This is a genomic window from Massilia rubra, from assembly GCF_011682065.1.
Classification (GTDB): domain Bacteria; phylum Pseudomonadota; class Gammaproteobacteria; order Burkholderiales; family Burkholderiaceae_D; genus Telluria_A; species Telluria_A rubra.
On the sequence record NZ_VUYU01000017.1, the window covers coordinates 1 to 56,030 of the forward strand.

Annotated in this window: 53 protein-coding genes and 1 other RNA gene (1 of these 54 running past the window's edge); 33 read left to right on the forward strand and 21 right to left on the reverse strand. The window is 63.3% G+C overall.

Features of this window, described 5'->3' with window-relative positions; all coding sequences use genetic code 11:
- Positions 1-390: 390 nt before the first annotated feature.
- Complete coding sequence (locus tag F0185_RS22300; protein WP_166896229.1) at positions 391-570, forward strand: CsbD family protein; 180 nt, start codon at positions 391-393, stop codon at positions 568-570.
- 76 nt (positions 571-646) lie between these two features.
- Here F0185_RS22300 and F0185_RS22305 read toward each other — a convergent pair whose 3' ends face one another.
- Together F0185_RS22305 and F0185_RS22310 are read right to left on the reverse strand one after the other, a co-directional pair.
- The gene (locus F0185_RS22305) at positions 647-2,863 is read right to left on the reverse strand and encodes a S9 family peptidase (RefSeq protein ID WP_167228214.1); all 2,217 of its coding nucleotides are present in this window, start codon (positions 2,861-2,863) and stop codon (positions 647-649) included.
- A gap of 94 nt (positions 2,864-2,957) precedes the next feature.
- The gene (locus F0185_RS22310; protein ID WP_167228216.1) at positions 2,958-4,343 is read right to left on the reverse strand and encodes an MATE family efflux transporter; all 1,386 of its coding nucleotides are present in this window, start codon (positions 4,341-4,343) and stop codon (positions 2,958-2,960) included.
- A 174-nt stretch (positions 4,344-4,517) separates the two neighbouring features.
- Here F0185_RS22310 and F0185_RS22315 point away from each other — a divergent pair, with 174 nt between their 5' ends.
- The 6 genes from F0185_RS22315 (at position 4,518) to F0185_RS22340 (ending at position 8,816) form a co-directional block, all read left to right on the forward strand.
- Complete coding sequence (locus tag F0185_RS22315) at positions 4,518-5,381, forward strand: beta/gamma crystallin family protein (protein ID WP_167228218.1); 864 nt, start codon at positions 4,518-4,520, stop codon at positions 5,379-5,381.
- 99 nt (positions 5,382-5,480) lie between these two features.
- Positions 5,481-6,404 carry a DnaJ C-terminal domain-containing protein gene (locus F0185_RS22320; RefSeq protein ID WP_167228220.1) on the forward strand — a complete coding sequence of 308 codons (924 nt, stop codon included), beginning with the start codon at positions 5,481-5,483 and terminating at the stop codon, positions 6,402-6,404.
- Between the two features lie 3 nt (positions 6,405-6,407).
- Positions 6,408-6,737, forward strand: coding sequence for a chaperone modulator CbpM (locus F0185_RS22325; protein ID WP_167228222.1), 330 nt, complete (start codon positions 6,408-6,410; stop codon positions 6,735-6,737).
- Positions 6,738-6,948: 211 nt separating this feature from the next.
- On the forward strand, positions 6,949-7,539 hold the full coding sequence (locus F0185_RS22330) for a type 1 glutamine amidotransferase domain-containing protein (RefSeq protein WP_167228224.1): 591 nt from the start codon (positions 6,949-6,951) through the stop codon (positions 7,537-7,539).
- 157 nt (positions 7,540-7,696) lie between these two features.
- Positions 7,697-8,233: an NADPH-dependent FMN reductase gene (locus F0185_RS22335; RefSeq protein WP_167228226.1), complete on the forward strand. Its 537-nt coding sequence runs from the start codon at positions 7,697-7,699 to the stop codon at positions 8,231-8,233.
- A gap of 31 nt (positions 8,234-8,264) precedes the next feature.
- Complete coding sequence (locus F0185_RS22340) at positions 8,265-8,816, forward strand: DUF5063 domain-containing protein (protein ID WP_167228228.1); 552 nt, start codon at positions 8,265-8,267, stop codon at positions 8,814-8,816.
- A gap of 59 nt (positions 8,817-8,875) precedes the next feature.
- Here F0185_RS22340 and F0185_RS22345 read toward each other — a convergent pair whose 3' ends face one another.
- The 5 genes from F0185_RS22345 to F0185_RS22365 all read right to left on the reverse strand — a co-directional run bounded on the left by F0185_RS22345 (position 8,876) and on the right by F0185_RS22365 (position 13,653).
- Positions 8,876-9,346, reverse strand: coding sequence for a hypothetical protein (locus F0185_RS22345; RefSeq protein WP_167228230.1), 471 nt, complete (start codon positions 9,344-9,346; stop codon positions 8,876-8,878).
- Positions 9,336-10,466, reverse strand: a complete 1,131-nt coding sequence (gene ampC / locus F0185_RS22350; RefSeq protein ID WP_370664055.1) for a class C beta-lactamase — start codon at positions 10,464-10,466, stop codon at positions 9,336-9,338. Before ampC ends, F0185_RS22345 begins: the two co-directional genes overlap by 11 nt.
- Positions 10,467-10,544: 78 nt before the next feature.
- The gene (gene bla / locus F0185_RS22355; RefSeq protein WP_167228234.1) at positions 10,545-11,405 is read right to left on the reverse strand and encodes a subclass B3 metallo-beta-lactamase; all 861 of its coding nucleotides are present in this window, start codon (positions 11,403-11,405) and stop codon (positions 10,545-10,547) included.
- Positions 11,406-11,428: 23 nt separating this feature from the next.
- Positions 11,429-13,273, reverse strand: a complete 1,845-nt coding sequence (gene blaOXA / locus F0185_RS22360) for a class D beta-lactamase (RefSeq protein WP_167228236.1) — start codon at positions 13,271-13,273, stop codon at positions 11,429-11,431.
- Positions 13,270-13,653 (reverse strand): BlaI/MecI/CopY family transcriptional regulator, encoded by a 384-nt coding sequence (locus F0185_RS22365; protein WP_187362614.1) that lies wholly within the window; start codon positions 13,651-13,653, stop codon positions 13,270-13,272. The genes blaOXA and F0185_RS22365 overlap by 4 nt, the downstream gene beginning before the upstream one ends.
- Positions 13,654-13,789: 136 nt before the next feature.
- Between F0185_RS22365 and F0185_RS22370 the strand changes: the two genes are divergently transcribed.
- Both F0185_RS22370 and F0185_RS22375 read left to right on the forward strand, forming a co-directional pair.
- Entirely contained in the window at positions 13,790-14,320 is a 531-nt protein-coding gene (locus tag F0185_RS22370; RefSeq protein ID WP_167228238.1) for a hypothetical protein, read from the forward strand.
- Between the two features lie 277 nt (positions 14,321-14,597).
- Positions 14,598-16,127, forward strand: a complete 1,530-nt coding sequence (locus tag F0185_RS22375; RefSeq protein WP_167228240.1) for a PPC domain-containing protein — start codon at positions 14,598-14,600, stop codon at positions 16,125-16,127.
- Positions 16,128-16,531: 404 nt separating this feature from the next.
- Here the strand turns inward: F0185_RS22375 and ssrA are convergent.
- Positions 16,532-16,891, reverse strand: a transfer-messenger RNA (tmRNA) gene (gene ssrA, locus F0185_RS22380).
- A gap of 224 nt (positions 16,892-17,115) precedes the next feature.
- On the opposite strand from ssrA, the gene F0185_RS22385 reads away from it, so the two are divergent.
- Positions 17,116-17,460: an energy transducer TonB gene (locus F0185_RS22385; protein WP_167077029.1), complete on the forward strand. Its 345-nt coding sequence runs from the start codon at positions 17,116-17,118 to the stop codon at positions 17,458-17,460.
- A 163-nt stretch (positions 17,461-17,623) separates the two neighbouring features.
- On the opposite strand, the gene F0185_RS22390 is transcribed toward F0185_RS22385, so the two are convergent.
- The 3 genes from F0185_RS22390 to F0185_RS22400 all read right to left on the reverse strand — a co-directional run bounded on the left by F0185_RS22390 (position 17,624) and on the right by F0185_RS22400 (position 19,507).
- Positions 17,624-18,331, reverse strand: a complete 708-nt coding sequence (locus F0185_RS22390) for an HAD family hydrolase (RefSeq protein ID WP_167228242.1) — start codon at positions 18,329-18,331, stop codon at positions 17,624-17,626.
- A 28-nt stretch (positions 18,332-18,359) separates the two neighbouring features.
- Complete coding sequence (gene ubiG, locus F0185_RS22395) at positions 18,360-19,055, reverse strand: bifunctional 2-polyprenyl-6-hydroxyphenol methylase/3-demethylubiquinol 3-O-methyltransferase UbiG (protein ID WP_167228244.1); 696 nt, start codon at positions 19,053-19,055, stop codon at positions 18,360-18,362.
- 68 nt (positions 19,056-19,123) lie between these two features.
- Positions 19,124-19,507: a winged helix-turn-helix transcriptional regulator gene (locus tag F0185_RS22400; protein ID WP_229477141.1), complete on the reverse strand. Its 384-nt coding sequence runs from the start codon at positions 19,505-19,507 to the stop codon at positions 19,124-19,126.
- Between the two features lie 165 nt (positions 19,508-19,672).
- On the opposite strand from F0185_RS22400, the gene F0185_RS22405 reads away from it, so the two are divergent.
- Positions 19,673-20,293 carry a glutathione S-transferase C-terminal domain-containing protein gene (locus F0185_RS22405; RefSeq protein WP_167228248.1) on the forward strand — a complete coding sequence of 207 codons (621 nt, stop codon included), beginning with the start codon at positions 19,673-19,675 and terminating at the stop codon, positions 20,291-20,293.
- 125 nt (positions 20,294-20,418) lie between these two features.
- Here F0185_RS22405 and ompA read toward each other — a convergent pair whose 3' ends face one another.
- Positions 20,419-21,126, reverse strand: a complete 708-nt coding sequence (gene ompA / locus F0185_RS22410) for an outer membrane protein OmpA (protein ID WP_167228250.1) — start codon at positions 21,124-21,126, stop codon at positions 20,419-20,421.
- 523 nt (positions 21,127-21,649) lie between these two features.
- Between ompA and gyrA the strand changes: the two genes are divergently transcribed.
- The 16 genes from gyrA (at position 21,650) to F0185_RS22490 (ending at position 40,128) form a co-directional block, all read left to right on the forward strand.
- Positions 21,650-24,268, forward strand: coding sequence for a DNA gyrase subunit A (gyrA, locus tag F0185_RS22415; protein WP_166890404.1), 2,619 nt, complete (start codon positions 21,650-21,652; stop codon positions 24,266-24,268).
- A gap of 108 nt (positions 24,269-24,376) precedes the next feature.
- Positions 24,377-24,922: a DUF2059 domain-containing protein gene (locus F0185_RS22420; RefSeq protein ID WP_167228251.1), complete on the forward strand. Its 546-nt coding sequence runs from the start codon at positions 24,377-24,379 to the stop codon at positions 24,920-24,922.
- A 27-nt stretch (positions 24,923-24,949) separates the two neighbouring features.
- On the forward strand, positions 24,950-26,041 hold the full coding sequence (gene serC / locus F0185_RS22425; RefSeq protein WP_167228253.1) for a 3-phosphoserine/phosphohydroxythreonine transaminase: 1,092 nt from the start codon (positions 24,950-24,952) through the stop codon (positions 26,039-26,041).
- Between the two features lie 57 nt (positions 26,042-26,098).
- Positions 26,099-27,169 carry a prephenate dehydratase gene (pheA, locus tag F0185_RS22430; RefSeq protein WP_167228255.1) on the forward strand — a complete coding sequence of 357 codons (1,071 nt, stop codon included), beginning with the start codon at positions 26,099-26,101 and terminating at the stop codon, positions 27,167-27,169.
- Positions 27,170-27,204: 35 nt separating this feature from the next.
- Positions 27,205-28,311: a histidinol-phosphate transaminase gene (gene hisC / locus F0185_RS22435; RefSeq protein WP_167228257.1), complete on the forward strand. Its 1,107-nt coding sequence runs from the start codon at positions 27,205-27,207 to the stop codon at positions 28,309-28,311.
- A 1-nt stretch (position 28,312) separates the two neighbouring features.
- Complete coding sequence (locus tag F0185_RS22440; protein ID WP_167228258.1) at positions 28,313-29,218, forward strand: prephenate dehydrogenase; 906 nt, start codon at positions 28,313-28,315, stop codon at positions 29,216-29,218.
- Between the two features lie 25 nt (positions 29,219-29,243).
- Positions 29,244-30,578 carry a 3-phosphoshikimate 1-carboxyvinyltransferase gene (gene aroA, locus F0185_RS22445; RefSeq protein WP_167228260.1) on the forward strand — a complete coding sequence of 445 codons (1,335 nt, stop codon included), beginning with the start codon at positions 29,244-29,246 and terminating at the stop codon, positions 30,576-30,578.
- Positions 30,579-30,924: 346 nt separating this feature from the next.
- The gene (cmk, locus tag F0185_RS22450) at positions 30,925-31,596 is read left to right on the forward strand and encodes a (d)CMP kinase (protein ID WP_166890425.1); all 672 of its coding nucleotides are present in this window, start codon (positions 30,925-30,927) and stop codon (positions 31,594-31,596) included.
- 117 nt (positions 31,597-31,713) lie between these two features.
- A complete protein-coding gene (rpsA, locus tag F0185_RS22455) occupies positions 31,714-33,426 on the forward strand; it encodes a 30S ribosomal protein S1 (RefSeq protein ID WP_267875858.1) in 1,713 nt (570 codons plus the stop codon).
- 18 nt (positions 33,427-33,444) lie between these two features.
- Positions 33,445-33,750: an integration host factor subunit beta gene (locus F0185_RS22460; RefSeq protein WP_008446215.1), complete on the forward strand. Its 306-nt coding sequence runs from the start codon at positions 33,445-33,447 to the stop codon at positions 33,748-33,750.
- Between the two features lie 232 nt (positions 33,751-33,982).
- Positions 33,983-34,288, forward strand: coding sequence for a LapA family protein (locus F0185_RS22465; protein ID WP_167228262.1), 306 nt, complete (start codon positions 33,983-33,985; stop codon positions 34,286-34,288).
- Positions 34,289-34,329: 41 nt separating this feature from the next.
- Entirely contained in the window at positions 34,330-35,505 is a 1,176-nt protein-coding gene (gene lapB / locus F0185_RS22470) for a lipopolysaccharide assembly protein LapB (protein WP_166890435.1), read from the forward strand.
- Between the two features lie 27 nt (positions 35,506-35,532).
- A complete protein-coding gene (gene rfaE1, locus F0185_RS22475; protein ID WP_167228264.1) occupies positions 35,533-36,516 on the forward strand; it encodes a D-glycero-beta-D-manno-heptose-7-phosphate kinase in 984 nt (327 codons plus the stop codon).
- Positions 36,517-36,652: 136 nt separating this feature from the next.
- A complete protein-coding gene (locus F0185_RS22480; protein ID WP_167228266.1) occupies positions 36,653-37,021 on the forward strand; it encodes a ComEA family DNA-binding protein in 369 nt (122 codons plus the stop codon).
- 170 nt (positions 37,022-37,191) lie between these two features.
- Complete coding sequence (locus F0185_RS22485; RefSeq protein ID WP_167228268.1) at positions 37,192-38,571, forward strand: M20/M25/M40 family metallo-hydrolase; 1,380 nt, start codon at positions 37,192-37,194, stop codon at positions 38,569-38,571.
- A 147-nt stretch (positions 38,572-38,718) separates the two neighbouring features.
- Entirely contained in the window at positions 38,719-40,128 is a 1,410-nt protein-coding gene (locus tag F0185_RS22490; RefSeq protein ID WP_167228270.1) for an IS4 family transposase, read from the forward strand.
- A 133-nt stretch (positions 40,129-40,261) separates the two neighbouring features.
- Here the strand turns inward: F0185_RS22490 and F0185_RS22495 are convergent, their stop codons facing one another.
- Positions 40,262-42,001: an FAD-dependent oxidoreductase gene (locus F0185_RS22495; protein WP_166890446.1), complete on the reverse strand. Its 1,740-nt coding sequence runs from the start codon at positions 41,999-42,001 to the stop codon at positions 40,262-40,264.
- 138 nt (positions 42,002-42,139) lie between these two features.
- Here F0185_RS22495 and cysM point away from each other — a divergent pair, with 138 nt between their 5' ends.
- Positions 42,140-43,042, forward strand: a complete 903-nt coding sequence (gene cysM, locus F0185_RS22500) for a cysteine synthase CysM (RefSeq protein WP_167228272.1) — start codon at positions 42,140-42,142, stop codon at positions 43,040-43,042.
- Between the two features lie 166 nt (positions 43,043-43,208).
- Here the strand turns inward: cysM and F0185_RS22505 are convergent, their stop codons facing one another.
- The 5 genes from F0185_RS22505 to F0185_RS22525 all read right to left on the reverse strand — a co-directional run bounded on the left by F0185_RS22505 (position 43,209) and on the right by F0185_RS22525 (position 49,160).
- On the reverse strand, positions 43,209-43,535 hold the full coding sequence (locus F0185_RS22505; protein ID WP_054266941.1) for a hypothetical protein: 327 nt from the start codon (positions 43,533-43,535) through the stop codon (positions 43,209-43,211).
- 499 nt (positions 43,536-44,034) lie between these two features.
- On the reverse strand, positions 44,035-45,201 hold the full coding sequence (gene mltB, locus F0185_RS22510) for a lytic murein transglycosylase B (protein ID WP_167228274.1): 1,167 nt from the start codon (positions 45,199-45,201) through the stop codon (positions 44,035-44,037).
- The gene (locus F0185_RS22515) at positions 45,201-47,231 is read right to left on the reverse strand and encodes a transglutaminase TgpA family protein (RefSeq protein ID WP_229477142.1); all 2,031 of its coding nucleotides are present in this window, start codon (positions 47,229-47,231) and stop codon (positions 45,201-45,203) included. Before F0185_RS22515 ends, mltB begins: the two co-directional genes overlap by 1 nt.
- Positions 47,228-48,235 carry a DUF58 domain-containing protein gene (locus F0185_RS22520; RefSeq protein ID WP_167228276.1) on the reverse strand — a complete coding sequence of 336 codons (1,008 nt, stop codon included), beginning with the start codon at positions 48,233-48,235 and terminating at the stop codon, positions 47,228-47,230. Before F0185_RS22520 ends, F0185_RS22515 begins: the two co-directional genes overlap by 4 nt.
- 4 nt (positions 48,236-48,239) lie before the next feature.
- Positions 48,240-49,160, reverse strand: coding sequence for an AAA family ATPase (locus F0185_RS22525; protein ID WP_166873963.1), 921 nt, complete (start codon positions 49,158-49,160; stop codon positions 48,240-48,242).
- A gap of 176 nt (positions 49,161-49,336) precedes the next feature.
- Here F0185_RS22525 and F0185_RS22530 point away from each other — a divergent pair, with 176 nt between their 5' ends.
- The 3 genes from F0185_RS22530 (at position 49,337) to F0185_RS22540 (ending at position 51,897) form a co-directional block, all read left to right on the forward strand.
- Positions 49,337-50,269, forward strand: a complete 933-nt coding sequence (locus F0185_RS22530) for a histone deacetylase family protein (RefSeq protein ID WP_166890460.1) — start codon at positions 49,337-49,339, stop codon at positions 50,267-50,269.
- A 106-nt stretch (positions 50,270-50,375) separates the two neighbouring features.
- A complete protein-coding gene (gene ylqF / locus F0185_RS22535) occupies positions 50,376-51,296 on the forward strand; it encodes a ribosome biogenesis GTPase YlqF (RefSeq protein WP_229477154.1) in 921 nt (306 codons plus the stop codon).
- Positions 51,297-51,348: 52 nt separating this feature from the next.
- Positions 51,349-51,897: a hypothetical protein gene (locus F0185_RS22540; protein ID WP_167228280.1), complete on the forward strand. Its 549-nt coding sequence runs from the start codon at positions 51,349-51,351 to the stop codon at positions 51,895-51,897.
- Between the two features lie 116 nt (positions 51,898-52,013).
- Here the strand turns inward: F0185_RS22540 and F0185_RS22545 are convergent, their stop codons facing one another.
- Positions 52,014-53,450 carry a tetratricopeptide repeat protein gene (locus tag F0185_RS22545; RefSeq protein WP_167228282.1) on the reverse strand — a complete coding sequence of 479 codons (1,437 nt, stop codon included), beginning with the start codon at positions 53,448-53,450 and terminating at the stop codon, positions 52,014-52,016.
- A complete protein-coding gene (locus F0185_RS22550) occupies positions 53,447-54,016 on the reverse strand; it encodes an energy transducer TonB (RefSeq protein ID WP_167228284.1) in 570 nt (189 codons plus the stop codon). The genes F0185_RS22545 and F0185_RS22550 overlap by 4 nt, the downstream gene beginning before the upstream one ends.
- A gap of 43 nt (positions 54,017-54,059) precedes the next feature.
- Between F0185_RS22550 and F0185_RS22555 the strand changes: the two genes are divergently transcribed.
- Positions 54,060-54,611 (forward strand): hypothetical protein, encoded by a 552-nt coding sequence (locus tag F0185_RS22555; protein ID WP_167228285.1) that lies wholly within the window; start codon positions 54,060-54,062, stop codon positions 54,609-54,611.
- A 182-nt stretch (positions 54,612-54,793) separates the two neighbouring features.
- Positions 54,794-55,768 (forward strand): expansin EXLX1 family cellulose-binding protein, encoded by a 975-nt coding sequence (locus F0185_RS22560; RefSeq protein ID WP_167228287.1) that lies wholly within the window; start codon positions 54,794-54,796, stop codon positions 55,766-55,768.
- A 31-nt stretch (positions 55,769-55,799) separates the two neighbouring features.
- On the opposite strand, the gene F0185_RS22565 is transcribed toward F0185_RS22560, so the two are convergent.
- On the reverse strand, positions 55,800-56,030 hold the end of the coding sequence (locus F0185_RS22565; RefSeq protein ID WP_187362615.1) for a DODA-type extradiol aromatic ring-opening family dioxygenase. It continues 588 nt past the right edge of the window; the window shows 231 of its 819 coding nt (coding positions 589-819); the start codon falls outside the window, past its right edge; it ends in the stop codon at positions 55,800-55,802.

The window sequence follows — 56,030 nt, forward strand, 5'->3', positions numbered from 1 at the left end:
CCCCCCGGGGCCCCCGCGCGGCCCCCCCCCCCCCCGGGGGGCGGCCCGCCGATTCCAAATATGGCTCCGCTGGGGCCCCACCCCGGTGTCGTTTACCGCTTCAGTTCGGGTTTTCCATGCAGGTGGGCAGCAAATCTGCGGTTTCAGCTGGTGTTCGATGATGAAAAGTTTCCTGGCCGGCGGCAGAGTTCCGACTCAAAACCTTTTTATTGCTAATCAGAGGTCAGACCCCGGTTGGGAAGCGATGGTGCCGGGGAAATGTGGAATTTTTTGCTTGGAAATTAATTCTTGTCTTATGTGCGGAAACGAACTGATCTGTTTTGAACTCAGCAGTAAGATGGCTTCACTACATCGCCACTCTTGGCCATGAGCACTTCAAGGAGCCTTACCATGAACAAAGATCAAGTCAACGGCAAACTGCAAGACATCGGCGGCAAAATTCAGGAAGAAGCTGGCAAACTGGTCGGTAGCACCGAACAGCAAGCTAAAGGCCTGGAAAACCAGATCGAAGGCAAAACCCAGGAAAAAATCGGCGACCTCAAAGAAGCCGTCAAGGATGCGACCAACTAATTGGTTCGCTTCATATGAAAACAGCCGCGGATCTCGCGGCTGTTTTTTTTCGTCCAGCGCTTTGCGCCGCTTACGCTTACTTCGGCGCGTCGGCCAGGTTCTTCTTGAAGAACGCTTCGATGGTGCCATACACGTGGCGCTGCCCCGGCCGCGATGAAATCCCGTGCTTGGCGCCCGGGTAGGTCATCAGGTCGAAACGCACGTTGCGGTTGACCAGGCCATCGATCAGGCGCGTGGTGTTGGTGAACAGGACGTTATCGTCGGCCATGCCGTGCACCAGCAGCAGCGGGGACTTCAAGCCGTCCAGGTGCGCGAACACGCCGCTGGCCTTGTACGCGTCCGGCTGCCCCTTCGGCGTGCCGCCCACGTAACGCTCGGTGTAGTGGGTGTCGTACAGCGCCCAGTCAGTCACCGGCGCGACCGAGACGCCCATCGCTATTTTGTCGGACGCGGCCGCCAGCAGGCGCAGTGTCATGTAGCCGCCGTAGCTCCAGCCGAATACGCCGATCCGTTTGGGGTCCACGAAACCCTGCTTGCCCAGCCAGTCGATGCCGGTCAGCTGATCTTCGACTTCGTGCTTGCCCAGGCCATTGTAGATCGCGTCGGTGAAGGCGCGCTCGCGCCGGTACGAGCCGCGGTTATCGAGGCGGAATACCACGAAGCCCTGCTGCGCCATGTACTGGTCGAAGTAGTTGCCCCACTTGCGCGAGACGTGCTGCGAATGCGGCCCGCCATATGTCGACAGGTACACAGGGTACTTTTTCGCGGCGCTGAAGTCCGACGGCTTGATCATCGAGTAGTACAAGGTCTGGCCGTCGTTGGCCTTGATGGTGCCGTATTCGGTGGCCAGGTGGTCGGCTTTGTATTTGGCATACGGGTGCGCGCCATTGAGCTCGTTCTGTTCGAGCCAGCCGACCATCGAACCGTCCGGCCGGCGGATCGAAATCTGCGGCGGGGTCGACGGGTCGGAGAAGGTGTCGACGAACACTTCGCCGTTGCGCGAGAACGCCGCTTCGTGCCAGCCGTCGCCCTTGGTGATGCGCACCGGCTTGTCGGCCCCGCTGCCGTCGAGCGCCAGGGCGTAGGTCTGCTTGTCGATCACCGCGTCGCGGTTCGAGGCGACGTACACGCGGCCGGCCTTTTCGTCCACCGCCAGCACATTGTCGATGCCCCATTCGCCGCCCGATACCGGGTGCAGCAGCTTGCCATCGAGGTCGTACAAATACAGGTGATTGCGCCCGCTGCGCTCGGACGCCCACAGGAAGGCATTGCGCTTGGAGAGGAAGCGCAGGTCGTCATGGATGCTGACCCAGGTCTTCGATGTTTCGGTCAAGAGGGTGCGCTGCGCCAGGGTGGCGGCATCGACCGAGATCAGGTCGAGGCGCTTCTGGTCGCGCGACTGCAGTTGGTACAGCAGCTGCTTGCTGTTGGCGCTCCAGTCGGCGCGCACCAGGTACACGTCGCGGTCCGGACCCAGGTCGACCTTGCGCTGCGCGCCGGTGGTTGGCGAGACGATCATCAGCTCGACCAGCACGTTGGCGTCGCCGGCGGCAGGGTAGCGCTGTTCGACGACGTCGGTGCGGTCGGCAAAAATCTCGAAGCGGCGCACCACCGGCACCGGCGACTCGTCGTAGCGTTTGTAGGCGATGGCCGAATCGTCCGGCGCCCAGTAGTAGCCGGTGCGCTGGCCCATTTCTTCCTGTGCCACGAATTCGGCTTCGCCGTTGAAGATGGTGCCGGCGCCGTCGCTGGTGAGCTGTTTTTCAGCGCCCGAGACCAGGTCGATCACGTACAGGTTCTGCTTGCGCACGAACGAGACATAACGGCCCTTGGGCGAAATCTTCGGATCGGCCACATTGCCCGAGGCGACCTTGCGCGCGGCCTGCGGCTTGGCCGCGTCGACCAGGTACAAGTCGCCGCCGATCGGCACCAGCAACTGCTTGCCGTCCGGCGACCAGCTGTAATTGAGGATGCCGGTCAGGCTGGCGGTGCGCGCGCGCTCGCGCCTGGCCTGTTCTTCGGGCGAGATGGTCTCGTTCGGAACCAGCAGTTTGGAGTCGACCAGGCGCTTCGAGGTCTTGTCCTTCATGTTGAATTCCCACAGGTCGAGCTGGAACTGGTTGTCCTGGCGCCCGCGCAGGTAGGTCACGCGCGCGCCGTCGGGCGACACGCGCAGGTTGCGCACGCCCGGTCCCGCCAGCGCCGGGTCGGCGTGGATGCGGTCCAGTGTCAGGCGTTCGGCGGATGCGGGAACGCTGGACAATGCGGCTAAAAAACAGAGAAGAAATCGCATGGATGTCTCGGGTAAGGTGGATGTGGAGAACTGAGGACAATACCAGAGTTCCGCACCCGTGGGCACCCCCGGCGCCGGCCCCGATCGCACCCGCTCAGGCCTGCGCGCGGGTGCGTGACAGGTGCTGTAAAGACCACGTGAGCAGCACCGCCGCCACGGTCAGGCCCAGTACCAGTCCGATCCAGAAGCCGGCGGCGCCCATCGGCGCTGCCGGCGACCAGGCGAACCACTCAGGCGCGAGGCCAAGTACATACCCGAGCGGCATGGCGAAGCCCCAGAAGGCGAGCAGCTGGATCTGCATCGGCTGGCGCGTGACCTTGTAGCCGCGGATGGCGCTCGAGGTGGCAACCTGGGTGGCGTCGGACAACTGGAACAGCGCCGCGAACAGCAGCAGGTGCGCGCACAGTTCCTGCACCGCCGGGTCGGACGTATAGGCGCGCGCGATCTCCCAGCGGAACACGGCGATCAGCGCCGCCGACAGCAGCGCAAAGGCGAGCGACATGCCCACGCCAACCCAGGCCACGAAGCGCGCCCGCACCGCGTTGCCTTCGCCGAGCGCATGGCCGACGCGGGTCATGAGGCCAATGCCGAAACTGAGCGGCACCATGAACACCAGCGATGAAAAATTGAGGGCGATCTGGCTGGCCGAGACCTGCACCACGCCAAAGCGCGCGATCATCAGGCTGACCGCGCCGAAGGCGCTCACTTCGGCCAGGTAGGTCACGCCGATCGGCAGGCCAAGGCGCAGCATGCTGCCGATTTCCGGCCAGTTGGGCCATTCCCATTGGGTGAACGGGTAGGTCTGGCGGTAGGCCGGGGCGATGCGGATCCAGGCCAGCATGGCGCCGAGCATGAGCCACAGGCAGATCCCGGTGGCCACCGCGCAGCCAACTCCGCCCAGCTTGGGCATGCCCCAGTTCCCGAACACCAGCAGCCAGTTAACGAAGATGTTAAACAGCAGCCCGCAAACGGCGATCACCATCACGGGCTTGGTCTGGTTGATGCTGGCGGTGTAGCCGTACAGCGCGCGGTAGCAGGCAAAGGCCGGCATGCCGATGCTGATCGCATGGACGAACATGGAGGCGTTGGCGGCGACGTCCGGCGTCAAGCCGATATGGTCGAACACGAGCGTCGACAGGTTGGCCGCCAGGCAGGCCACCAGGCCCACGCCAAGGCCCATCCACAGCCCCTGGCGCACCACGTGCGGAATGCGGCCGAACTGCCCGGCCCCGGTTTCGTGCGCGACCACGGTGTTAATCGCCATCATGGTGCCCATCACGGTCACCAGGATGATCGACCAGACCGACGCGCCGAGCGACACGGCGGCCAGTTCGCTGGCGCTGACGTGGCCCGTCATCGCCACGTCGGCCACGCCCATGCCCACGCTGGCCAACTGGCCGACCAGCACGGGCCAGGACAGGCGCCACATGGCGGCAACTTCGGTGCGGATGGGGGCGGGCTGGGTGAGAATGGCGGACATGGGAGCGGCGGTGGAAGCAAACAGTGATTTTACCGGCTAATGGCGTGCAGGGTCGGCGGGTGTTGCTTTAACCAGAGCCGCGTAAAGACTTGTTACACATCTCAGTGCCTGGCCACTGGCGCTGCGGGCGCGGGATGGTCCACAATCGGGGCATTGCATATCGAGGACCATCCCATGCTCAAAACTCCCTTCGCACTCGCGCTGCTGCTCGGCGCCACCGCTTTTGCCCACGCCGGCGAACTGACCCTGTTTTCGCGCGATGGTTTCGATGGCCGCGAGATGACCGTGCGCGCCACCACTCCCAACCTGGTCGACACCGGCTTCAATGACCGCGCCTCGAGCATGATCGTGCGCTCCGGGCGCTGGGAGCTGTGCGAGGATGTCGGCTTCGAAGGGCGCTGCGCGGTGTACGGGCAGGGCGAGTATCCGACCCTGGAGCGCTTCAACGACCGCATTTCGTCGGCGCGCGAGATCATGCCCGAACGCGGACATGGCGGCCCCCGCCCGCGCGACGGCAAGCGCGGGATGATGACGCTGTTTTCGGAGCGTGGCCTGGACGGCGACGCCAAGCGCCTGCGGCGCGACGCCGACGATTTCGACGAGATCAATTTCAACGACAGCGCCGCCAGCGCCCAGGTCATCGAAGGCAACTGGCAGTTGTGCAGCGATGCCGGCTTTCGCGGTACCTGCCGCATCTTCGCGCCGGGCAGTTACGAGGACCTGGGACGCGGCCTGCGCGGGCGGGTGTCGTCGGCGCGCCTGGTCGACGATGACGGCGGCGGCCAGCGCGATGGCGATGTGGAGCTGTTTTCGTCGAGCGGCTTTTCGGGCCAGCGCCTGGTGCTGCGCGACGATACGCGCGACCTGACCGACGTCGGTTTCAACGACCGCGCCGACGCCCTGATCGTGCATCGCGGCCGCTGGGAGTTCTGCAAGCACGCCGATTTCGGCGGGCGCTGCATGACTTACGGGCCGGGCCGTTACGAGCGTCTCGGTCCTATGGGCAACATGATTTCGTCGGTGCGCCGCGTCCGGTAAACAGCTTGGTCAATCGCTTGGTAAATACACAAGGCAAGCGTGCGCTGCGTCCTTCGGCCGCGTTGTAGGATAATCAAAACCGATCCTGGAGCGCCGCCCGTGGAATACAAGGACTACTACAAGACCCTCGGTATCGACAAAGGCGCCACCGCCGAGGACATCAAGAAGGCGTACCGCAAGCTGGTACGTAAATACCATCCCGACGTGAGCCACGCGCCCGACGCCGACCACATGACCAAGGAAGTGAACGAGGCTTACGGCGTGCTGGGCGACGCCGACAAGCGCGCCGCCTACGACGCGCTTGGCCGCAACCGCCGTGCCGGTGAGCAATTCCACCCGCCGCCCGACTGGGGCTCCGGCTTCGACAACGACGGCGCGGCCGGTTCCAGCGATTTCTTTTCCGACCTGTTCGCCCACGTGGGCCGCCGTGTGCGTCCCGGCGCACAAGGCTTCCAGGCGCGCGGGGACGATATCCACGCGGCCATCGCCATCGACCTGACCGACGCCTATCACGGCTCCACCCGCGCGGTGACCCTGCGCGTGCCCCAACATGATGCGCAGGGCAGGGTGGTGACGCGCGAACGCACCGTCCATGTCAACATTCCCAAGGGCGTGCTGCCGGGCCAGCAACTGCGCCTGGCGGGCCAGGGCCATCCGGGCAGCGGCGGCGCGGATGCGGGCGACCTGTTCCTGGAAATTCAGTTCCATCCCGATCCGCGCTACCGGGTCGAGGGCCGCCACGTGTACACCGGCGTGCCGGTGGCGCCGTGGGAGGCCGCGCTTGGGGCCACCATCCATGTGCCGACGCCGTCCGGCCAGGTCGAGGTGAGCGTGCCGGCCGGCTCGCAGACGGGGCGCAAGCTCCGGCTGAAGGGACGCGGCATTCCGGGCAATCCGGCGGGCGACCTGTATCTCATTCTCGAGGTGGTGCTGCCGCCGGCCACCAGCGACCGGGCGCGCGAACTGTATCGCACCATGGCGCGCGAGATGGCGTTTAATCCGCGCGCGCAGGCGGGGGCCTAACACATGGAAACGACCACCATCGTGGGCGTGCTGCTCGACGACGCGGCGCTCGACCTGCACGAACTGGCGCGCACCTGCGGCGTCGAACCGGACTGGGTGGTGCGCCATGTGTGCGACGGCTTGCTGGGCGCGGACGACATCATCGCCCTGGGCATTGACGAGCCAGCCCGTGCGCAGTGGCGCTTTCGCAGCGGCGACTTGCAGCGCGCGCGGCGCCTGGTGAGCCTGGAGCGCGATCTTGACGCCAACGAAGAAATCGCCGCCCTCGTGCTCGACCTGGCCGACGAGGTGAGCCGGCTGCGCACGCGCTTGCGGGTGCTCGGCGGGCTGTAATGGGGGCCTCGAAAAACCGTAGCGAGCGGCTTCAGTTTCGCCCGAGAAGCGCAGCCGTACGAAGGTACGGTGAGCATCGCAGGGCGAAAATGACGCCGCGCAGTAGGTTTTTCGAGGTCCCCTCATGTCGAAGCGGGCGACACGGTTGCGCAAGGGCTTTTACAATCCTCCTTCAATATTAACTATAAATTAATAGTGCAAAGGAGTTCACATGGAACAAAACAATGGCCAGGCCCTCAAGGGCAAGCGTGTGGCGGTACTGATGACCGATGGCGTCGAGCAAATCGAATATACCTCGCCGCGTAGTTTCCTTGAGGAACACGGCGCGACGGTAACCTTGATTTCGCCCAAGGCCAAGGGGGACAAGGTGCAGGGCTTTAACCATGCCGACAAGGGCGACAGTTTCGAGGTCGAGCTGCACATTGCGCAGGCCTCGCCGCGCGAGTTCGACGCGCTGCTGTTGCCGGGTGGCGTCTCCAATCCGGACGCCTTGCGCCTCGACAAGGCGTCGATCGATTTCATCCGCGCCTTCGGCGCCGAAGAAAAGCCGATTGCCGCCATCTGCCATGGTCCCTGGACCCTGATCGACGCCGGCGTCGCCAAGGCGAAGCACATGACCAGCTGGCCGAGCCTGCAGAACGACCTGCGCAACGCCGGCGCCGAGTGGACCGATGAGGAAGTGGTCATCGACGGCCGCCTGATCACCAGCCGCAAGCCGGATGACTTGCCAGCTTTCAACAAAGCCATGCTCAAGCTGCTGTCAATTGATCCGGCCACGGCCGATCGCGGTCCTTCTTCCTGAGTTTGGACCATACCAACGACAAAGCCGTTGACGCATCAACGGCTTTGCGCGTCGCTGGCGGCGCTTACCTAAACGCGCTCAGCGCTGACGCGCATGGCGGCTCGCGGCCGGCCGGCTCTGTTACGATGGTGTTTTTCTCATCAACAACGTTCCACGGATGACTACTCTGCTCGCCATTTCAGGCAGCTTGCGCCGGGACTCGGCCAATACGATGCTGCTGCGCGCCGCAGTCGCGCTGGCGCCCGCCGGCGTGCGGATTGTGCTGTACGAGGGCGTGGACCAGTTGCCGTTTTTCAATCCCGATATCGAGACCGCGCCACCGCCAGTGGTGCGCGAGCTGCGTGGCATGCTGAGCGCGGCCGATGGCATCATCGTGGCCAGTCCGGAGTACGCGCACGGCGTGCCCGGTGCGTTCAAGAATGCGCTGGACTGGCTGGTTGGCTGCGCTGAGTTGGGCAGCAAGCCGGTGGCGCTGATGAATACGTCGGCGCGGGCGGTGCATGCGCATGCCGCGTTGGCGGAAATCCTGACGACGATGGGGTGGACGGTGATTGCGGCGGCCTCGCCGGTGATTGCGGTTGCCAACCGGGGATTCGATGCAGCGCACATCGCGGCCGATCCGGCGCTGGCCGGGCCGTTGCGGGCGGCTATCGAGGCGCTGGTTCTCGCTACGCGGGCCGAGGTCACGCCATGACGGATTTTCAGTGTCCCCGCTGCGACCGGGCATGTCACGCGCCGTTGCCATCTCACATGGCTGCTTGAACAGGGTTAGGATGGACAACACGACAATTTTCGTGCAATCGGCCCGGGATTTTTGCCAGTGGGCCGAAGGCGATTTGCAGCCGGGCGAGGCGCAGGTGCCGATCGCCCGCCGTCACCTGGCGCGGCTGTATGCGCAAGCGCTCGATCTGCCGCAGCGCGATTGCGATTGGGGCGATGAGGCAGCGCAGGTGTCGCATGCAGCATGGCAAGCGATGTTCGCGCGGTTTGGGGCGCTTCCGCTCAATTACTACTCACAGAGCGCCAATGCGCTCGATGTTGTGTGCAGCGAGATGATGATTGGCGACCTGGCCGATGACCTGGCCGACATATGGCGTGACCTGAAGCACGGCCTCAACTTGCTCGATGGCGGCAATCCCGATGCCGCTGTGTTTCAGTGGCGCGAAAAATTCATCATTCATTGGGGGAGCCATGCCGCCAGCGCCTTGCATGTATTGCAGTGCTGGCAACAGGACTCGCCTGGTCCGGACGCCGCTAAAAGCCATTCCCACGCATGATCTGGTGGATTTCCTGGTATTGACTGCGGCGACGCGACAGGTCCGGCCGTGACCCTGATTTAGCTGGCGCCGATGCGCTCGGCAAAATCGGTGCGCAACTCCCAGCGCCGCAAGCATTCCCGGGCGTATTTCCTGAGCATCTGATCCGTGCTCTCTGCAAGTTCTTCCAGCGCAAGACGCGAACCGATGGTGCCGATGGCGGCCAGGGCGTAGGCGCACTTGCGCTGAAACGAATGCTGGTTGTCGGAGTTCACCAGATAGTCGAGATAGGTATTGGCGGCCTGGAATATCGGCGTGACGGTGTGCGGGTGCGCCAGCTCGGCAAGATCGAACACCATTTCTTCGTGTGAAAAGTGCCAGGGCTCCAGCAGCAGCTTACTTAACATGGGGGCAACGCTGGGGTCCAGGGGCCAGGCGTTGCCGCATTCGCGCGCATCGTCGGCGTTTTTGACGCCAGGGCCTTGGCAATCAGCGCAGCTTGCATGGCGTTCCGTGAAATGATGGCCTGCTATCCACGCATTATGGCGCAAGTTGCTCCAGGATCGCGTGGCCCGCTTTGACGCGGTCCGGAATCGGATAATTTTTGTTCGCCAGAATCACGACGGCGATGTTCTTCGCCGGCACGAATGCCGCGTAGTTACCGAATCCGCCCGTCGAACCGGTCTTGTTGAACAGCGTCGGCGCGGATGGCGCCTTGGGGGCGCTGATGCGCTTGGCCGCGTTCGCTTGCGTGATCATGCCGCGCGAGTTGCCGGCCTGCAGTTGCTTGAGGCTGACAGGCCAGGGATATTGCTCCCAGCCGAGCCCCTGCACCATCGCGCCCACCTGGAAGTAGCCGACATGGGTGCCTTGCACCGCGCGTCGCACCGGCTCGTCCAGCTGGCCCGGTGCGATGTTGACCTGCATGAAGCGGATCATGTCGGCGCTGCCCGAATGCACGCCGTAAGCTTGCGGCGCCAGTACGCCCGGGTCCATGCGGCGCGCCTGGTTGTTCTCGTCGTAGCCCCACGCCTGCTTGGCCATGGCGCTGGACGGCACGCGCAGGTAGCTGTTTGTCAGTCCCAGTTGCGCCAACAGTTGCTCCATCGCCTCGGTAAAATCGCGCTTGAGCGCCAATGCCGTCACATGCCCGAACAGGCCAAGACTCGGATTGGAATAGCGGCGTTGCGTGCCGGGGGCGCTCGCCGGCGTCCATTGCCGGAAATAGTCGGCCATCTGGTCGTCGCTTAACGCTTCAGGAAACTGCAGCGGCAAGCCGCCGGCGGTGTAGGTTCCCAGGTTGAGCACGCTCGCCTTGTCGATGCCGCTGCCTTTCAGTTGCACCATGTAGGCGCTCGGGTGCGCGTCCAGCGACAGCTTGCCGCTCGCCTGCGCGTACGAGGCCAGGGTCGCCGTCAGCGTCTTGCTGATGGAGCCCAGTTCGAACAGGGTCGCCTCGCTCACCGGGGTCTGGTCCTTGACCGACGCCAGGCCGTAGTTGAAGAAATAGGCCTTGCCGCCCACCGTCACGGCCACCGCCATGCCCGGTACGTCATGCTCGGTCATGATGGGGGCGATGGCCTTGTCGACAATGGCGCGCAGGCGCGCGCTGTCGTCGGCAGCCCGGCTGGACAGGGGCGCGCAGCATGCCGCGATGAGGGCCAAGGCGATGTGGCTGGTAAATCTTTTCGGCGAAGTGGACACAGCGGTGCTTCCTTTTCTGATGGCGGTGGTCGATGCAAAGGGTGTTTACTGTTGGGCCGCTTCGGCGGCCAGCTTGCGTGCCAGCCTGTCGCGCGCAGCGTTGGCGTAGTCTCGGCAGGCGTTGCGGTCGATAAAGGCGGCGTTGCCCAGTGTCGGCTGTCGGGCCAGGCGCTCCCACAGGTCGCTCCCCTCCGGATGGGCCGAAACCAGCACGTCGCAATCGAACGCGGCGACGGTGGCGATCGATTTTTCGAGCTCGGCGCGCACTTGCGGGTAGGTGGTGTTGGCGCTGTAGCGAAACGGGCCGGCGCTGAACGCATTCAGGCTGTCGGCATACACCATGGCGGCCGTCTTGCCGCCCTCGGACGAGCGCCAGGTCCAGCTGGTGCCGCCCTGCGCGTGGCCCGGCGTGTAGTGCGCGGTGACCGACAAGGGGCCGAGCTTGATGATCTCGCCATCCTTGACGGCGCGTGTGTTGGCCACGGTGGCCGTGGTCGGCGGCAGGTTGGTGTATTGCGGGTCGCCCTTGCTGGTGGCGCCGGTGCGCAGGACTTGCTCGCCGTGCACGCTGGCCAGCACGGTGGCGCCCGACAGGCGCTGCAGTTCGGCAATGCCGCCGGCGTGGTCGAAGTGCTCGTGCGAATTGAGGATGTACTTCACGTCCCCGATCTTGAAGCCCAGTTGGCCGATGTGCCGCACGATCTGGACTGCTGATTCCGGACTGCCGCCGTCGATCAGGATGTGCCCGGCAGGGGAGGTGATCAGGACCGCGCTCAGGCCGCGCACGCCGACGTAGTAGGTGTTGCCGAACAGGGCGAACGGTTCTTGCGGGTCGTTCCAGTCGGCGCCAAGCGCTGGCGTGAGCGGCAGGGCGGCCAGCAGCGTGGCAATGAGCAGGTGTTTCATGTTGTCTCCTTGGTGAGGTGGGTTTACTTGAGCGCGTCCAGGCGGGCAGGCAGCTCGCGCAGGAATGATTTTTTGGTCCTGGTGCCGGCCGCCTGCCCTTCCTGGCGTGGATCGAGCACCAGGCGCGCGAAGATCACGGTGCGGCCGCCCTTGCTTGCCCAGCCAACAAACCAGCCGTATTCGTGCTTGGGATCATCGGGACCGGCAACGGTGACTGGCGCCGAGGTGCCGGTTTTGCCGTGGATTTCCCAGCCGTTTTGCAGGTTGTCGAGCCTGGTGATGCGGGCGGTCATGTCGTACGCCGCCGGCGTCAGCCCGAGCTCGCGGTTGACTATTTTGCGCAGGAAGGCAACCTGTTCGACAGGTGAAATTGCCAGGGTCGAACTGATCCAGGAAAGCGGGAGGACCTTGTCCTTGCCGGCGTCGCCCAGTACGTTGCGGTTACCGTAGTCGAAGCCATTGATATAGCGCTGAAGTTGTGCCGCGCCAAGGTGAGCGGTGACTTGCTGGGCGTACCACACGGTGGAATTGCGCATCCAGCTGGTCGGGTCGGTGCTCGCGCGCCAGGAATCGATCCAGTCGGCATAGCCTTCCTTGAACGCCAGTACCGGGGCGTGTTCGTCGCGCAGGAAGCCGCTGTCGTAGCCCATCAGGCTGACGACAATGTTGAAGGTCGACGCCGGCGTGACGCGCTCGTCGCACTGGCCTTCGTGCACCAGCCGCTGGCCGCTGGCGGCGTCGATCATTTCCGTGCAGCTCAGCAAGACGGATGATGCGCTGGCGCTGGCCGGCGCCGGCGATGCGTTCTGTGCCGCGTGCGGGGCGGCGTCGATTCGCCAGGCCAATGCGGGCTGGAAGGCAAGGCTGCCCAGCACGATGCCTGCGAGACTGGCGAGCGCGGCGCAGCGTGCCCACGGGGTGCGCGGCGCGCTGGCCGGTTCGCGGATCAGCGCGATGCGCGCCGCCACGCTGCGCTCGCTGACGCCGCCGAAGGCCAGCGCTGTCGCGACTGTGTGGTGCTGCAGGCGCAGTTGCGCCACCAATGCCGCCGCGTAGGCCTTGCGCTGGACCTGGGGACGACCGCGCAAAACATCGCGATCGCAGCCGAGTTCCTGCGCCCAGGACAGGTTGACCCGCAGCAGCCGCATGAAGGGGTTGAACCAGAGCAGGGTCTGGAGCAGCACGCCGGCGCTCATCCATTGTAGGTCGTGGCGCCGCAGGTGGGTCAGTTCGTGGGCCACGATCAATTCCTGCTGCACCGGCGCCAGGCTGCGCAGGTGGCGCGGCAGCAGCAGGCGCGGCTTGAGGAGGCCGAACAGCATGGGCGAGATGGGGGCGTCGACTTCAATCACGTCCGGCGTGCCTGCCGCTTGCGCGGGACCGGCAAAGCCGTCGTGCGGGTGCGGGCTGGTCATGCGCGATCCGGTCGCGGCCAGGCCGTTGAGCATGCGCCGGGCACGCACCAGCTTGGTGATCGAATAGCCCAGGCCGAGCAGGTAGATCAGCAGCCAGGCTTGTGCGCCGCTGGCAAGCCAGGGTTTGTCGCGCGCCTGGATGGGTGGGTTGGCCGGTGTGCCGGCCCCTGGCGCGGCTGCGGCTGTGGTGGCTGGGGTGGGCACGCTCGCTTGCCTCGCAGGCTCCAGGTCGATCTGCGGGATGATGCGCAGGCGTTCGCTGTGCGGTAGCAAGATCACCAGGAAGGCCGCCACGATCGTGATCTGGCTCAGCAGCCACAGAGAGCGCTGCGCGGCGAAATCGGGCAGGCTGCGCCGGCACAGCGCGGTGACGGCCCACACGGCCAAGCCGGCGGCCAGGCAACCGCCGCTGGCCAGCAGGAAGCGCGATATCAACAGGTCGGCCGGGCTCATTGCTCGTCACCGTTGTCGTCGGGCCAGTCGGTGAGCAGTTGCTCGAGCCGGGTCAGCTCGGCGTCATCGACGAGCTTGCTGCCGGTAAACATCGTGACCGGCAAGGGCGCGTCCATCTCCATCACGCGCTTGCCGAAGTCGTGCGCGAAGGAGGCGAGGGTGCCAATTTTTTCCAGGACGGCTTGATACACCTGCACGCCATGCAAGGTGGATTGGGTGATGGAACCCTTTTCCAGCATGCGTTCGAGGGTCTTGCGCGTGGAGGAGTACGACCAGCCAAGTTCGGCTTCAACCTGCTGGTGGATTTCGCGCGCGCTCAGGGGCTGCTGCCGCCACAGCGATTTGAGGACGATCAGTTCGGAGATGGAGGGGATGGCCATGGGATTTTTTATGTGTGCGACGAGTGCCACCATTATGTGACATATGTCGCACCAACGTCAAGCGCGATGATGCTGGCGTTTTCGGGGCGCAGCACCAGGTCGCCTGTTACTGAATGTCTTGATGGAGCCGCCGTCGATGCGCACCGTTGTAGCCTGTTTGCTTGCCGCCCAGTTTGCCGCCTCCGGCGCGATGGCTTGTCAGCCCCTGGAAGCCAAGTTGTGGGCTGAAACGCCGCGCCGGGTGAAGTCCAATTTTGATGGCGCGCAGTTTGTCGTGGCAGCTAGCGTGATCGACGTGAAAATGATGCATGAGGCCAGGCCGCCTCATCCGGATTTCAAGATGACATTCGAGCGCGCCAAATTTCGGGTCGACCGGATGTTCAAGGGGACGGTGAAGGCCGGCGATACGTTTGTGGTCGACTCGGGAATCTCCTCATGCGGGCGCGGCGTGAATCCGGACATCATGAGCGTGACTGGCTCCGGTTCTAAAATGGCGCGTTCGCAGGACTATCCGAAGCAGTGGCTGATTTATCACACGAGTCAGCCGCACTTCCCTGATTCGCAGTTCCAGTCCCCCGCGTTTGAAATCCAGGACTCGCCGTTGAGCAGGCCGCTCGAACAGGCTTCCTATGATGTGGAAATCCTTGAGAAACTGCCTGGCGGCTGACGCTCCGGCCTGTATGGCGCGCTCTCCGTGCGCCGAATCCCGCCCGTCTGCGCAGGGCAGCATTGCCATCGGATCGCAGTGCATCGCAAGCTGTCCACAGCGCTCGGTTGCGGCTTTTTTGTGCCCTTCAGCAACGAATTATCTAAATGTAAGATTGCTTTCTCGACAAAGTTGAGAGCGCTCAGTAGACTGGAAATGCTCAAATGCAACGTGTAGATGGGACACGGAAGCGTGCGCTTCCGCCCCGTCGCACGCTCATCAATTTACCAAGGGTCTCATGATGCTTCTCCGTTTGTCGCCGGTTTCCCTCACCGGGTTCGTCCTTTCAGCAGCGTTGTCCCTGCACGCTACCAGCGCCGTCGCCGGCGCCTTGGGTAGCGAATATGCGCTCACTTCCTATCCATCGACCGGGCGCAACATGGTCTACTGTAACAAAGCCCCCAACGGCGACCGCCTGGTGCTGTGGAGCCTCGGGGAAGACAATTTCACGCTCATGCTGAACCGGGTCGATGCGAATCGCAATCAGATCGGACCCGTGGCGGACATGCGGCTCGACGCCGACGTGCTCGCAGTTGCCAGCAATAAGGTCGGTGGCTTTGTTGTGTTGCGAAAAGTGATCAGCGACAGTACCGCGAATCTCTATGCGACCGTCTACAACCGCGCTGGCAACATCGTCGTCCCTGCGGTGCAGGTGAACACGGCTCCCGCACCGAGCCAGGTCTACGGCGATATCGCTATGGCGCCCGATGGCAGCTTTACCGTGGCGTGGTACACCTGGGAGAAGTTTCCTAATGTACTTTACGCACGACGCTTTTCCGCAGCGGGGGAGTCGCAGACGTATCAGACGATCATTGCCTCCGGTGTGGAACTGAGACTGCAAAATCTGGCGATCGATGCGGGGGGCAACCAAGTGATTACGTACGCTTCCGTGGACACCGGCGTGCGCTTCGATCTCTGGCAGAGCCGTTTCGATTACGCCAACGACCGCTATGAGAAGCCCTCGCGCGTGAATGTGGATGTGACCCGCTCGCATATGGGCGGCAGGCTGTCGATGAATGAAAGCGGTAACTATGTGGTGACATGGAGCGCGCCGACGGAGGATGTGAACAAGCACAAGGTCTACGCCCAGTTATTCTATCGAAATGGCGCGCGTGCCCCTGGGCCTGTCGTCGTCTCCGAGACAGCGTCGTACGATGCCCAGACTGGTTCGGCCCTGTTCGCTAACAATAGTTATGCGGTCACCTGGGCGGAAGTCATTGGGGGCCTGCGTTACATCAAGTCCCGTCAGGTTGATGGGGCCAACGGGAATTTTCTAGCGGAGTTGGTGGTGTCGCCCGGTTTGCAGAACGTAACCACGAATGCCTTGTGTTCGGATCCAAGCGGTAGCTATTCAGTGCTGTGGGGAGATGTGCGTGGCTTTAATACGCCCCAGGCGACGGGGGACGTGAGGGTGCGCGATTATGCTGCTGATACGATGCCCGTCATCGTTCCGATTGGCAACAACCAGATGGCGACGAATATGTCGGCGCAGACCGGTTATTGGCGCTATTTTAAGGTGACGGTACCGGCCAATACCAGCGGGTTGCGCGTCGCTTTGAGTTCGCAAAGTACGCCAGCCAGCGGGAATGCCGATCTGTATGTGCGGTATGCGGGACTGCCGACCTTGAGTACCTTCGATGGGCGTACGAGTACAGTCGGTAATACCGAGGCGCTGCAGTTCGGCGCTGTGCCGCCAGGGGCGTTTTATGTAGGCGTGTTTGCGCAGGCAGGGTATGCGGGGGCGAATTTGAGCGTTAGTTACTACTGATTTTTTTCAGGCGTACGCTGCGGCGATGGCTGAAGGCGCCGGGATGCGATTCTCGCTGGCCGCTTGAGCTTAGGTTTCTTTTGTGAATGATGCAGAGAAGAAAAAACCGCCGAGGGCGGTTTTTTAAGTGCAGAGGCGAAAGGCAAGAAATCGCGCAGCGATTTCCCTCTGGTCAGGGAATCGGAGAGCCTTGCGCTTGCAAGCGCAAGTCGCTTCGTGGGCGCCGGGCATGCCCGGCGAATTCCCGGATAGTAGCCTCGCGCTTGCAAGCGCGAGTCGCTCCATCGGCGTCGGGCATGCCCGACGAATTCCCGATTCCGCCCCCGACGCCCGCGGCTTCGATTCCCGCCGCCCGTTAGCGCAAACGAAAAAAAACCGCCCAGTGGGCGGTTTTTAGGATGCTATGGTGGAGGCGGCGGGAATCGAACCCGCGTCCGCAAGCACTCTACAGACAGTTCTACATACTTAGCACTGCCATTTAATTTAACCGGTACAACGCGGACGTGCACGCTGTGTACAAGCGAGTTACCTATTATTTAGTCCGGAACTAAGTAACCCAGTTCAAGACGAGTCCCTGTAAATGACTCTAGAGCTTTTGACGGCCCACCCCAGGGACGAGGTGTTCTAGAGCTAGCAGCAATTAAGCTGCGAGTGCGTACGAGTTATCGTTTGCAGTTAAGTTTTTCAGGTTGTATTTACGAGGTAGCCCGCCCTCGGTATGCCCTGCGCTGCTTTGCAACCCACGTCGAAACCAGGTCGCCCCCACAGAACAGCCATTGTACCTCAAATCCACAACACTGTGCCACTCTCGTGTCAAGCAAAACATCGTGGTCAAGGTGTCAAAAAATGACCACAAAAGAAAACAAAATTTCTCAAATGCATCAAATTAATTGCCACATGGCACTTTTACAGCTATTCTCTTGGCTGTGACGATGACTTCGCAGTCCAGTCAAACCCTCTAACCGATCTCCAGGAGAACAGCATCATGATGACCAAGACGACCTTCCGCCTTTGCGCAGCACTGATCGTGGCAGCGACCGCCAACGTGGCATTCGCAGCTGACGTACCAGCGGTGTTCGACGCCAAAAGCTGCAAGGCCGACTATCCTAAAGCATCGTTGATGAACGAAGAGCAGGGCGTCGTCAGCATGGCTTTCCTGGTGTCGGCCGAAGGCAAAGTGCTGGAAGCGAAACTGGACAAGACCAGCGGTTTCAAGAGTCTGGACAAAGCCGCGATGAGCGCCATCAGCGCCTGCAAATTCAAGCCGGGCAGCAAAGACGGCCGTCCTGACAGCACCTGGACCAAAGTCGAATACAACTGGACCCTGAGCTGATCGATCAACGCCGGACCATGCGCCAGTAAAAGGCGCATCGTCTCTCGTCGAATCAACAACGCCTGGCCGACGCTTGAAAAAGCGGGGCCAGGCGTTTTGTCGTTGGCGGCGTGCGACGGCGCCCGCCAGGGCGCGATAGTGAGCCTGAGCCGGCCGTCGCGCTTTACGCCACCAGCGCCGCCGGGGTGGTCGCACCGACCGTCGTGCGCAGCAATTCCAGCAGGTCCTGCGGCGTGTCGAGCAGGTAGTCGGCGCCCCATTGGGTCGGTTCGACCGCGCCGCAATAGCCCCAGGCACAGGCCACGGTGATCATGCCGGCCGCGCGCCCGGCTTCGATGTCGCGCAGGTCGTCGCCCACATACCAGCACTGCTCGGCCGCAATGCCGAGCCGGCGCGCGCCTTCGAACAGCGGCGCCGGATGCGGCTTGGCGTGCGCGGTGGTGTCGCCGGAAACGATGCAGCCGGCGTGCTCGAGGCCGATCAGGGGAATCAAGGGGTCGGTGAAGCGCGCCGGTTTGTTGGTGACGATGCCCCACGCTATGCCTGCTTCGCTGATGCCGGCGAGCAGTTCCGGCACGCCGCCGAACAGGGTGCTGTGCGATGCCATGTCGGCCTGGTAGTAGTCGAACCATTTCACCCGCAACGCTTCGTAGCCGGCGTCGCCGGGCGCAAGGCCAAACGCGGCGCCGATCATGCCGCGCGCGCCGGCCGAGGCGGTCGGGCGCAACAGCGCGTACGGGGTCGGCTCCAGGCCTCGGTCGGCGCGCAGGCGGTTGACCGCCGCAGCCAGGTCGGGGGCGGTGTCGGCCAGGGTGCCGTCAAGGTCGAACAGGACGGCGCGCGGCGCCGCTGGGGAGGAAGGGAAGGTCATGGCGGCGGCTCGGCGGTCGAGTGGGACTTTACAGGGGACGGCTGCAGGCAACCAGGTAGTTGACGCTGGTGTCCTGGTTCAGGGAGTAGATCTTGGTCAGCGGATTGTAGGTCATGCCCTTGAGGCCGTCTACCTGGAGTCCGGCTTCACGCGCGAATTGCGCCAGTTCCGACGGGGTGATGAATTTGCCGTAGTCATGGGTGCCCTTGGGCAGCATGCGCAGCAGGTATTCGGCGCCGACCACGGCGTATAAATAGGCTTTGGGATTGCGGTTGATGGTCGAGAAAAACACGTGCCCGCCCGGCTTGACCAGGGTCGCGGCAGCTTTCACGATGGCGCCCGGATCGGGAACGTGCTCGAGCATTTCCATGCAGGTCACCACGTCGTATTGCCCGGCTTCGCGCGCGGCCATGTCTTCGGCGGCAATCAGTTCGTAGCGCACTTGCACGCCGGACTCCAGGCTGTGCAGGTCGGCTACCTTGAGCGCCTTGTCGGACAGGTCGATGCCGGTGGCGTCGGCGCCTTTGCGCGCCATCGATTCGGTCAGGATGCCGCCGCCGCAGCCGATGTCGATCACTTTCTTGCCGGACAGCGCGGCGCGCGCGTTGATCCATTCGAGGCGCAGCGGGTTGATTTCGTGCAGGGGCTTGAACTCGGACGTCGGGTCCCACCAGCGGTGGGCAAGTTCGCTAAATTTCTGGATTTCTAGAGGGTCGGCATTCATACGCGGAATAATAGCGGGAAATCGGGGAATGCGACGGACGCATGCATAAAAAAACCCGGTCGCCGCCCTCAGTCCCGATCCGTCCCGGCGCCGCTCGCGTCGATGCTGATCTTGCCGCTGTCTTGCTCCACCTTGAGCCGTTCGCCGATACGGGCGATTTCGTTGATGGCCGGAAGCAGTTCCCGCCCCAGCACGGACAGGCCATATTCGGCCGAGGGCGGCGAGGTGGCCATCAGCGTGCGGATGATGACGCCTTTCTCTTCCAGGTCTTTCAGCCGGCCCGACAAGACCTTGGCGGAAATGCCGGGAATGTCGGCGCGCAGTTCGCCGAAGCGGCGCGCGCCGCCGCTGAGGTTCCACAGCAGGGTCGGGGTCCAGGCGCCGCCCAGCAGCCACATGCAGGTACCCACCGCGCAGCGTGGTATCGGCATGGCGACTTTACTCTTGCGCATCTTTAAGGCCATTCCGAATGCCGCTCCCATCAATGACTTACCGTGCGGTGACTTAGTTACCAAACGGAAACCGGATTATTCTTCTGACCCTGGGTTACCAGGTATCCTTTGGTAACCATGGCCGCTATTATACGGACCTTCTTCTCCACCGAAAGGATTGTCCTGATGAAGCTGTACTATTCCCCCGGCGCTTGCTCGCTGGCGCCGCATATCGTCTTGTGCGAAGCGGGTGTGCCGCACCAATTGATCAAGGTCGACCTGCGCCGCCATCAGTTGCCCGACGGCGCCGATTACTATGCCATCAACCCCAAGGGCGGCGTGCCGGCCATCGACATCGGCGAGGGGGTGGTGTTGACCGAGGGTGTGGCGGTGCTGCAGTACCTGGCCGAGCGGCACGCGCCGGCGCTGGCGCCGGCCAAGGGCACGCTGGAGCGCGCCCGCTTGCACGAAATATTGAACTATGTGTCGTCCGATTATGCCAAGGCGTATACGCCGTTGTTTTACCTGGCCGAGGGCGCCAGCCGCGCCGATGCACAGCGCCCGGTGATCGCAAAACTGGGCTACCTCGACAGCCTGCTGGCCGATGGCCGCGCCTTTATCCTGGGGCCGCAATTCTCGGTGGCGGATGCGTATTTGTTCGCCGTGACCCGCTGGGCCAGCGACTTCGGCATCGGCCTCGACGCCGTGCCGGCATTGCAGGCCTACATGGCGCGGGTGGCGGCGCGCGCGGCGGTGCAACAGGCGCTGCTGGCGGAAGGACTGGCTGTGCGCAGCGCGCAGGGCTGACGATGGCAGCAGGCAAAAAAACACCCCTGCGCGAGGGGTGTTCATTTGACGATGCGAATCGTCGTCCCAGTCAGCTTGCCGGCCCGACCGAACGGCCGTGCAGGACAAGCTGTCAGGCGCGCAGCTTACTTGGCGCGGGTGCCGACGACTTCCACTTCAACGCGGCGGTTCTTGGCGCGGCCTTCAGCGGACTTGTTGTCTGCCACTGGCTGCGTTTCGCCCTTGCCTTCGGTGTAGATGCGGTTCGCTTCGATGCCTTTGGCTTGCAGGTAAGCCTTGACAGCTTCGGCGCGGCGGATCGACAGCTTCTGGTTGTAGGCATCGGTACCGACCGAGTCGGTGTGGCCGACGGCGATGATGACTTCCAGGTTCACGCCTTGCAGTTTCGAGCCCAGGTCGTCCAGCTTGCTCTTGCCTTCCGCTTTCAGGACCGACTTGTCGAAGTCGAACAGCGCGTCAGCGGAGAAACTCACTTTTTCCGACGTCACGACTGGACCTGCAGGCTGTGCTGGCTTTGCGTCCGGGGTGATCGGTGGCTGCACAATCGCTGCTACTGGCGGCGTGACGCATTTGCCGTTTTCCAGTTTCGCTGGCTCGACGCACAGGGGCAGGTCGCAACCTGGGACGGCATCGGCCGGGGTCCAGTAGCCGGTACGCCAGCACAGGCCGAAAGGATCGCGCGCGATCACGCCACGGGCATCCTGGACATAGGCGCTGTTTGGTTTCGGTGCCATGATGTCGGTGGTCACAGGTGCGAACGGTGGCGACTGTTGTGCCAGTGCGCTGCCTGCGATCGCGGAGGCGGCGAGCATGAGCGAGACGAGTTTTTTCATAGTTTTTCTTCCTTTCGGGGGTGATATCCGCAGCTTTATAGCTGCGCAACTTTTCGAGCGTGGACAAGATAGTAACAGCTTGCCCCAGCCATTACCCGTGACAGTTTCGTGACAGCTTATGAAACAGGCAATTAACTTCTGGGTCATTCTGCCACATGCGCTTAATTAGCACGAAGGCTGTTAAAACTTTCGTGCCGCAATGGGCTGCATCATGTTGTATTCGTGCAACATCGTGTCTGGCTTGTCATCATCGGGTTGACAAAATATGAACGTTTTTATGATTTCGATCAGCCTTGTTCCATTGCCTTACATTTAGGATTTGCGCAACTGCCATACCGCGCATGCTAAAATCCCACGCTTGTCTGTAGCTAAGTCGGTGGGCGCACCATCGTTGTGCACCTGTCGCACTGGCGGCATCGAACATGCAGCAGGGGACGTCGCACATTGCGCAGAGCAGCCGGTGTCGATGTTCCAGCAATTTGCGTACAGCTAATATAACCACAGCCTGAGATCAGTCCCGCCAATGGATCAATTCGCAAAAGAAACAATCCCTATTTCCCTCGAAGAAGAGATGCGCAAGAGCTACCTCGATTACGCGATGAGCGTGATCGTCGGCCGTGCCTTGCCGGATGTGCGCGACGGCTTGAAGCCGGTGCACCGCCGCGTCTTGTTCGCCATGCACGAAATGAACAACGTGTACAACCGCCCGTACGTCAAGTGCGCGCGCGTGGTCGGCGAAACCATGGGTAAGTACCACCCGCACGGCGACGCGTCGATCTACGACACGCTGGTGCGCATGGCCCAGGATTTCTCCTTGCGCTACACCTTGATCGATGGCCAGGGCAATTTCGGTTCGGTCGACGGCGACAGCGCCGCGGCCATGCGTTACACCGAGTGCCGCCTCGACAAGATCGCCGGCGAGATCCTGGCCGATATCGACAAGGACACGGTCGACTTCCAGCCCAACTATGATGGCAAGGAAAAAGAACCGACGGTGCTGCCGACCCGGATTCCCAATTTGCTGATCAACGGTTCGTCCGGCATCGCGGTCGGCATGGCCACCAACATCCCGCCGCACAACCTGACCGAGATCGTCAACGGCGCCCTGCACGTGCTGCGCAATCCCGACTGCACCATCGACGAGCTGATCGAGATCATTCCGGCGCCGGACTTCCCGACCGCCGGCATCATCTACGGCGTCTCGGGCGTGCGCGACGGCTACCGCACCGGCCGTGGCCGCGTGGTCATGCGCGCCAAGACCCACTTCGAGGAATACGGCAAGGATGGCGGGCGCATCGCGATCATCGTCGACGAGCTGCCGTACCAGGTGAATAAAAAGTCCCTGCTCGAGCGCATCGCCGAGAACGTGCGCGACAAGAAGCTCGAAGGCATTTCCGACATCCGCGACGAGTCCGATAAGTCGGGCATGCGCGTGGTCATCGAACTGAAACGCGGCGAAGTGCCGGAAGTGGTCCTCAACAACCTGTACAAGCAGACCCAGTTGCAGGATACCTTCGGCATGAACATGGTCGCGCTGGTCAACGGCCAGCCGAAACTGCTGAACCTCAAGCAGATGCTGCAGTGCTTCCTGTCGCACCGCCGCGAAGTGGTCACGCGCCGCACCGTGTTCGAACTGCGCAAGGCGCGCGAACGCGGCCACATGCTCGAAGGCCTGGCGGTCGCCCTGGCCAATATCGACGACTTCATCGCCATCATCAAGGCCGCGCCGTCGCCACCGATCGCCAAGACCGAACTGATGGCGCGCGCCTGGGATTCGTCCCTGGTGCGCGAAATGCTGCTGCGTACCGCCGAAGGCACCACCATCGGTGGCGTCGAAGCGTTCCGTCCGGAGCACCTGCCGAAGCACTACGGCATGCAGCCCGACGGCATGTACAAGCTGTCCGACGAACAGGCGCAAGAGATTTTGCAAATGCGCCTGCAACGCCTGACGGGCCTGGAGCAGGACAAGATCGTCAACGAGTACAAAGAGATCATGGCGCACATCGCCGACCTGCTCGACATCCTGGCCAAGCCGGAGCGCGTCACCGTCATCATCACCGACGAAATGACGGTGATCATGAACGAGTACGGCGTCGGCAACAAGGACGTGCGCCGCTCGACCATCGAGCACAATGCGACCGACCTGGAAACCGAAGACCTGATCACGCCGCAGGACATGGTCGTGACGCTGTCGCACACCGGTTACATGAAGTCGCAGCCGATCTCCGAATACCGCGCGCAAAAGCGCGGTGGACGCGGCAAGCAAGCCATGGCGACCAAGGAAGAAGACTGGATCGACCAGCTGTTCATCGCCAACACGCACGATTACATCCTGTGCTTCTCGAACCGTGGCCGCATGTACTGGCTCAAGGTGTGGGAAGTGCCGCAAGGCTCGCGCAACTCGCGCGGTAAGCCGATCGTCAACATGTTCCCGCTGCAGGACAACGAGAAGATCACCGTGGTGCTGCCGCTGTCGGGCGTGAACCGCACCTTCCCGGAAGACCACTACGTGTTCATGGCGACCAGCCTCGGTACCGTGAAAAAGACGCCGCTCAAGGACTTCAGCAATCCACGCAAGGCCGGCATCATCGCGGTCGACCTGGACGACGGCGACTTCCTGATCGGCGCCGCACTGACCGACGGCGAGCACGATGTGATGCTGTTCTCCGACTCCGGCAAAGCCGTACGCTTCGACGAGAACGACGTGCGTCCGATGGGCCGTACCGCGCGCGGCGTGCGCGGCATGAACCTGGAAGAGGGCCAGAACGTGATCGCCCTGCTGGTGGCCGAAAACGAGCAGCAGTCGGTGCTCACGGCGACCGAAAACGGCTTCGGCAAGCGTACGCCGATCACCGAGTACACCCGCCACGGGCGCGGCACCAAGGGCATGATCGCGATCCAGACCAGCGAACGTAACGGCCGCGTGGTCGCCGCCACCCTGGTCGAGCCGAGCGATGAGATCATGCTCATCACCACCGGCGGCGTGTTGATTCGCACCCGCGTGTCGGAAATCCGCGAAATGGGCCGCGCCACGCAAGGCGTGACCCTGATCGCGGTCGAAGACGGCACCAAGTTGAGCGGCCTGCAGCGCATCGTCGAAACCGACCTCGAAGACGTCGACCTCGAAACGCCGCCGGAGTAAAAACGGCATGGGGCCGGTCTTGTTTTCGCACTTCGTGCGAGAATGACGCCGGCCCTCTTTTTTTTGGCGCTTGACCTGACCATCCACGTTTCCATTTGGAGAGTTTCCATGAAAAAACTGACCGCCATCTGTTGTACCGCGCTGGCCCTGATGGCCGCGCCAGTGTTTGCCCAGACGGCCGCGATCGACCCGGCTACCGACAAGGCCACGCGCGCGCTGCTCGAATCGATGGGCACGCGCAAGATGATCAAGGATAGCTTCGAGCAGATGAAGGCGACCATGCCGCAGATGATTCTCGACAACGCGACCGCCGTCATTAACAGCAATACGCGCTTGAGCGCCAAGCAGAAGAAGGCGGCCATCGCCGAAGCGACCAAGAAAGTGCCGGACGTCGCCGCGCGCCTCCAGCACGTGTTCGAAGAGCCCGCCCTGGTCGAGGAGATGGTCGAAGCAGTTGTGCCGCTCTACGCGAGCCGCTTTACGGTGGCCGAAATCGAGCAGATCGCCGCGTTTTACCGTAGCCCGGTGGGCGCCAAGATGCTGGCCGCCACGCCGCAGATCGTGAACGAGTCCATGCAGATGAGTCAAAAGATCATGATGCCGCGCATGGGTAAGATCATGCAGGAAGCCGCCGCCGCCGCCACCGCCAAATAGTCGTTCATCCCACTTGCAAGGACCTCCGTGACCCAGATCTACAACTTCTCCGCCGGCCCCGCCGTCCTGCCCAAGGAAGTGCTGCAGGAAGCCGCCGCCGACATGCTCGACTGGCACGGCAGCGGCATGTCGGTGATGGAGATGAGTCACCGCGGCCCCGAGTTCATCTCGATCTACGAAGCGGCCGTGCGCGACCTGCGCCTGCTGCTGGACGTCCCCGCCAACTACAAGATCCTGTTCCTGCAAGGCGGCGGCCTGGGCGAAAACGCCATCGTGCCGATGAACCTGGTTGGCCGCGTAGCCGCGCCGGCGACCATCGACTTCGTCCAGACCGGCTCCTGGTCCGGCAAGTCGATCAAGGAAGCGGCGCGCTACGCCAGGGTCAACCTGGCCGCCAGCAGTGAAGGCACGCGCTTTACCACGGTGCCGCCGCAAAGCGAGTGGAAGCTCACCCCCGGCGCGGCCTACCTGCACCTGTGCACCAACGAAACCATCGACGGCGTCGAATACAACTTCGTCCCCGAACTGGCCGGCGATACGCCGATCGTGGCCGACATGTCCTCGCACATTTTGTCGCGCGTGATCGACGTGAGCAAATACGGCGTCATTTTCGGCGGCGCGCAAAAGAATATCGGCCCCGCCGGCCTGACGGTGGTCATCGTGCGCGACGACCTGCTCGGGCACGCGCTGCCGATTTGCCCGTCCGCTTTCGACTGGAGCATCGTCGCCGCGCACGACTCGATGTACAACACGCCGCCGACCTACGGCATCTACATCGCCGGCCTGGTGTTCGCGCACCTGCTGCGCCAGGGCGGCGTGGCCGCCATGGAGCAGCGCAACATCGCCAAGGCCGACCTGCTGTACGGCGCGCTCGACGTCGACGATTTTTACCAGAACCGCGTGGCGAAAGACTGCCGCTCGCGCATGAACGTCCCGTTCTACCTGCGCGATGAAACGCTCAACGACAAATTCCTGGCCGGTGCAAAAGCGCGCGGCCTGCTGCAGCTCAAGGGCCACAAGTCCGTGGGCGGTATGCGCGCATCGATCTACAACGCGATGCCGATCGAGGGCGTGCAAGCCCTGGTCGATTACCTGAACGAGTTCGCCGGCCGTACGTAACAAGAGGGGATCTTCCCCTACGCGAACACCCGATTCACCGCAAACCATGCCGCATTCATGACAGACAAACTCACACCATTGCGCGAACAGATCGATGCGATCGACGCGCAGATTCTCACCTTACTCAGCCAGCGAGCGCGCCTGGCGCAGGAAGTCGGCCACGTCAAGGCCGAAACCAGCGCCCCGGTGTTTCGCCCCGAACGCGAAGCGCAGGTGCTGCGCGGCGTGGCCGACCGCAATCCGGGGCCGCTCAAGGCGGCCGAAGTGCAAACCATCTTCCGCGAGATCATGTCGGCCTGCCGCTCGCTCGAAAAACGGGTCACGGTGGCCTACCTCGGGCCGTCCGGCACCTTCACCGAGCAGGCCGCGTTCCAGCAGTTCGGTAGCGCCATCGAAGGGCTGCCGTGCATCTCGATCGACGAGGTATTTCGCGCGACCGAAGCCGGCACCGCCGATTTCGGCGTGGTCCCGGTCGAAAACTCGTCGGAAGGAGCGGTCAACCGCACGCTCGACCTGATGCTCGGCACCACCACCACCATCAGCGGCGAGATCTCGATTCCCGTGCACCACAGCCTGATGACCAAGACCGGCAACATGGATGGCGTGACGGTGGTGTGCGCGCACTCGCAGGCCCTGGCCCAGTGCCAGGTCTGGCTGAACCAGAACTACCCCGGCATCGAGCGGCGCGCGGTGGTATCGAACGCCGAAGCGGCCGTCATGGCCAGCAAGGACGCGACCATGGCGGCGATTGCCAGCGAAATGGCGGGCGAACAGTATCGCCTCGGCGTGGTCAAGGGCCATATCCAGGACGACCCGCACAACCGCACGCGTTTTGCCGTCATCGGCCATTTGCAGACCAACCCCTCGGGCAGCGACCAGACCTCGCTGGTGCTGGCGGTGCCGAACAAGGCGGGCGCGGTCTACAACCTGCTCGCGCCGCTGGCCGTGAACGGCGTATCGATGACGCGTTTCGAATCGCGCCCGGCCCGCATCGGCACCTGGGAATACTACTTCTACGTCGACATCGAAGGCCACGTGCAGGACCCGGCGGTGGCCAAGGCGCTCGACGAGCTGCGCGACAACGCCGCCTTCTTCAAGGTGCTCGGCTCGTACCCGCTTAGTCTTTGATTTTCAAAACTTAAAACAACTACAGAGATAAAACCATGTCCCAGCAATTCGGTCCAGAATACGTCCGCGCCATCGCCCCCTACCAGGCGGGCAAACCGATCGCCGAAGTCGCGCGCGAGTTCGGCCTCGACGAAGCGAACATCGTCAAACTGGCGTCGAACGAAAATCCGTTCGGCGTGCCCGCATCGAGCCAGCAAGCCATGGCCGCGGCGGTGGCCGACCTGGGACGCTACCCCGACGCCAACGGTTTTGATTTGAAAGCGGCGCTGTCGAAGCGCTACGAAGTGCCGGCCGACTGGATCACCCTGGGCAACGGCAGCAACGACATCCTCGAGATCGCCGCCCACGCGTTCGTGCAAAAAGGCCAGGCCGTGGTGTACTCGCAGTACTCGTTCGCCGTGTACGCGCTGGCGACGCAAGGCGTGGGCGCGCGCGCCATCGTGGTGCCGGCCAGGGATTACGGCCACGACCTCGACGCCATGGCGGCGGCGATCGACGCCGACACGCGCCTGGTCTTCATCGCCAACCCGAACAACCCGACCGGCACCTTTATTGCGGCCGCGCAGATCGAAGCATTCCTGGGCAAGGTGCCGGCCAACGTGGTCGTGGTGCTGGACGAAGCCTACAACGAGTTCCTCGCGCCCGAGCACCAGTTCGAGTCAAGCCAGTGGGCGCGCAAGTACCCGAATTTGCTGGTCTCGCGCACCTTCTCCAAAGCCTATGGCCTGGCCGGCCTGCGCGTCGGTTTTGCGATTGCGCAGCCGGCCCTGACCGACCTGATGAACCGCATCCGGCAACCGTTCAACGTCAATTCGCTGGCGCAGGCGGCGGCGATTGCCGCCCTGAACGACAAGCCCTTCCTGGAGCAGGGCGCCAAGAACAACGCCGCCGGCTACGCCCAGTTTGTCGAAGCCTTCGACGAGCTGGAATTGCAGTACGTGCCATCGTTCGGTAATTTCGTGCTGGTCAAGGTCGGCGACGACGATGGCGCCGGCAGCCGCGTGAACCTGGCGCTGCTCAAGCAAGGCGTGATCGTGCGCCCGGTCGGCAACTACGGCCTGCCGCAATGGCTGCGCATCTCGATCGGCCTGCCGGCCGAAAACGCGATCTTCATCGCCGCCCTCAAGAAAGCGCTGGCCTGACGTGTTCAATAAAGTCGTCATCTTCGGCGTTGGGCTGATCGGCGGCTCGTTCGCGCGCGCGCTGCGCCATGCCGGCGTGGTAAGCACCCTGGTCGGCGTGGGGCGCTCGCCGCAAGCGATGGCGCGCGCGCTCGAACTGGGCATCATCGACCAGGCGGCGGCCTCGGTGCAGGATGCGATGGCGGGCGCCGACTTGGTGCTGATCGCCGCGCCGGTGGCGCAGACCGCAGCGATCCTGGCCTCGCTGCTGCCGTACCTGGAAGCGGGCACCATCGTCACCGACGCCGGCAGCACCAAGTCCGACGTGGTGGCGGCGGCGCGCGCCGTGATGAAAGGGCGTGTCGGCCAGTTCGTGCCGGGGCACCCGATCGCCGGGCGCGAAACCAACGGGCCGGACGCCGCCATCGTCGACCTGTACCACGGCAAAAAAACCGTGCTCACGCCGCTGCCCGAAAATACGGCCGGCGATGTTGACAAGGTGGCTGCCGCGTGGAGCGCGTGCGGCGCCATCATCCACAAGCTCTCGCCGCAGGAACACGACACCGTGTTCGCCTCGGTCAGCCACCTGCCGCACTTGCTGGCGTATGCGCTGGTCGACGACATCGCCCGAAAGCCCCACGCCGGCCTGTTGTTCCAGTACGCCGCCAGCGGCTTTCGAGACTTCACGCGCATCGCCGGCTCGTCGCCCGAGATGTGGCGCGACATCTCGCTGGCCAACCAATCGGCCCTTCTGGGCGAGTTGGACGCATATCTGGCACAATTAACAGTGATGCGCGCCATGCTCGCCAGCGGCGACGGCGTGGCGCTCGAAGCGGTCTACGCCAACGCCCAGCGCGCGCGCTGCCGCTGGATCGAAGCGATCGAAACGGCCGAAGCGCCGCCGGCGCCAGGCAGCAGTCCGGAATAAACCCAGTATCTCAAGGAACCCCAGCATGACCCAGCAGAAGCAGTACCCGCACCATATCGATCTCAAGCCCGTCATGCACGTCGAGGGCGTGGTGCGGCTGCCGGGGTCCAAGAGCATTTCCAACCGCACCTTGCTGCTGGCCGCGCTGGCCGAAGGCAGCACCACCATCATCGACCTGCTGGCCTCGGACGACACCCTGGTCATGCTGGGCGCGCTGCGCTCGCTGGGCCTGAAATGGGACCAGGTCGACGAGCACACCCACATCGTGCATGGCGGCGGCGGCGCGTTGCCGGTGCACGAAGCCGATCTGTTCATGGGTAACGCCGGCACCGCGATCCGCCCGCTGACGGCGGCGCTGGCCGTCATTGGCGGCGACTACACGCTGCACGGCGTCACGCGCATGCACGAGCGTCCGATCGGCGACCTGGTCGACGCATTGAATGCCATCGGCGCGCAGATCGAATACACCGGCGTGGAAGGTTTTCCGCCGCTGCGCATCCGGCGCGGGCATATCCACGCGCAGCGCCTGTCGGTGCGCGGCAACGTATCGAGCCAGTTCCTGACCGCCTTGCTGATGGCCGCGCCGCTGATGGCGCGCGAGCAGCCGGTGACGATCGACGTGGTCGGAGAACTGATCTCCAAGCCGTATATCGAGATTACCCTGAACCTGATGCGGCGCTTCGGCGTGACGGTGGAGCAGGATGGCTGGCAATCGTTCACCGTGCAGCCGGGGCAGCGCTACACCAGTCCGGGCACGATTCATGTGGAAGGCGATGCCTCGTCGGCCTCGTACTTTTTGGCGGCGGGCGCGATTGGCGGCGGTCCGATCCGGGTTGAGGGAGTAGGGCGCGACAGCATCCAGGGCGACGTGCGCTTTGCCGAAGCGCTCGAGCAGATGGGCGCGACGATCACGCGCGGCGACAACTGGATCGAAGCGCGCTCGAACGGTGTACTGAAAGCCATCGACGCCGACTTCAATCACATTCCCGACGCGGCGATGACGATTGCGGTGGCCGCGCTGTACGCCGACGGCACCACGACCTTGCGCAACATCGCCAGCTGGCGCGTGAAAGAGACCGACCGGCTGGCCGCGATGGCGACCGAATTGCGCAAGCTTGGCGCGATTGTCGTGGAAGGGCCCGATTTCATCTCCGTGACGCCGCCCGAGGGCGAGCTGAGCGCGGCGACGATCGACACGTATGACGACCACCGGATGGCGATGTGTTTCTCGCTGGCGAGCCTGGATGGCAAAGCGCGGCGCGGCAACACGATGCGCATCAACGACCCCAAGTGCGTCGCCAAGACCTTCCCCGACTACTTTGCCGCCTTCGCCGGCATCGCCCAGGAGAATCTGATTTAGTTGCACAACCGAGACGTTCATCGGGGTCTGACCTCTGATTCGAAATATTTCTTAATTGAGGTCAGACCCCGGTTAAGCAGGGGCAGCGCTCCGACTCGGGACATTTCCTAATCGGGGTCAGACGTTCACCGGGGTCTGACCTCTGATTCGAAATATTTCTTAATTGAGGTCAGACCCCGGTTAAGCAGGGGGGCAGCGCTCCGACTCGGGACATTTCCTAATCGGGGTCGGACGTTCACCGGGGTCTGACCTCTGATTCGAAATATTTCTTAATTGAGGTCAGACCCCGGTTAAGCAAGTTGTTGTTTTTGTACGTTTTATAGTGATTTCACCAGGACACCGTCCCATGCCACATTCGCATATTCCCGTCATCGCCATCGATGGCCCCACCGCTTCCGGCAAGGGCACCGTCGCCCACAAGGTGGCCGATCGGCTCGGCTTCCATTACCTCGATTCCGGCGCCTTGTACCGTCTTACCGCGCTGATGGCCTTGCGCAAGGGGACGGCGGTCAATGACGAGCACGCCCTCGCCAAGCTGGCCGAACACCTCCCCGCCAGCTTCAGCGGCGGCGAAATCCTGCTGGCGAACGAACATGTCACCCAACTCATCCGCGCGGAAGAGGTTGGCAACATGGCGTCGAAGATCGCGGCGCTGCCCGCCGTGCGCCAGGCTTTGTTCGCCCTGCAACTGGGCTTTCGCCGGGCCCCCGGACTGGTCGCCGATGGCCGCGACATGGGCACGGTAATCTTTCCGCACGCGCAACTGAAGGTGTTTCTCACCGCCAGTACCGAGGCGCGCGCGCAACGCCGATATAAGCAATTGATTGACAAGGGGTTTTCTGCTAATATAGAAGACCTCCTGTCCGATTTGAAGGCGCGCGACGACCGTGATACTTACCGGGCCATCGCGCCATTGATGCCGGCAGAAGGGGCGCACCTGCTCGACACCTCGAATATGACCGCTGACGAAGCGGTCGAGGAAGTGCTGAAATGGTATGCGCACGCTAAGCAGTCGTAGTCTGAAGTAGCAATGGGTGCTTGCAATTGCAATAGTGCCATTGCAGGCGTTGAATCAACCTATAACCCAGTTTAAGTCGCATGGTGCGATCTCTGCTGGCTAACTCGTGTACAAACTATGTCAACAGCAACAACTGAAGCAACCGGTATGGAAAGTTTTGCAGCGCTCTTCGAGGAATCGTTGTCGCGCCAAGATATGCGCTCCGGCGAAGTTATTTCCGCTGAAGTCGTGCGTCTCGACCACAATTTCGTGATCGTCAACGCTGGCCTCAAATCCGAAGCTTTCATTCCTATCGAAGAATTCAAGAACGACCAGGGCGAACTGGAAGTTCAAGTCGGCGATTTCGTTTCCGTAGCGATTGAGTCGCTGGAAAACGGCTTCGGCGACACCATCCTGTCGCGCGACAAGGCAAAACGCCTGGCGTCGTGGCTGGCACTGGAAAAAGCCATGGAATCGGGCGAGATCGTCGTCGGTACCGTCAATGGCAAAGTCAAGGGCGGCCTGACCGTTCTGACCAACGGCATCCGCGCGTTCCTGCCGGGTTCGCTGGTCGACACCCGTCCTGTCAAGGACACCACCCCGTTCGAAGGCAAGACCCTGGAATTCAAGGTCATCAAGCTCGACCGTAAGCGTAACAACGTGGTTCTGTCCCGCCGCGCCGTCATCGAAGCTTCGATGGGCGAAGAGCGTCAGAAACTGATGGAAACGCTGAAAGAAGGCACCGTGGTTACCGGCGTCGTCAAAAATATCACCGACTACGGCGCGTTCGTGGATCTGGGCGGTATCGATGGCCTGCTGCACATCACCGACCTGGCATGGCGTCGTGTGCGTCACCCGTCGGAAGTGCTGACCGTTGGCCAGGAAATCACCGCCAAAGTCCTGAAGTACGATCAGGAAAAGAACCGTGTTTCGCTGGGCGTGAAGCAACTGGGCGACGATCCTTGGACCGGTCTGTCCCGTCGTTACCCACAAAGCACCCGTCTGTTCGGCAAAGTAACGAACCTCACCGACTACGGCGCGTTCGTGGAAGTCGAGCAGGGTATCGAAGGTCTGGTCCACGTTTCCGAAATGGACTGGACCAACAAGAACGTGGCGCCAAACAAAGTTGTCCAGCTGGGCGACGAAGTGGAAGTCATGGTTCTCGAGATCGACGAAGAGCGTCGCCGTATTTCGCTGGGCATGAAGCAGTGCAAAGCCAATCCTTGGGATGACTTCGGCGTTACCCATAAAAAGGGCGACAAAGTCCGCGGCGCGATCAAGTCGATCACCGACTTCGGCGTGTTCATCGGCCTGGCCGGCAACATCGATGGTCTGGTGCACCTGTCCGACCTGTCCTGGACCGAAACCGGCGAAGAAGCTGTCCGTCGTTTCAAAAAGGGCGACGAACTGGAAGCCATCGTGTTGGCAATCGACGTCGAGCGCGAGCGCGTTTCCCTGGGTGTCAAGCAACTCGAAGGCGACCCATTCAACAACTTCGCTGCAATGAACGACAAAGGCTCCCTGGTAACGGGTACGGTCAAGTCGGTCGAGCCTAAGGGCGCTGTGATCCAGCTGTCCGAAGAAGTTGAAGGCTACCTGCGTGCTTCCGAAATCTCGCGCGACCGCGTTGAAGATGCCGGTACCCACCTGAAGGTTGGCGATTCGGTTGAAGCACTGGTGATCAACATTGACCGCAAAGCGCGCAGCATCCAGCTGTCGATCAAAGCGAAAGACAATGTCGACACCCAGGAAGCGATGCAGAAAATTGCTTCGACCTCCGACAACAATGCAGCATCGGGCACCACCAGCCTGGGCGCACTGTTGAAAGCTAAGTTCGACAACAAGAACTAAGACACTCGGAATCGACAGATGACGAAGTCCGAGTTGATTAACCGCCTGGCTGAGCGCTATTCTCAGCTGGTGGCCAAGGATGCGGAGTACGCTGTCAAGACCATTCTCGATGCCATGACCAACGCTTTGGCGACTGGCCAGCGCATCGAGATCCGTGGTTTTGGTAGTTTTGCCCTGAACAGCCGGCCGCCGCGCATCGGACGCAATCCCAAGTCCGGCGACAAGGTGATGGTGCCCGAAAAACGGGTACCGCACTTCAAGCCGGGCAAGCAATTGCGCGAACGGGTAGATGCGATGGTCGGGCAGCCGATTATTGAAGACTGAGTCGTTTGTCGACACAGAAGAACGGCATCCTTGGATGCCGTTTTTTTTCGTCCGCAAAGTTGTAAACCAGGGATCGACACCAATTTTGTCGTCGTCCCCGCGCAGGCGGGGATCCATAGCACCTATGCTCATAGGTGCTATAGGCCCCCGCCTGCGCGGGGGCGACGGCCGAGAGGCCGTCGTTTTGGTGTAATATGCGACACTTGCGACCTTTTCAGACTGGACCTGGCTGATGAAATTTGTATCCACCATCGTTGGATTTATTCTGTTTATCCTGTTTTTCGGCTTCGCTCTGAAGAACACGCAGGAAGTCGACCTGCACTTTTTCCTCAATTACGAACTGCGCGGCCCGCTGGTGCTGATGCTGCTGGGCTTTTTCGTGGCCGGCGCCGCCCTCGGCATCCTGGCCGTCACGCCCACCGTGTTCCGCCACCGCCGCGAAACGTCGAAGCACAAGAACACCATCGTCGCCCTGCAAACCGTGGCGCGCACCACTGTGGCCCAACCGCAGCCGGACAGCGTCAGTACTCAACAGTAACCCCGCAGTAAGCCATCTGAAAAACTAACAAAAAGAACCGCATGGAATTAGAAACCTGGATGTTGCTTGGCATCCCCTTGTTTTTCGCCCTGGGATGGATCGCCGCGCGCGTTGACATCAAGCAACTGCTGTCCGAATCGCGCACATTGCCGCGAGGATATTTTCGCGGCCTGAACTTTCTGCTCAACGAGCAACCCGACAAGGCCATCGATGCTTTCATCGACATCGTCAAGCTCGATCCCGAAACGGTGGAGATGCACTTCGCCCTCGGCAACCTGTTCCGCCGCCGTGGCGAGATCGAGCGCGCCATCCGCGTGCACCAGAACCTGCTCTCGCGTGCCGACCTGCCGGCCGATGAAAAGGCGCACGGCCAGTACGAACTGGGCATGGATTACCTCAAGGCTGGCCTGCTCGACCGCGCCGAGGAAACCTTCAACCTGCTGCTCGACACGCCCTACGGCGCCCAGGCGCGCCGCGCCTTGCTCGAAATCTACCAGCGCGAAAAAGAATGGCCGCGCGCGATCGAAGCCGCCCTCGGGCTGCAAGAGTCGGGCGCCGGCGCGCGCCAGAAGGAAATCGCCCAGTTCTACTGCGAGCTGGCCCAGGATGCGCTGGTCCACATGCACACCGACGACGCCCTGGCCCTGCTCGACAAAGCCCTGCAGGCCGACCGCAAGAACGTGCGCGCCACCTTGTTGACCGGCGACGCCCAACTGGTCAAGGATGATGTCGAAGGCGCGCTGGTGACCTGGCGCCGCGTCGAACAGCAAAGCGTGCCGCACGTGGCCCTGGTCGCGCAGCGCTTGATGGACGGCTACCGCAAGGTCGGCCGCCCGCAGGAGGGTGTCAACCTGTTGCGCTCCTACCTGGCCGAAGCATCCTCGATCGACCTGATCGAAGTGGTGTTCAAGGCCGTCATCGAACTCGATGGGGTGGACGCGGCCAAGCAGTTGATGATCGATGAACTGCGCCGCAATCCGACCCTGCTCGGCCTCGACAAACTGCTCGAAGCGCGCCTGATGGACGCCCCGGCCGATGTCTGGGAAGAGCTGTCGATGGTGAAGAACCTGGTGCGTGGTTACACCCAGAAGCTGGCGCGCTACCAGTGCAGCCACTGCGGCTTCAAGGCGCGCCAGTTCTACTGGCAGTGCCCGGGATGCAGCCGCTGGGAGACCTACCCGCCGCGCCGCACCGAAGAACTCAATGTCATGAATTAAACGTAACCGATTAAGCGTATCCGAACGATGACCAATCCCACCGCCACTCCGGCGCGCCTGCTCAGCGCCGACAGCCATCCCTTCATCGCCGCGCCCGACCTGGCCGCGGTGCGCATCCTGGTCGTCGGCGACGTGATGCTGGACCGTTACTGGTTCGGTGACGTCAGCCGCATCTCGCCCGAAGCGCCGGTGCCGATCGTGCGCATCGAAAGGCGCGAAGAGCGCCTGGGTGGCGCCGCCAACGTGGCGCGCAATGCGGCGGCCCTCGGCGCCCACTGTGGCCTGCTGGGCGTGGTCGGCGCCGACGAGGCGGGCGAGCAGGTGGCGCAGCTGCTGGCCGAGTCGCGCATCGACAGCTACCTGCAGCGCGACGCCGCCATTTCCACCATCATCAAGCTGCGCGTGATCGGCCGCCAGCAGCAACTGCTGCGCATCGACTTCGAAGACGCGCCCACCGACACCGTCCTGCGCGACAAGCTCACCCAGTTCAACGCACTGCTGCCCGATTTCGACGTGGTGATCCTGTCCGACTACAACAAGGGCAGCCTGGTGAACGTGGCGCACATGATCGAGGCGGGCCGCGCGGCCGGCAAGATCGTCATGGTCGACCCCAAGGGCGACGATTTTTCGCGCTACGCCGGGGCCACCGTGCTCACGCCGAACAAGTCGGAGTTCCGCCGCATCGTCGGCAGCTGGTCGTCCGAAGAACAGCTCACCGCCAAGGCCCAGGCCCTGCGCACCGAACTGCGCCTGGACGCGCTGCTGCTGACGCGCTCGGAAGAGGGAATGAGTTTGTACACCGCCCATGAGGTGCTGCACATGCACGCCGACGCGCGCGAAGTGTTCGACGTCTCCGGCGCGGGCGACACGGTCATCGCCACCATGGCCTCGATGCTCGGCGCCGGCATGCCGATGGCCGACGCCATCATGACGGCCAACCGCGCCGGCGGCATCGTCGTAGGCAAGCTCGGCACGGCGACCGTGACGCGCGAGGAACTGTTCGGCCTGTAGAACAGCAGAGCCTGCCTACACGATTGGCGTTTTGTTGTTCTGATAGCGCTCAATCGGAGCGGTCAACATTGTGCCGGGTCATCCGTTAGCTTGTTGGGGCCGCACTCGCGTCCCTCTAATCTGAAGGAGATACAACATGATCCGACAATTGATGCTGGCCGTTGCAACGCTGGTGGCCGCGATGAGCATGGCGTTTGCCCAGGTCGACGTGAACAAGGCCGATGCAGCCGCACTCGACAGTGTGAAGGGCATCGGCCCCTCTACCTCCAAGCTGATCCTGGAAGAACGCACCAAGGGTGGCGAGTTCAAGGACTGGGCCGACTTTTCCAAGCGCGTCAAGGGCGTGGGCGACAAGCGCGCGGTGAAGCTCTCGCAAGCCGGCTTGCAGGTCGCGGGCAAGCCGTTTGACGGCGCCGGCGCCGCGCCGGCGACGGCGGGCAAGTCCGCACCGGCCGCCAAGCCCGCAACAGCGGCCAAGCCGGCGCCGGCGCCCGCCAAAATGTAAGCGCCGTGCGTCTCGCCAAAAAACCCGCCGCCAACGCCGCGGGTTTTTTTCATGGATGCGCAGCTTGCGCGAGCGTGGTTTTTTCGCTGTATGGACGCACTTGCGCACGCGGGGTCGTGAGAAGATAACGGCGCTGCGTTTTTAACCTCGCCCGTCGCAAAGGACCCCTCATGGCATCTGTCCCGTTCACCCAATCCCTGCTGGCCACCCTGCTCGCCGCCGCCGGCGCTGCCTGCGCCGCCGCTCCGGCAAGCCCCGACATTGCGCGCCACCAGGCCCAGGTCGACAAGATCGTGGCCGATATTTCGCCGCAGCGCATCGAAGCGCATGTGCGCAAACTGGTCGGCTTCAAGACGCGCCACACCATGTCCGATACGGTCTCGGAGACGGTCGGCATCGGCGCCGCGCGGCGCTGGATCAAGGCCGAACTGGAACGCTGCGGCGCCGCCGCCGGCGGGCGACTGCAAGTGAGTTTCGACAGCCATGTCACGCCGGTGTCGGCGCGCATTTCGCGTCCGACCGAGATCGTCAACGTGGTGGCGACCCTGCCCGGCACGCAGGCGGCGTCGAAGGAGCGCATCTACGTCGTCAGCGGCCACTACGACTCGCGCAATACCGAGATCATGGACGCCAGCGGCGAGGCGCCCGGCGCCAACGATGACGCTTCCGGCACCGCCGCCGTCATGGAAATGGCATGCGTGATGGCGCGCCACCAGTTCGACGCGACCATTGTCTTCATGGCGGTAGCGGCCGAGGAGCAGGGCTTGCTGGGCGCGGCGCATTGGGCCGAGCAGGCCAGGCTCAAGAACCTGAACCTGCAAGGCATGTTCACCAACGATATCATCGGCAGCTCGCGCGCCGACGATGGCCGTGTCGATGACAGGCAGGTGCGCCTGTTCGCCGAATCGATCCCGGCGACCAAAGAAAACAGCGACAGCAATCGCGCCCTGCTGGCGACCGGCGGCGAAAACGACTCCACCTCGCGCCAGCTGGCGCGCCATGTGAAGGAAGTGGGGGAGCGTTACGTGCCCGGGTTTACGGTCAATGTGATCCAGCGGCGCGACCGTTACCTGCGCGGGGGCGACCATATGCCGTTCCTGGAGCGCGGTTATCCGGCGCTGCGCTTCACGGAGCCGAACGAAGACTTCACGCACCAGCACCAGAACGTGCGCAAGGAAGGCGCGCTGCAGTATGGCGACCTGCCCGAGTTCAACGACTACAACTACATCGCAAAAGTGGCGCGGGTGAATGCGGCGGCGCTGGCGACCTTGTCGCTGGCCCCGGCCGCGCCGCAGAAGGTGCAGATGCGCACCGCGAAGCTGGAGAACGATTCGTCGCTGGTATGGCAGGCCAACGGCGAGCCTGACCTGGCCGGCTACCGCATCGTCTGGCGCGACACCACCGCCGCGCAGTGGCAGGGGGCTTTGTTTGTGGGGAATGTGACCGAGGCGACCGTCAAGCTATCGAAGGATAACTACTTCTTCGGGGTGCAGGCGGTGGACAAGGAGGGCAATGTGAGCGTGGCGACGTATCCGACGCCGCTCAGGTAAAAAACTTCACCATCGTTCCCGCGCAGGTAAGAACACCACCGTCGTTCCCGCGCAGGCGCTACAGCTTGCCCACATCTCTGCAACATTCGTCTTTGGCGAATGTCGAAACGATGATGTCAGATTGTGGAGGCGGCGATGGAGGCGACAATGTTGGTAGCCGATGCTCCTTGCATCGGGGAGTTTGGTGATAAGCGGCTTTGCAGGACCGGATCACTGCTCTATAGTCGTATGATTGAACGTGGCACGGTGTGTTTGCGGCAGTTGAGCGATGACCGTGCCACTCAGAGACGTTTCCACCGATTGCTGGAGCATCACAGCGTGACTTCAGGTGAGATCATTCGTTATGGCAGCGAACGCACCGCGCAAGCGGCGGCGGGTCGGCACGTGCTGGCAATTCAAGACACCAGTGAACTGGACTACAGTGCGCATGCTCGACGCACTAGTGGATTGGGCGGCATCAGCAATAACAAGGGTTGCGGGCTGTTTATCCATCCTGTGCTGGCCGTCGATGCTGAAAACAACGCCTGTCTCGGCATCGCGCACGAGGTGGCATGGGTGCGTGAGGCGCGCAGTACAGCAAAGCGGACACGACGGCCCATTGAGGAAAAGGAATCGATGTGCTGGCTGGAAGGCGCGCAGGGAGCGCAGCGCTGTTTGCAACAGGCAGCGCTCGTGACAGTGGTGGCAGATCGCGAAAGCGACATCTACGAACAGTGGGACCGTATCCCGGATGGCCATGTGCATCTGCTTACGCGTGCACGGTGGGACCGCCAGATCGAGGAGGGTGACACCTTATGTGGGTGGCTGAGCAAGCAACCAGCCATGGCCTGCCAGATCCTTGATATTTCGGCGCGGCCAGCGGGAAAGGCCTATCGGAGCACCGATGGTGCGCGCAAGAGCGCCCGCACAGCGCACCTGGCCCACATGGAACTGCGCTATGGGCGCGTCCGGATCCGACGTCCACAAGATTGCCGCGCGAGCCAGACCAGCATCGCGCTATCAGTGGTGGAATTGAAAGAGCGTCCCGATACAGTGTTGCCTGGCGAGCAGCCGGTGCACTGGATACTGCTTACCTCCCATGACGTAGAAACGGCCGAACAGGCATTGCAGGTAGTGAACTGGTATGAGCAACGGTGGCAGATCGAGCAGTTGTTCCGTACGTTGAAGCGGCAAGGGCTGGGGCTGGAATCGAGTCAGTTGGCAGAGGCGAGCGAATTGTTGAAGTTGGCTAGTATTGCGACGCTGGCGGCAACGCGCACGCTGCAGCTGGTCAATGCGCGCGATGGCAAGACCAAGCAACCTGCGAGCGACGCATTCGACGGCGACGAGGTGGTCGTACTGGAAAAATTGCAGGGTAAATTCGAGGGGAAGACCGCCAAGCAGAAAAACCCCCACCCAGTGCACAGCATGGCGTGGGCTAGCTGGACAATTGCCCGGCTGGGGGGATGGACCGGCTACGCCAGCGATGCCAAGCCTGGCCCGATCACCATGCTGCGCGGATTACAGCGCTTTGAAAGCATGGTGCAGGGCTGGCAACTTGCAAAGATGTGGGCATAGCATAGCGCCTGCGCGGGAACGACGGTGGTGGTAGCGGGAACGACGGTGGTGGTAGCGCAAGCGACGGTGGTGGTAGCGGGAACGACGGTGGTGGTAGCGCAAGCGACGGTGGCGGCAGCGCCACCACCGCCGCCTACTTCACCGCCAGATACGCATGCAACTGCGCCACCACCGCCGCGCCTTCTCCCACGGCCGCGGCCACGCGCTTGGTCGACCCGGCCCGCACATCCCCGATCGCAAACACGCCCGGCACCGTGGTTTCCAGGTTCCCGTGCAGCGAGCCGTCCGGGTTGAGCATCTGCCCCGTCACCCGGCAACGGGCCAGCATCACATCGGTCCCGGTCATCACGAACCCGTGCTGGTCGACCTGCACGCCGCAATCGGCCAGCCAGCCCGAATTCGGATCGGCCCCCACGAACAGGAATACGCTGCGCACCACGTGGCTTTCTTCCTGCTCGTCGCGATGCTGCCAGCGCACGCCGCTCAAGCGTTGCCCGTCGCCTTCCAGCCTGGTCAAGCTGGTATGCGTGTGCAGCACGATATTCGGCGTCGCCGCAATCCGCTCGATCAGATAACTCGACATGCTCGCCGCCAGCCCCGCACCGCGAATGAGCATGTGCACCGTTCTGGCGTGGCTTGACAAGAACACGGCCGCCTGGCCGGCCGAATTGCCGCCGCCGACCAGCACCACATCCTCGCCCTGGCACTGGCGTCCTTCCAGCGGCGAGGCCCAGTAATACACGCCGCAGCCTTCGTACGCGGCCAGGTCGGCCAGGTCGGGCTTGCGGTAGCGCGCGCCGCAGGCCAGCACCACCGCGCGCGCCTGTACCTGCCCGCCATCGGCCAGCGACAGGCGCAGCGGATACTGGTCGCACAGCAGTTTGTCGGCGGCGGCCGGAATGGCCACCTGCGCGCCGAATTTTTGCGATTGCACAAACGCCCGCCCGGCCAGCGCGCGCCCCGAAATCCCGGTCGGGAATCCCAGGTAGTTTTCGATGCGCGCGCTGGCGCCGGCCTGGCCGCCGAAGGCGCGGTTTTCCACTACCAGCACCGACAGGCCTTCCGACGCCGCATATACCGCCGTCGCCAGGCCGGACGGGCCGGCGCCCACCACCAGTACGTCGTACACCTTGTCCGGGTCGAGGTCGGGCAGCATGCCGAGGCAGTATCCCAGTTCGGCCAGGCTCGGATTTTTCTTCACCACGCCGTCCGGGCACACCACCAGCGGCAGCTCGTGGGGGCCGGGCTGGTACATGCGGATCAGCGCTTCGGCGTTCGGGCTGGTGGCCGGGTCGAGCACCATGTGCGGATGGCCGTTGCTGGTCAGGAAGGTCTGCAGGCGGAACAGGTCGGCGCTGCCGGCCGGGCCGACCAGCACCGGCGCGCTGGTGCCGGCTTCGATCAGCCCCACGCGCCGCAGGATCAGTGCGCGCATGATGCGCTCGCCCAGCTCGGCCTCGGCCACCACCAGCGCGCGCAGCGCTTCGGGCGTGACGATCAAGGCCTCGACCGTGCCGGCCGCGTGCGCGCTCACCAGCGCCGGGCTGCCCGACAACTGGCCCACGTCCGCCGTGAAGTGGCCCGGCCCGTGTTCGACGATCGTGTGGCTGTTGCCCATGCCGTCGCACTGGCTGATGCGCACCTTGCCCGAGAGGATGATCATCATGCCGGGATTGCCGCCGCCGGCGACGAAAATGGCTTGCCCGTCGTCCCAGTGCCCCTCGCTGCCGAAGCGGCGCAGGCGCGCGATCTCGGCGCCGGTCAGGACCGGAAACATCTGGTCGCGGCGCGTCTCGTACTTGCTCAGCGAGCTTTGGGCGCGCTCCTGGATGCTGTTGTCGGGGATGAAGTCGGGGGCGGGCAGGGTGCTCATGGGCGGTTCGCTAAGGGAAGGTAGTCAGCCCTCAGTCTAGCAGCAAGCCGGGGCAAACTACAGCAAGCTGACCCGTCTCATACGGACAAGAGCATCGTGGATTAGAATGATGTTTTGTTGAACTGCAAAGAGTAACCCATGCCTTACATGACCATCGAAGATACGATCGGCAATACCCCGCTGGTGCGCCTGGTGCGCCTGCCGGGCGCCGACGCGGCCGCGCGTAACAACATCATCCTCGGCAAAATGGAAGGCGACAATCCGGCCGGTTCGGTCAAGGACCGCGCCGCCATGTCGATGCTGCGCCGCGCCGAAGAACGCGGCCAGATCAAGCCGGGCGATACCCTGATCGAAGCGACCAGCGGCAACACCGGTATCGCGCTGGCGATGGCGGCGGCGATCCGCGGCTACAAGATGCTGCTGCTGATGCCCGAGTACCTGTCGATCGAGCGGCGCCAGAGCATGGCCGCCTACGGCGCTCAGATCATCCTCACGCCCAAGACCGGCGGCATGGAATACGCGCGCGACATGGCCGAGCAGTTGCAGCGCGACGGCAAGGGCATCATCCTCGACCAGTTCGGCAACCTTGACAACCCGCGCGCCCACTACGAGTCGACCGGTCCCGAGATCTGGCGCGACACCAATGGCGGCGTCACGCACTTTGTCAGCGCCATGGGCACCACCGGCACCATCATGGGCGTGTCACAGTATTTAAAAGAGCAAAACCCGGCGGTCCAGATCATCGGCGCCCAGCCCGAGGACGGCTCGCAGATCCCCGGCATCCGCAAGTGGCCCGAAGCCTACCTGCCGAAAATCTTCGACAAGGCGCGCGTCGACCAGGTTGAGAACGTGAGCCAGGCCGCAGCCGAGCAGATGGCGCGCCGCATGGCGGCCGAAGAGGGCATTTTCTGCGGCATTTCGGCCGCCGGCGCCTGCGAGATCGCCCTGCGCATCTCGCAGACGGTGGAAAACGCTACCATCGTGTTCATCGTGTGCGACCGTGGCGACCGTTACCTGTCAACCGGCGTGTTCCCCGCATAAACCCGGCGCAAGCGCGGGGCGCAAAAACAAACGCCTTCCACCGCGAACGAGTCGGACTCGTTCATGGTGGAAGGCGTTTTTTTGTGCTTCCCGTGCGCGGCCCCCCACAGGGCAAGGCACGGGCTTATCTGGCTGCGCCTTGCGGCACGCCCGACCGATCCCGCTATTACGCTGGATCGCCTTCTTTTGGCTTGAACTGTTTGTCGCTGATGCGGAACTTGTTGCGGCGGTCGCCCATCAAGTAGCGCAGGTCGCGGATCGACAGGTCGCTCACTTCGTGCATGCGGATCAGCAGGGAGGCGCCGACCGGCAGGCGGTGGTGGCGGATCTTCGAGATCACTGGCGGCGCCACTTCCAGCGCGCGCGACAGGGCTGCATCGTTCTTGAGACGCAGATTTTCAATCAGCGTGTCGAGTAAACGATTTGGGTTGTATTGCAGCAGATCATCGGAGTCCGAATCGCTGTTCATATCAATGCCGACTTGGTTTGTCATGATGTCAATAATTCCTATTGTGAGTGGTGCTGCTAAGTCAAACACGCGGAGCTCTCGCTGCTGGTCAACCACCGTCGAAGTGCGCTTGCGAATTTATCTTGGGTAACACTTTTTAAAAAATATACACAATTGTACAACGTTTTGTAATCTAATACCGATAAGCAATAACAGATTACAAAATGATGTCGGTTGTGTTGTCTGATCGCAACATAGCCGCATTGCAATTCTCTCACAAAATCACCGAAAAACTAATTGTTTTCCCAGAAAACTTAAGTGTAAGACAATTTAGATGCATCCGCCGCACAATTCTAAAGAGAACTGGCTTATTAGCAACATGTTTCTGAGTATATTAACGCAAGAGGCATTTCTATGGGGCACGAATGGATATGCGGAGGAATACGCACGACCCGCGCGGACCGCTGTGCGCGTCACAATCGGTCCGAAAAGATGCTCAGGTCGTTACATTCTTTTACAAAGTTTCCGCTGAGGCAAGAGGGTGTCAAGGCCGGTTTTGGCGGATTGCGCGGCCCAATTCGATCACTGACATGGCGTAGAAGTAAGAACGGTTGTATTGCGTAATAGCGAAAAAATTATCGGTGGCGATCCGGTACTCGGTCGGGTCGGGGCCGTTGGGCAGGTCGATCAGGCCGAAACGCTGGTTCGCAGGCAACACGGCGCTGGTGCTGACACCGCCCGCGCGCAAGTCCTCGGCGCGGAACTTGGCCGCCAGGCCCTGGTTGAGCAAACTTTCCCAGGCCCGGTCGTCGGACACGCTGGCCGGATACACAAGCGGCCCGGTCTGCTTGGCCTGCCAGCCGTGCTGGACCAGGAAGCTAGCCACGCTACCGATCGCGTCCACCGCCGAGCCGCGCAAGTCGATGCTGCCATTGTTGTCGTAGTCGACCCCGTAGGCCAGCACGCTGCCGGGCATGAACTGCGGCATGCCGATGGCGCCGGCAAACGAACCGAGCAGCGAGAGCGGCTCGATGTTGGACTTGCGCGCCAGCACCAGCGCGTTTTCCAGCTCGCCTCGGAAGAAGGCCATGCGCGCGGCCCGGTTGGGCGCCTCGGGATAGGCGAAGGCCAGGGTGGTGAGCACGTCGAGCACGCGGAAGCGCCCCGTCTGGCGCCCGTAGATGGTCTCCACGCCGATGATGCCGACGATGATTTCGGCCGGTACGCCATACTCGGCCTGGGCGCGCGCCAGCACGGCGGCGTGCTGGTTCCAGAACGCCACGCCGGCCTTGATGCGGATCGGCTCGATCGTCACCCGGCTGTAGTTCTGCCAGTTCTTGGGCTTGCCCTTGGGCGCCGGCTTGACCAGCTGGACGGCGGTATCGATGTAGCGGATCTGGCCGATCAGCGCGGCGAGCTCGGCGCGCGGAAAGCCGTGCCGCAGCGCCACCTCGTCGGCGAAGGCGTTGACCGCCTCCGACTCGCTGAACACGACGGCGTCGCCGGCCTCGGCCGCCGTCAGCGCGGTGGCGGCCACGGCGGCCGGAACGGCCACGGAAGCGCCGGCCTTGCGCGCGCCCTTGGCCTTGGCCTTGGCCTTGGCCTTGGAATGGGACTGGGCACTTTTCTTGCCGGGTTTTTTGGCAGGCGCAGCCTGGCTCAGGGGACTTGCCGACACGGCAAGTGCCAGCAAGAGAGAAGTAAATTTCATTAAATGTTGTTCAGCAAACTTTTCAGGGTGGAGGCGAGCCCGGGAGCGGGCGGCCGGGCACTGTATTTGTGGGCACTGTAGAGGGCCAGGAAGCGCTTGATGGCAGCCGTCTTGTCCGGCGCCAGGCTGCCTTGCGCAAGCCGGGCGGCGTAGGCGTTGGGGCCTTCGTCGGCGGCGCGCGCCATGCCAAGCTGGCTCATCTTTCGACACAGGGCCGAGTATAGCGCATCGACCGGATCGGTCCCGCGCCGCAGCCGTACAGCGCGCCACAGCAGCAACAGCGCGCCGATGGCGGCCAGGATGGCAAGGCTGCGCCAGTGCGCCAGGCCGAGCTTGAGGCTGTCGAGAAAGCCGCTCTGGCGCTCCGGCGTGTAGTTCAGCACCCACTGGTTCCAGCCATTGTTGACGGCGTCGAGGCGAAAGCGCAGTTGTTCGAGCAAGGCGTTGCGCTCGCCGCTCAAGCCGAGCAGCCCGCCCAGGCCGGCAAAAGCGGGCGGATTTTGCGGCAGCGCGCTCGACAGGCCGCGCTGCACCCGTTCCGGCGCCACGGCGGCGGTGGGGTCGACCCGCAGCCAGCCACGCCCGGCGATCCAGACTTCGGCCCAAGCGTGCGCTTCCGACTGGCGCACCGACAAAAAGCCGTCGATGGGATTGAATTCGCCGCCCTGGTAGCCCATCACCACGCGCGCCGGCACGCCGGCGGCGCGCATCAGCACCGCGAAGGCGCTGGCGTAGTGCTCGCAAAAGCCGGCGCGTGTCCTGAACAGGAAGTCGTCGACCGAGTCGCGCCCCAGCAGCGGTGGCTGCAGCGTGTACGAAAACGGCTGGCTGGTAAACATCGCCAGGACCGCACGGACGCGCTGTTCGGGATCGCTCTGCGCCTGGCCGATGTTGGCGCCGGCCAGCAGCGCCCGCGGGTTGAAGCCGGCGGGCAGGTCCAGCCAGCGCGCGCGCTCGGCCAGTTCGGGGGTGTCGTCGAGGCTGTAATCGATGTGCGAACTCATGTCGTAGCGCACGCGCTTGTCGAGCGCGGAACTGGTCGACAGTTCCAGTTCGTTCGACACATGCGCCGCATTGTCTTCCAGGACCGGCAGGCGGTCCGGCAGGTCGAGCGCGAACAGCCAGTTGTTCGACGAGGGCTCCAGGGTCAGTTCATAACGGATCGCCGGCCCGCGCACACGCATCGAAATCTGGTCGGCCACGCGGCGCGGCGCGCGCCGCACCTTGGTCCAGGTGCGCCCGTCGAACTCGCCCAGCACCACGCCGCGCCAGTACAGTTGCGCCTTCGATGGCGGCGGATCGAGAAAGCGCACCTGGAACACCGGATCGTCCGATTGCGCCAGGTTCGACATATTCCCCGGCGCCATGCTGTTCGACAGGCCCATGCGAGCCCCCTGGGCGTCGCTCGGCATGCCCCACAGCGGCCCCTGGATGCGCGGGAATACGAAGAACAGCAGCACCGCCAGCGGCGCGGCCAGCAGGAACACGCGCGCGCCCATCCACAGGCGCCGGCCCAGCGGCGGCACCGCGCCGGTGAACTGGAACGACAGCTGCGCGGTGAGCAGCGCAATGATCGAGGCGACCATCATCAAGGCCGTGAAAATGCTCTGCGAGTAGAAGAAATTGGTCAGCACCAGGAAGAACGACAGGAAGATCACCACGAACAGGTCGCGCCGCGCGTGCATTTCCAGCATCTTGAAGGCCACCAGCAGCACCAGCATGGCCACCCCGGCGTCGCGCCCGAACAGGGTCTTGTAACTCATGAACACGCCCGCCATGGCCGCCATCGACAGCGGCAGCAGCACCAGCGCCGACGGCATGCGCGTGCCGCGCAGGGTGGCCATGGCGCGCCACAGCAAGGTCAGGCCGCACAGGGCGGACACCCACAGCGGCAGGTGGCCGGCATGGGGCGAGAGCACCATCAACGCCGCCACCAGCAGCAGCAGGGTGTCGGCCTTGTCGCGCGGTAGCTGGGCGAGCAGGCGGGTCATGCCAGCGCCGCCCTGCGCGTTGGTCTTGAACGCGCTCATGGCGCCTCTCCCAGGCCGTGCAGGGCCAGCGCGCGCAGGCAGGCCGCCTGGTGCGCTTCGCCGCTGGAGGCCTCGAAATCGATGGCGCCGATGCGAAACGCGTAGGGCAGGGCGCGCTGTTCGGCCTCGAGCACCCAGCGCGTCATGCGCGACAGGCGCAGTTCCAGGTTCATGATGGACGGCAGGGCGTGAAAGTCGAGCACCAGCTCATCGATCGCGCCGCCTTCGAAATGCTTGGTCACCAGCTGGCCGCCGTCGGCCGGGTCGAGCCGCGCGATCTGGCGCCAGGCCATGTGGCGCATCGGGTCGCCCGGCTGGTAGCTGCGGATGCCGGCGAAGTCGTCGTGGCCGGCGTGGCCGTGGCCGTCGGCGCTCTCGACGCCCGACATCGGCAGCGGCGGCGCGTTTTCTTCGGGGAAGGGGTAGACCAGGGCGGACAGGTCCGGCTGCCAGTAGCTCCAGGCGCGCAACAGGCCGAGCGGAAAACGGGTGGACAGGCGAATCCGCGGCGCCGCCAGCCAGCCGCGTTCGAGGCTCGGCGCCGACAGGATCACCGCGCTGCTGGCGCCGGCCGCCACGTCCGTCACGTGGCGCGCTTCGCCGGCCTCGATGAAGTCGATCCACAGCGCATACCGGTCCAGCTTGGTGCGGTTGACCACGTGCAGTTCGAACTGCGCCACTTCGCCGGCGAACACCGGCTGCGCGCGGCCCGGGCGCAGGTGCAGGTGCGCCATGTTTTTATAGGTCAGGAAAATGTCGACCATGGCGCAGGTGCCCATGGTGAAGGTCAGCGCAAAGCCCAGGCCGAGCGAATAGTTGATCGAACCGATCAGCAAGGTCAGGATCAGCGCGGCGAATCCCATGCCGGCCCCGCTGGGCAGGATGAACACGCGGCGCTGCGCCAGGAAGGTTTCGCCCGGATCGACCCCGCGCTTCTGGAACAGCCAGGTGTCCGCCTTGGCGCGTACCGCGGCGGGAATGAAACGTGTCAGCAAGGCGGCCATTGCCTCACACCGGCACGGATTTCTGCAATTGCAGGACCAGGTCGCGGCTGGCCAGCGCCACCCCGTGCGCCGACTTCAAGGGACGCAGGCGGTGCGCGCACACCGGCACCAGCACCGCCTGGATATCTTCCGGCACCACGTGGTCGCGCCCTTCCATGGCGGCCCAGGCGCGCGCGGCCTGCAGCAGCGCGATCGAGGCGCGCGGCGACAAGCCTTCGGCGAACATGCCGTTCTGGCGCGAGGCCTGGGCCAGCGCCTGCACATAATCGATCAGCGAGGCCGAGGTATGGATTTCGCGCAGCGCCTTTTGCGCCACCGTCAGTTCGGCCGGCTGCATGGCCGCCGGCAAGGTCTTGAGCATGCTGCGGCGGTCCTCGCCCATCAGCAGCGCGCGTTCGGCGGCGGCGTCGGGGTAGCCGAGCGACAGGCACATCAAAAAGCGGTCCAGCTGCGACTCGGGCAGCGCGAAGGTGCCCACCTGGTGCAGCGGATTTTGCGTGGCGATGACGAAAAACGGCGCCGGCAGGGCGCGCGTGACCCCGTCGGCGGTCACCTGGCGCTCTTCCATCGCCTCTAACAGGCCCGATTGGGTCTTCGGCGTGGCGCGGTTGATTTCGTCGGCCAGCAGCACTTGCGTGAAGATCGGGCCCGGATGGAACACGAAGCCGTTCTTTTCGCGTTCGTACACCGAAATGCCGGCCACGTCGGCCGGCAGCAGGTCGCTGGTGAACTGCACGCGGTTGAATTTGAGGCCCAGCGAGATCGCCAGCGCGTGCGCCAGGGTGGTCTTGCCGACACCGGGCACGTCTTCGATCAGCAGGTGGCCGTTGGCCAGCAGGCAGGTCAGCGCCTGGCGCACCTGCAAGTCCTTGCCGACGACAATCTGGCTGACCTGGCGGGCGACGGCGTGCATCTTTTTGAACATGGCGGTTATCTTTACAGTGTACGGTGGGTGGTCGTGCGCACCGGCGTGGGGCACGGCATGGTAGATTAGCGCCTTCGGCACCACTACTGCGTCATCACGACCCGTTTCTCCAAGATTCTATGCGAGAACGGCGTTTCCGGTGCAACATTGATGACGCCGCTAATGAAATCACGCACATGAGCACAGCCATTTACAGCCACCCCGATTGCAGCCGCCACGACATGGGCGAATGGCATCCGGAGTCGCCCGCGCGCCTGCAGGCGATCGAAGACCAATTGATCCTGGCCCGCATCGATGGCCTGGTCGAGCGGCGCGAGGCGCCGCTGGCCGAAATTCCCGCCATCGGCCGCAATCACACCCTGGAAGCGATCGCGCTGGTGCGCGACAATACGCCCACCACCGAAGGCGATGTGTATCCCCTCGATGGCGACACCTCGCTCTGTTCGCACAGCTACCAGGCCGCCCTGCGCGCCGCCGGCGCCGCGCTGGCCGCCACCGACGCCGTCATCGCAGGCAGCATTTCCAACGCCTTCTGCGCCATCCGCCCGCCTGGCCACCACGCGCTGCCGACCGAGCCGATGGGCTTCTGCCTGTTTAACAACGTGGCCATCGCCGCGCGCCACGCGCTCGACTCGCACGGCCTGGCGCGGGTGGCGATCATCGACTTCGACGTCCATCACGGTAACGGCACCGCCGAATCGTTTCGCGACGATCCGCGCGTGCTGATGGCCAGTTTTTTCCAGCATCCGTTTTATCCGTACACCGAGCCGGAGCCGCAAACGGCCACCTGCGTGAACATTCCGGTACCCGCGCGCAGCGGCGGCGACGTGGTGCGCAAGCTGGTCACCGAGCACTGGCTGCCGGCGCTGCACGACTTCAAGCCCGAGATGATCTTCATTTCGGCCGGCTTCGACGCCCACCGCGAGGACGACGTCGGCGGCATGGGCCTGGTCGAAGCCGATTACGCCTGGATCACGCGCGAAGTGATGACCGTGGCGCGCCTGTACGCGCAAGGGCGCATCGTCAGCTGCCTGGAAGGGGGCTACAACCTGTCGGCGCTGGGGCGCAGCGTGGCGGCGCATATCAAGGTATTGGCCGAGCTGGAGTAGCCGCATTCGCCCGATTTACGGCGCAGCGGGCCAGCCCCCGGTAAAATAGCGCCTTAAACGAGAATTCCGAAAGCACAGCATGTCGATACAATGGTACCCGGGCCACATGAACGCCGCCCGCAAGAAGGCGGCCGAACAGATGGAGAACACCGATCTGGTGATCGAGGTGCTCGACGCGCGCCTGCCCGAGGCGAGCTGCAACCCCATGGTCGAGGAACTGCGCCTGTTCCGCCAGCGTCCCTGCCTCAAGATCCTCAACAAGGTCGACCTGGCCGATCCGGCCGCCACCGCCGCCTGGAGCGCCTACTACAACGCCCAGGAAGGCGTGACCGCCTACGCCATGACCACCAAGAAGCCCGGCGACGTGGCCAAGATCCCGGACCTGTGCCAGTCGCTGGCGCCGCACCGGGGCGTGCCCACCAAGCCGCTGCGCATCATGATCATGGGTATTCCCAACGTCGGTAAATCGACGCTCATGAACGCGCTGCTGAAAAAGAAGGTGGCCAAGGTGGGCGACGAGCCGGCCGTGACCAAGATGCAGCAGAAGCTTTACCTCGGCAAGAACATCATCCTGGTCGATACCCCCGGCATGCTGTGGCCGAAAATCGCGCTCGCCAGCGATGGCCTGATGCTCGCCGCCAGCCACGCCATCGGCTCGAACGCCCTCATCGAAGATGAAGTGGCGGTGTTCCTGGCCGACGAACTGCTGGTGCGCTACCCGGCGCTGCTCACCGCGCGCTATGGCTTCAAGACCGAAGGCATGGACGGCATCGCCGTGGTCGAAGGCGTGGCGGCGCGGCGCGGCTACCGCCAGAAGGGCGGCGACCTCGATTTCGAAAAAGCCTCGCACATCTTCCTGCAGGATTACCGCACCGGCGCGCTCGGGCGCATCAGCCTCGAAACGCCGGAAACGCGTGCCGTGCGCCTGGCCCAGCACGCGGCCGAGATGGCCGCCAAGGCGGCCAAGGCAGCGGCCATCGCGGCCGAAAAAGCGGCCAATTCGGCGCGCGGCAAGCGCGGCACCTGACCAATGATCGCCTTTCCGGGAAATCCGGAAGGGCTTCCGAATGGAACTTCCCATGCGTGCAGCGCGTCCCCCTGCGATCTATACCGACACCAGGCAGCTTGCGTGGATGTTGCTGCCGTCAAGCGCGATCATCATCGCCTTGGGCGCGCGCGCGCTCAGTCAGGGCGAGAAGGGCTTTGCGGCCTTTTTCCTGGCGCTCGGCGTGTGGGCCGCCGTGATGTGCATTTGCCAGTTTGCGAGCAATGGCAAGCAGGCATCGATGACGGTCGGCGACGAGGGCGTCAGTTTTGCCGACGGCACCGTTGTTCCTTTCCGCGATGTGCAGAACATCACCGTGACGGAGCAATTTGGCCAGATGCCGGTGCAGTGCCTGTCGATTATCTTTTACGTGGGGCCGGAGGTGCCGGTCAAACAGGGCGGGCGCAGCTTGCGCAGGTCTTTTATGTTGTCGCATGTGTACGGCAATATCAGCTTCGTCGGCAAGCGCAGGATGTTTTGCTTCATGACCCCGGGCTTGCGCATCATGGGCGGCAAGATGCAGAACGACGACGACGTCAGCGCGGAATTGTTCGGCCGCTTCGAGGCTTTTCAACAGCGCTGAACCACCATTGTCCTGGCGCTGCGCCTATTTAGCGCTGTTCAAGGTCGCCAGCTCCGCTTTGATGGCCCTGGCTGCGGCGCTCCTGCCCTGGCGGGCATACAGCGCCGCCAGGCTGTTCAAGCTGGCCACCAACATGGCGTCATCCCGCGTGCCGCCGGCGGATTGCCTGGCGATTGCCACCAGCGCCGTGTAGTGTGCGCCAGCTTGCCCTGCGCGGCCGCCAGGTCCGCCAGTTCGAGGCGTGCCTCGACCGCGTTCGGATGATCGGCGCCCAGGTCCTGCTCGGCGATCGCGTACGCGCTCTGCTGGAGCTGCTCGGCTTGCGCCAGCATGCCCCTGGAGCGCAGCAGGACGCCAAGGCCATACGAGGCATGGCCGACCAGGGGCGAGTTGCCCGACTTTTTATCTTTCAACAATGCCAGCGCACGCCGATACTGCGCCTCCGCCTCGTCCAGCCTTTGCTGGCTGTGGTAAAGCTCGCCAGAAGAAATCAGCAGGAAAATGAGGGCATTTTGCTGCGCGAGCATCTCGCCGCGCGCCGCCTCGAGGGCGCGTTGCCGCGCCGGTTCGCCCTCCGCCGCCGCAGTTGCGGGAGCGCTCCCGAGTCGCGTGAGTGCCCCGGCCAGGCTCGCTTGCTTCGCCTGCGCCGCGCGCAACTGCTCGTCCATCTTCCCGATGGCGCCCGCCAGGTCGCCGCGCCGGTACAGGGCGGCCACGCCGCCATCGCGCTCCAGCGGCGACAAAGCCGCCACCTGGACCTTGCGGCCGGTGGCCGCGACCAGCTGGCGGGCGCGCTCGCGCTGCTTGTCGCCCTCGTCCAGGCGCCCCAGGGCATACAGCGCGGCGGCGTGGTCATTGAGCGCACCGATCAACGAACCCGCGTGCGCCGCCGCGCCGCTGTCGATATGGCGCAGCGCCGTGCGCGCGTATTGCTCCGCCATGTCGAAAGCGCGGTAGCGGTAGGCCAGATCGCCCAGATCGAGGTACAGCGCGGGCTCTTGCGCGCCGAGCGCCGGCGCGGCCGCCAGCGCGGCGGCCATCCGCTGATACAGCGGCGCGGCCAGCGACGCCTGCCTGTTGACGCGATACAACTTCGTCAGGTCGCTCATGATGCCGATGGTGACAAGATGGCGGTCGCCGGCGGACCCGAACGCCATGCCGAAGGCGATGTTGTACAAGGCTTGCGCGCCGTCGCAGTCGGTTTGCCGATGATATCGTTGGGCCTGTTGCCTGATGCGCGCGGCCAATTCGATCGACGGCTTCTGGCGCTCCCAGATGCCGCTCACGATCTTTGTCGTGGCGGCCGAATCGGTAAAACGTCCACGGCTAAACTGAACCAGTGCAAAGGTTTGGATGGCATCCACATTGGCCAGGTCCGCCTTTATCAGACCATGTTTGACGGCCAGTTCGGTGAGGGGCGCCATGGCATGCGCCTGCACGCCCGGCCGCTGCGCCGAATTGCGCGATTCGCAATGAAACGATGTCAGCGCGCGCTGCTCCGCCCCGACGGCGCACAAGGGCAGGCAGAGAGCCAGGGCGAGAATGTGTTTCATTCGAGCGAGAAGACGAAACGGCTCCCGCCATAACCGCGGACAGGCTTGCCATTGATTGTCGCCGGGCGAAATTTGCAGGTCAGGAAACCGGCAAGTGCCGCGTTGTCGAGCTTGCGGAACCCGCTGCTGCGTGCGATGGACTTTTTCAGGATCGTCCCATCCGCGGCAATCTTGAACCACACGTTGACCGTACCGGTTTCGTTATCCCGCACCGAGTCATTGGGATAATACGGCTTTTCGCATGCATCGAACGAGACCGGCTCGGCGGATTGTTCGACGCGCGCAAAGCGCGGCACGAAGGGGCGCACGGCGGGGGAGGCGGCCGCCGTCACAACGGGCCTGGCCCTGGCAGCGGCCGGCGGTAACGCTGCCGCCACGGACAGGACGAGCGCCGCGCATGCTTGCTTGTGTATTTGCATGCGGCGATTATAGCGCTCAGCGCCGCCGGCATCAGGCCCCGGATTTACAAGAAATAGTTCGACGATGTATTTATGGAAGGGAAAGGTGAAACGCGGCGATGTAAAGACGCCATGCATTATTAGCGGGGCGCGGGGAATACTTGTCATTCATTAAAATGTTATACTTCGCGCCATTTTTAGTGGAGTTTATATGAATCAAACGCGTCCTCCGATTGCTTATACCGATTCCAAATCGTTTGGTTACTGGGCCATTGTGCTGGGTGCCGCCGTTGGGGTGATCGGCATTTTCTCCTTCGTCAAGCAGATCAGCATGGGCCTGGGCGCCGTCATGGCTTTTTGCGCGGTTTATATGTTCGCGGCGGCGTTTTTTCATTTGACGATGAATGGCAAGCGCACCGTGATCACTGTCAGCGACGATGGCGTCGCTTATGAAGGCGGCCTGATCGTGCCATTTTCCGATGTCGACAAGATCTGGGCCGGCAATCCGTTTCCGACCATTCCCGGCGATATTCTCAATATCGTGCTGCATCTGAAACCGGATGCGCCGGTAAAACAGGCAGGGCGCGGATGGAAAGCCATCTTCTTCCTCACTTATGTCGGCGGCAATATCAGCATGATCGGCAAGAAGAAAATGATCAGCTTCATGACGCCCGGCCTGCGTCCCGTCAGCGGCCAGAAAATGGATCAGGACGACATTCTGGAAGACCTGTTCGAACGCTTCGACGACTTCCAGAACCGCTGAGCGAGCAGCAAAGAATTGACTTTTGTTCAACTATCAAGCCTAATGCGTGGGTCGTGCAAACGATTTCAGAGCGGCTGATGGTTGACTGATCGTCCTGAGCACCGGACTGCCGGTTGACGAATTCGTCGCTAGAGGGCGCCAGAGCTGGCGCCACCGATTACGTCAACCGAAATGGAGTCCACATGCGATTCATGCTGCGTCCCACCCTCATTTGTCAAACCCTAGTCGCCGGTTTGTTCGCCGGCGCCGCCCAGGCGGCCACGCCGGTGTCGCTCACGTACGTCGTCAACAATCCATGGGCAGGCGGTTACTGCGCCATCGTGAAGGTGTTCAATCCGAATGCGGAGGCGGTGCAGTGGAGCGGTTCGATGCCGGTACGCGGCACGGTGACGTCGCTGTGGAATGCGGTAGGCAAGCAGTCCGGCGGCGCGCTCGTCTTCACCGGCGGGCTCGATTGGAACAAAACCATCGCGGGCAAGTCGTCGATGGAGGCGGCCGGCTTTTGCGCGACGGATGCCGTGACGCCGACGCCGACGCCAACGCCAACGCCATCACCCGGCGCACTGTCTCCCACCTACAAAGGCGAAGGCACGTTTTACGGCGCAACGGGCGAGGGCAATTGCAGCTACGACGCGAGTCCGGACAACCTGATGGTCGCCGCCATGAACCAGGCCGATTACGCCAACAGCGCGGCGTGCGGCGAGTACGTTGTCGTCACCGGCCCCAAAGGCAAGGTCACGGTGAGAATCACCGACCGCTGCCCGGAGTGCAAACCGGGCGACATCGACCTGAGCGAACAAGCCTTCGTCAAAGTGGCCGAAAAAAGCGCGGGCCGGGTGCCGATCAGCTGGAACGTGGTGGCCGGCGAGACCACCGGAACGGTGAGCTACCGCTACAAGGAAGGCAGCACCATCTACTGGCAGGGCATCCAGGTGCTCAATCACCGCCTGCCGATCACGAAGCTGGAAATCCGTCCGAGCGGCAGCGCTAACTGGATCGCCGTCAAACGCGAGGAATACAACTACTTCGTCTATCCAAGCGCGATTGCTCCCGGCCCGATGCAGGTCCGGATTACCGGTCTTGGCGGCGCAACGCTGATGCAAACGCTGCCCCAGCCGCAGGGTGGCCTGGTCGTCACGGGCAGCAACCAGTTCTGACCTGACGAGATCAGGCCGCGCCGGTGGGCTGTTACGGCGCCACCGGTTCCCCGAAGCGAAAACTCGACACCGCCAGGTGGCCGAAAAATTCATCTTCGTGATACACGCACGCCGCATCCTCCGCTTCGGCCGCACCGAGCGCCACCATCAGCGGCATCAGATGTTCTTCGCGCGGGTGCGCGTTGCGCGCGTATGGCGCCTGGCCCCAGTGCAGCAGGGCGGTGGTGCGCTCCGATGGCGGCAGCTTGAGGACCATTTGCAG

What these genes read in the sequence shown, in the direction of transcription:
- F0185_RS22490 (WP_167228270.1), top strand. Translation starts at nt 38,719, where the DNA reads ATGTTGGTAGCCGATGCTCCTTGCATCGGGGAGTTTGGTGATAAGCGG.
- blaOXA (WP_167228236.1), bottom strand. Translation starts at nt 13,273, where the DNA reads ATGAGCCCGGCCGACCTGTTGATATCGCGCTTCCTGCTGGCCAGCGGC.
- F0185_RS22495 (WP_166890446.1), bottom strand. Translation starts at nt 42,001, where the DNA reads ATGAGCACCCTGCCCGCCCCCGACTTCATCCCCGACAACAGCATCCAG.
- rfaE1 (WP_167228264.1), top strand. Translation starts at nt 35,533, where the DNA reads ATGACCAATCCCACCGCCACTCCGGCGCGCCTGCTCAGCGCCGACAGC.
- F0185_RS22555 (WP_167228285.1), top strand. Translation starts at nt 54,060, where the DNA reads ATGAATCAAACGCGTCCTCCGATTGCTTATACCGATTCCAAATCGTTT.
- F0185_RS22520 (WP_167228276.1), bottom strand. Translation starts at nt 48,235, where the DNA reads ATGGCCGCCTTGCTGACACGTTTCATTCCCGCCGCGGTACGCGCCAAG.
- F0185_RS22480 (WP_167228266.1), top strand. Translation starts at nt 36,653, where the DNA reads ATGATCCGACAATTGATGCTGGCCGTTGCAACGCTGGTGGCCGCGATG.
- F0185_RS22505 (WP_054266941.1), bottom strand. Translation starts at nt 43,535, where the DNA reads ATGACAAACCAAGTCGGCATTGATATGAACAGCGATTCGGACTCCGAT.
- F0185_RS22305 (WP_167228214.1), bottom strand. Translation starts at nt 2,863, where the DNA reads ATGCGATTTCTTCTCTGTTTTTTAGCCGCATTGTCCAGCGTTCCCGCA.
- F0185_RS22400 (WP_229477141.1), bottom strand. Translation starts at nt 19,507, where the DNA reads ATGCGCAAGAGTAAAGTCGCCATGCCGATACCACGCTGCGCGGTGGGT.
- F0185_RS22335 (WP_167228226.1), top strand. Translation starts at nt 7,697, where the DNA reads ATGACTACTCTGCTCGCCATTTCAGGCAGCTTGCGCCGGGACTCGGCC.
- F0185_RS22370 (WP_167228238.1), top strand. Translation starts at nt 13,790, where the DNA reads ATGCGCACCGTTGTAGCCTGTTTGCTTGCCGCCCAGTTTGCCGCCTCC.
- F0185_RS22325 (WP_167228222.1), top strand. Translation starts at nt 6,408, where the DNA reads ATGGAAACGACCACCATCGTGGGCGTGCTGCTCGACGACGCGGCGCTC.
- F0185_RS22375 (WP_167228240.1), top strand. Translation starts at nt 14,598, where the DNA reads ATGATGCTTCTCCGTTTGTCGCCGGTTTCCCTCACCGGGTTCGTCCTT.
- ylqF (WP_229477154.1), top strand. Translation starts at nt 50,376, where the DNA reads ATGAACGCCGCCCGCAAGAAGGCGGCCGAACAGATGGAGAACACCGAT.
- lapB (WP_166890435.1), top strand. Translation starts at nt 34,330, where the DNA reads ATGGAATTAGAAACCTGGATGTTGCTTGGCATCCCCTTGTTTTTCGCC.
- gyrA (WP_166890404.1), top strand. Translation starts at nt 21,650, where the DNA reads ATGGATCAATTCGCAAAAGAAACAATCCCTATTTCCCTCGAAGAAGAG.
- pheA (WP_167228255.1), top strand. Translation starts at nt 26,099, where the DNA reads ATGACAGACAAACTCACACCATTGCGCGAACAGATCGATGCGATCGAC.
- F0185_RS22460 (WP_008446215.1), top strand. Translation starts at nt 33,445, where the DNA reads ATGACGAAGTCCGAGTTGATTAACCGCCTGGCTGAGCGCTATTCTCAG.
- F0185_RS22365 (WP_187362614.1), bottom strand. Translation starts at nt 13,653, where the DNA reads ATGGCCATCCCCTCCATCTCCGAACTGATCGTCCTCAAATCGCTGTGG.
- F0185_RS22315 (WP_167228218.1), top strand. Translation starts at nt 4,518, where the DNA reads ATGCTCAAAACTCCCTTCGCACTCGCGCTGCTGCTCGGCGCCACCGCT.
- mltB (WP_167228274.1), bottom strand. Translation starts at nt 45,201, where the DNA reads ATGAAATTTACTTCTCTCTTGCTGGCACTTGCCGTGTCGGCAAGTCCC.
- rpsA (WP_267875858.1), top strand. Translation starts at nt 31,714, where the DNA reads ATGTCAACAGCAACAACTGAAGCAACCGGTATGGAAAGTTTTGCAGCG.
- F0185_RS22340 (WP_167228228.1), top strand. Translation starts at nt 8,265, where the DNA reads ATGTCACGCGCCGTTGCCATCTCACATGGCTGCTTGAACAGGGTTAGG.
- ompA (WP_167228250.1), bottom strand. Translation starts at nt 21,126, where the DNA reads ATGAAAAAACTCGTCTCGCTCATGCTCGCCGCCTCCGCGATCGCAGGC.
- F0185_RS22540 (WP_167228280.1), top strand. Translation starts at nt 51,349, where the DNA reads ATGCGTGCAGCGCGTCCCCCTGCGATCTATACCGACACCAGGCAGCTT.
- F0185_RS22420 (WP_167228251.1), top strand. Translation starts at nt 24,377, where the DNA reads ATGAAAAAACTGACCGCCATCTGTTGTACCGCGCTGGCCCTGATGGCC.
- F0185_RS22485 (WP_167228268.1), top strand. Translation starts at nt 37,192, where the DNA reads ATGGCATCTGTCCCGTTCACCCAATCCCTGCTGGCCACCCTGCTCGCC.
- F0185_RS22405 (WP_167228248.1), top strand. Translation starts at nt 19,673, where the DNA reads ATGAAGCTGTACTATTCCCCCGGCGCTTGCTCGCTGGCGCCGCATATC.
- F0185_RS22390 (WP_167228242.1), bottom strand. Translation starts at nt 18,331, where the DNA reads ATGACCTTCCCTTCCTCCCCAGCGGCGCCGCGCGCCGTCCTGTTCGAC.
- ubiG (WP_167228244.1), bottom strand. Translation starts at nt 19,055, where the DNA reads ATGAATGCCGACCCTCTAGAAATCCAGAAATTTAGCGAACTTGCCCAC.
- cmk (WP_166890425.1), top strand. Translation starts at nt 30,925, where the DNA reads ATGCCACATTCGCATATTCCCGTCATCGCCATCGATGGCCCCACCGCT.
- cysM (WP_167228272.1), top strand. Translation starts at nt 42,140, where the DNA reads ATGCCTTACATGACCATCGAAGATACGATCGGCAATACCCCGCTGGTG.
- F0185_RS22530 (WP_166890460.1), top strand. Translation starts at nt 49,337, where the DNA reads ATGAGCACAGCCATTTACAGCCACCCCGATTGCAGCCGCCACGACATG.
- hisC (WP_167228257.1), top strand. Translation starts at nt 27,205, where the DNA reads ATGTCCCAGCAATTCGGTCCAGAATACGTCCGCGCCATCGCCCCCTAC.
- F0185_RS22385 (WP_167077029.1), top strand. Translation starts at nt 17,116, where the DNA reads ATGACCAAGACGACCTTCCGCCTTTGCGCAGCACTGATCGTGGCAGCG.
- F0185_RS22465 (WP_167228262.1), top strand. Translation starts at nt 33,983, where the DNA reads ATGAAATTTGTATCCACCATCGTTGGATTTATTCTGTTTATCCTGTTT.
- F0185_RS22550 (WP_167228284.1), bottom strand. Translation starts at nt 54,016, where the DNA reads ATGACAAGTATTCCCCGCGCCCCGCTAATAATGCATGGCGTCTTTACA.
- F0185_RS22560 (WP_167228287.1), top strand. Translation starts at nt 54,794, where the DNA reads ATGCGATTCATGCTGCGTCCCACCCTCATTTGTCAAACCCTAGTCGCC.
- F0185_RS22525 (WP_166873963.1), bottom strand. Translation starts at nt 49,160, where the DNA reads ATGTTCAAAAAGATGCACGCCGTCGCCCGCCAGGTCAGCCAGATTGTC.
- F0185_RS22515 (WP_229477142.1), bottom strand. Translation starts at nt 47,231, where the DNA reads ATGAGCGCGTTCAAGACCAACGCGCAGGGCGGCGCTGGCATGACCCGC.
- F0185_RS22545 (WP_167228282.1), bottom strand. Translation starts at nt 53,450, where the DNA reads ATGAAACACATTCTCGCCCTGGCTCTCTGCCTGCCCTTGTGCGCCGTC.
- F0185_RS22330 (WP_167228224.1), top strand. Translation starts at nt 6,949, where the DNA reads ATGGAACAAAACAATGGCCAGGCCCTCAAGGGCAAGCGTGTGGCGGTA.
- aroA (WP_167228260.1), top strand. Translation starts at nt 29,244, where the DNA reads ATGACCCAGCAGAAGCAGTACCCGCACCATATCGATCTCAAGCCCGTC.
- F0185_RS22300 (WP_166896229.1), top strand. Translation starts at nt 391, where the DNA reads ATGAACAAAGATCAAGTCAACGGCAAACTGCAAGACATCGGCGGCAAA.
- F0185_RS22310 (WP_167228216.1), bottom strand. Translation starts at nt 4,343, where the DNA reads ATGTCCGCCATTCTCACCCAGCCCGCCCCCATCCGCACCGAAGTTGCC.
- bla (WP_167228234.1), bottom strand. Translation starts at nt 11,405, where the DNA reads ATGAAACACCTGCTCATTGCCACGCTGCTGGCCGCCCTGCCGCTCACG.